This window comes from Bacillus sp. BD48 (genome assembly GCF_046566805.1).
In the GTDB taxonomy this organism is placed as follows: Bacteria; Bacillota; Bacilli; order Bacillales; family Bacillaceae; genus Bacillus; species Bacillus safensis.
Genome location: NZ_JANGFM010000005.1, coordinates 346,028 through 391,798 on the forward strand (window position 1 = coordinate 346,028; position 45,771 = coordinate 391,798).

The following is a 45,771-nucleotide window of genomic DNA, read 5'->3' on the forward strand; positions in this document are numbered from 1 at the left end:
TAATTCGTCATGGAATTCAGAACAAAACACCTATTACCACACAGCTAAAAAATTATAAAAAAGACGGCACTTTTTTTTGGAATGAACTCAATATAGATCCTCTATACATTGAACAAGATGACAAAACATTTTTCATTGGTTTTCAAAAGGATATTACGAAACAGAAAGAATATGAACAGCTCCTAGAAGATTCCTTACAGGAAGTCACCTCTCTTTCGACGCCAATCGTCCCAATCAAAAATGGTGTATCTGCTCTTCCGCTTATCGGAAAATTATCTGAAGAACGCTTTGATGCCATTGTCGCTAAGTTAACTTGTATATTAGATGATTCAAAGGATGATTATTTAATTGTCGACCTTTCTGGTTTAATCGATGTCGATGATTCCGTCGCAGCACGTATTTTCAAACTGCATCATCTCCTCAATTTAACTGGAACCGAACTGATCATCACTGGGATCAAGCCGCAGCTTGCGATGAAAATGAAAGACCTGGATACAGATTTCCAGAATACGATCACTTATTTGACAGTAAAAGAAGCCATAAAAGGATTACCATTAGCTGAAAACCCTGTGTAAACAGGGTTTTTTTAGTTGAACCGCTCCCCAAAATGGAAAAATGAGGTATGATAGGTGTAAATAGCAATTTAGGGGGGCTGTTAGATATGTTGTTACTCATATTAGGTCTTTTATGTGTTTGTTTTGCCATCGGATATGCCGTCAATTTCTTCTTACTCAAACACCAGAACGAGCTGATTTTTTCAAAGAAACTTTTTTATCCTTTTTTGATCATTGGTCTCTTCTTTTCCATTATGTCATTACCGCTTACTGCTGGAAATGCGCCAAAGGCACAAGCCGATCCATCTTCCGAACAGCTGTTAAAGGAGCAAAAGGAGCTCTCATCTGACATTTCGAGCTTAAAAGCTGATAAAGAGTCGCTTACCTCCTCTTTAGAAGACGCGGAGAAGGAAAAAGAAAAACTGGAAAAAAAGCTAGAAACCATCACCTCAGAAAAAGAAACGGTCAAACAGCAAGAAAAGACCATTCAATCGCTTGAAGAGAAAATAGACAAGCTCACCTCCAGCAATGAAACACTCAAAAAAGAAAACAAGAATAGTAGCAGCGATACGAGTTCTTCCACCGCCCAGCGCTCCGCTCCTAAAGATGAAGGAAAAAGCACAGGCGGTCATGAATCTCAAAAGGAAACAAAAAAAGAATCGGCTGCCTGTAACATTAAAGGGAGTGTCAACGGCATTTATCACACACCGAGCAGCAGATACTACTCTAGAACAAAAAATGTAACCAAAATGTTCTGCTCTGTTGAAGAGGCAGAGCGTGCCGGATACAGGGCACCTAAGCAATAGCGATGTTTATTTAAAATAAAAAAGAACCTCCTGCGCCTAATCGGGTTTCCAGGAGGTTCTTTTTTTAGATTTCTCTTCTTAAAGCTGCTAATACATTCGTTTTTGTTGCCTTACGTGCTGGGTTAAGCCCTGAGATGATCGCTACCCCTGCGCTGATCACTGTCGCTGTAATGACAAGGCTGAGTGGAATATAGGAAAAAGTTATCGAGAATTGATCGCTTGATCCTCCCTCAGACATGGACGACAAAATGGCTGGGATGATTAAATTAACGGCGAAACTAATCAAATATGAGATGATAATACCGATGATTGATCCGATTACTCCAATATAAGCACTTTCCATTAGGAACATTCGCTTGATAATGGATGGATTCGCGCCAATGGCTTTCATAATCCCAATCTCTTGTGTTCGCTCTGTTACCGCCATGGTCATCGTATTGAAAATTCCGATGGCAGAAATAATGACTGCAATACATCCGACAAAAATGAGTCCAATTTTGAAGACCGTAAAGAACATATCCATTCCTTCAAGTTGGTTCGTCACAGAGATGACTTGATAGCCTTCATCTGTTAGTTTATCCGTGAGTGCACCGACATTGTCGAATTTATCTGCATAAACAGAGGTCATTTTCTCGACATTTCCTGCTTCAGGAGACAGGTCAAGTATTTGACCAAATTCTTTTTCATAAGCATTCGGAATCAGAATTTTATGATCCTCCTGCCACTCCAAATTCGGCTTTTTCAAAACGCCTACTACACGGAAATCAAATGTTTTTTCTTTGACGACTTCATTTTCTTCATTTAATTTTGGCACTTTGATTTGAATCACTTTATTTAAAATATCCTTCGTGTAGCCTTTAGGCTCTTTCGGCATTTCTTCACCATTTGATGTCTGATTTAATTCTTTTTCATAGGATTCGCGTTCTTTTTTTGTCCACAGTTGTTCAGCCATATGATAGCCGACCACAATTTCGTTCGCTGATGTTGGGACTTTTCCTCGGTCTAGCTCAAGTCCTGCTTCTTTTTCTTCTTTCATATCAGTCAAAGCAGCCTGCGTTTCACCTGAGCGGTCATCGAGCTCGATCTTTACCGATGGAGTGAGCGCCGTTCTTGAGACGACAGATTTCACATGATCATATTTCTTTAAATCATCAATCTTAACGTCTCCTTTTTCTTTTCCTAACACTTTAATTTCTGTGATAATTTGCTGCTTCATGATTTCATCTTGAGCTGATTTTTGCAGACCAAAACCGACAGACGCTAGAACGATTAAAAAGGAGCATGCCATTGTTGTCGCAAGAATGGTCATAAACACACGCAATCTATTTTTCTTCATGTTTCTTCTTATGAATTTGACCTGATCTCTAAATTTCAATGGATTGTTCCCCTTTCTTTAATACACCATCGTGAAGCTGGAACGTTGTGTCTGCGATTGAAGCGACTTCATCGTCATGTGTAATGATGACAAATGTAATTCCTTTTTCACGATTGAGCTGCTGGATAAAGGCTAGAATTTCTCCTTCAGTTTCTGAATCCAGACTGCCTGTTGGTTCATCCGCTAAAATAATAGATGGATTTAAAATCAAGGCTCTTGCAATACTCACACGCTGCTGCTGTCCGCCTGACAGCTCATTTGGGTAATGTCCTGCGTGATGTTCAAGTCCGACTCGCTTCAGCATTTCTTTTACTTTCGCCTTTCGTTCAGACGGCTTCACACCTTTTAAAGTGAGCGGAAGTTCAACATTCTCATACGTTGTTAAGCTCCCGATCAATTGAAAGCTTTGAAAGATAAAGCCAAAATGGTCTAAGCGAAAGTCTGCCCATTCTTTTTCATTAAAGCCGGTCACATCAGTGCCATCAATGATAATTTGTCCGCTCGTTGGCGTAATATAGCCTGATATTAAGTTCAATAAGGTGGATTTCCCCGAACCACTTCGTCCAACAATACAAGCAATATCGCCTCTTTTGATGGACAGGTCAATCCCTTTCAGCACAGGAATTTCATTTTCCCTGCCTTTTTTACCAATTTTAAATACATGATCTAATGCTTGAATCTGAATCATCTCTACTCCCCTGCTCTCTGTTTATCTTTTTCGATAGATTAAGAAATAACTCGTAAGTGCGCCCACAGCTCCACCGATGAGCATGCCAACAAAATACCCTAATAATGAATCGTAAGAGAAGCCAGCCCAGCCAAACCCTAAAACGCCGAACACAATGACCATAATTTGAATTGGCCGATCCATTTTTGAAAAGAGAAAGAATCTTCCATTTCGTTCGATAGGATGTTTGACAAAACTAACCAAACCAACTAGGTAAAATATGACCATCATGACAAGCGGAATGATGAATGCTTCACCATTGAACCAATGTTGATATTCTTGTTGAAAACTGTCATTTGTAATATAAGTAATTGGTGATATAGGCGATATCAAATAATTGAGGCTCGTATCTATCCACCTCACAGTTGGTCTAAAGATAAAATCTAAATGAACGATCGGAAGTCCAATTAACAAAAATGGTAGAATGGACGTACTGAATCCAACGATTGCTTGGGATATGGCACTTCCTGTTAATGTACCTGCTGCAAAAAATAAACTATAGATCATCAAGGCTGACAACAACGCATAAAAATAACGACTATTGAACTCAGGTAACTCTATTGGATGAAGACCTAATTTGAGTAAATAAATGAAAAGGTATGAGACAACATGAACGCTTGCAATAATTCCAACACCTAAGAAAAACTTGGAATGAAAGATGGCACTTCTGCTAAATGGCAAAGATAGTGTAAAGTCCATCTGCCCTTTATTTCTCTCAACCCCTAGCTGAATTACAGCAAAAAATATTCCCATTAGCCATGAAAGTGAGAGAAATGCATCCTTCTTAAACATATAAGTGAATGTTGTTGAATCCATTATACAGTCTGGATTTTTCAAACAATCTTGAAAGGTTGAGTAATCCATTAAGAGGGATAATGGCGTCGCAAACACCGCAACAAGCATCACTAAAATGAATGTCAGCTCTGATTGCTTCCACTCCTTATATAATAATTGCCGCTTTACCATCTGCGTTTCCCTCCAAACTTCGCAATGAATACTTCTTCTAAATTCACAGGCAGTTCATGCCATACTTTCGGCTTTAGTGACTTCAAGTACTCTTTAGCCTCTACGTCGGTTTTAAGAACAAGCGCTGTATAGAAAACGCCCGCTTGATCCAAAATCGCAACGCCATTTTTTCGAATACTTAAGTTCATATCTTCTTCAAAAGCCATTTGGATTTTGACATAGTCATTCTTTAATTCATCTAAATCCATGACACTTGTGAGCTGATTTCCTTCTAAAAACCCGATTCGATTACACATGCGCTCAATATCCTCTAAGCGGTGAGATGTAATTAAAATTGTTGTTTGTCGTTCTGCCACCTCGTCAATCATCAGCTGAAGAACATCATTTCTTGTGACAGCATCAATTCCATCAGTCGGCTCATCCAATAAAATAACCGCTGGTTTGATGGCAAAGCTTAAAATTAATGACAGCTGTTTCTTTAACCCTGTCGACAATTCACGATACTTTACTTTTTCCGGAATTTCATAACGGTTCACAAGCTCATTTGCATAGGTCACGTCAAACTTTGGATAAATATGCTTTAACAGCTGGACAAGCTGTCCGTAATTGTATCTGTCAAAGTAAGGATTCACGACCGGCATGAATACAATATTTTGCTTTACTAAAGGGTGGTCTCTCACCAGTACATCTTTAAAATAAATCTCTCCTTCATCTGGAAGAAGAATTTGTTGAATCAATCTGAGAAGTGTCGTTTTCCCAGAGCCATTCCGGCCAAGCAGACCGAAGATCTCACCTTCGCCTATTTTGAAGGAAACGTCGCTGAGTACTTCGCGTCCATTTAATTTCTTCGATACATTTCTGACCTCAATCAACTTGTTTTCCTCCTTTTAGACTTGAGCCGATCTCTTCTAGCCATTCCTTGAGCTGATGAATATCAATACCAGCATAATGAGCTTCTATGATGAGTTGTCTTAACTGTTCTTTCATCTCGAGCACCTTCCCTTCATTCAGCTTTAACTGAGCACCTTCTGTTACATACGTACCGCGGCCTCTTAGCGTTTCAATAATCCCTTCCCGCTCTAGCTCTTTATACGCTTTACTGACGGTGTTTGGGTTGGCAATAATAATGGTGGCGAGCTCTCTAACAGAGGGCAGTTTGTCACCAGGCTTCATCACACCTTTTAAACATAAAATTTTGAGCTGCTCAATGATTTGTTCATATATTGGCGCAGCGCTTCTTGGATCTATTTGAATCATGATGACTCCCTCTTTCCTCATTCATGCTTTTGCAGTCCTATCGCTTGTTCATGTCCTTGCATTAAAGGAACTGAATTGGGTATCAAATCTTTTTGAACTTCAAAACCAATGAAAACAAGAACGAAAAAAAATGTACATGCTAACGCAACAGCCAGCACCATCCACTTCAAATTGATTGGTTTTTTTTCTTTTTTCATGGTTGAACACCTTTCTTCACTTTTTAAGTGTCTGTAGTGTATTAGTTGATATAGTACACTTAATACAATATAGACACCAAGCATAAAAGTCAATCACTTATTAAGAAAATAAAAAACAGACCCTTAAAAGAAGGATCTGTTCATCATTCATTATCGTAAGAAATCCCTAAAATCATTTGATTTTGCAAGCTCTGAATTTGAACACGTGCCCTGTCTAATCGTTCTCTTTGCTGGTCATTGGCGACATCTTTTAATTTTTCTAATTCGTTGACCGTATCCTCAAGCATGAGCTGTGCTTTAGAAAACTCTTCCTCATTATAATGTTCCTGACGTGAGCTCAAATCAAATTGTTCACTTGCAAACTCAAGGGTTTCAGTACTTTTTTGGATAAAATCATCGATCGACTGCCTTGTTGCCATCTTACATTCCCTCCATTTCATCATCGCTCCCGCCTATTTTGCCCATGTAAAGCTTTTTCACTAAAGAAAATGTTGGACAGATTCAATTGTCCTCCTTCGTGATTTTTGTTAAACTTTAAGGATGCCTATTATTATGCAAGGAGGTTACTGACTTGGATCAGCATAACCCTTTTTTATATTCAAACAGCGAAAAACGTTATCACACATGGAATTATCATTTGCGCGAACACTTTGGTCATAAAGTATTTAAAGTAGCCTTAGACGGCGGCTTTGACTGTCCAAACCGTGATGGTACTGTAGCCCACGGCGGCTGTACATTTTGCAGTGCCGCTGGATCTGGTGATTTTGCAGGAAACCGGGCTGATGATCTTATCACTCAATTTAACGAAATCAAAGACCGGATGCATACAAAATGGAAAGACGGAAAATACATGGCGTATTTTCAGGCGTATACAAACACACACGCGCCGCTTCCTGTCCTAAAAGAAAAATATGAAACCGTCATGAATCTGGATGGTGTGGTTGGTCTATCCATTGCAACAAGACCTGACTGCCTGCCGGATGACGTAGTGGAGTATTTAGCCGAATTAAACGAACGCACTTACCTATGGGTAGAGCTTGGTCTTCAAACAGTACACGAACGGACAGCTATGCTCATTAACCGTGCTCATGATTATGAATGCTACGTTGAAGGTGTAGAAAAACTGCGAAAACACGGAATTCGTGTCTGCTCGCATATCATCAACGGATTGCCTCTTGAAAACCGGGATATGATGATGGAAACAGCAAAAGCTGTTGCGGATTTAGATGTGCAAGGAATTAAAATTCATTTACTTCACCTTTTAAAAGGAACCCCAATGGTCAAGCAATATGAAAAAGGAAAGCTTGAGTTTTTAAGCCAGGAGGAATATGTTCAGCTTGTTTGTGATCAGCTGGAGATTCTGCCGCCAGAAATGATTATTCATCGTATTACAGGCGACGGTCCAATTGAATTAATGGTTGGTCCAATGTGGAGTGTAAACAAGTGGGAAGTACTAAATGCCATTAATGCTGAGCTCGAAAGACGGAATAGCTACCAAGGTAAACGCTTCGTCAGATTGGAAGAAGCAGCAAAATGATTTTGAAACGCATGCTTCCTTTTAGTAAAGATCTGTTAGAACGCGCTTGTCAAAAAGGCGACATCGTCATAGATGCAACAATGGGAAACGGCCACGATACACTCTATTTAGCTGATCTTGTAGGAACTGATGGACAAGTGTTTGCATTCGACGTGCAAGAGGAAGCCTTGCAGCAGACAAGCAAAAGGCTTGGCGATCAATATCCTTACGTTCACCTGATCCATGATGGACATGAAAAACTGGCGGATCATCTTCCGAAGGATGTTTACGGACATATATCTGGTGCAGTGTTTAACCTTGGATATCTGCCCGGGGGGGATAAAGCCGTCACCACTCAGGCTCATACAACCATTGAAGCGATCAAACAGCTCCTCGAATGGCTCAAACCCGGAGGTCTGATCGTCCTTGTGATCTACCACGGACATCCCGAAGGTAAAAGAGAAAAAGAAGTGCTTCTCGACTATTGCAGATCACTGCCTCATGAAGAGGTACAAGTTTTATCATATCAATACATGAACATTCAAAACGACCCGCCTTTTGTGGTCGCCATTGAAAAAAAGCTAAAATGATGTGCATTTTAGCTTTTTTTCTTCTTTTCAGCGTGATAGAAAACCTTTGCAGACCTGACACCGAATGCGAGGGTTTGTCTACACGCTGAAGCTCAAATCCTAATGGATTTGAGCTTTTTTATGATGATTTCATCCAAGGCATTTTCTGATAGGTCCGATAGGCTCTTCCGTTAATATAGAAAAAGAACGATGTTTTCCCGCTTGATTTGATCAGCCGCTTTGCCAGCTTGTTCATCTCTTTTTGGGCTGTCACTTTTTCATCGGACAAATAGACCGCCAGTAATCCTCTGTTAATCAATTTGTGAAAGTTTTCATGCGGAATACCTTTCAGCTGCTCATCCGCTTTTTCGATAAAATGCTGAAGTCTATCCATCATCTCATGATGAGAATCATAGTATGAGCAAAAGTTCAGATCTCCCCCAAGCCGGTCCTCTTCTTGGTCAATTAAATAATCGAGTAAGATGTGCAGACCTTGAATATATGGGAAATAGCTTTCATAAATTTGCTTCGCCTGCTTTTCTGTAAAATCAGGCTGCAGCGCATACGCCACAAGACAGAATATCCCTAACGTCGATCCTGCACAAGCTGAAAACTCATACCATTCCATCTTTGGCAAATCCTTTTCATATTGGCGGAACCACGACTCTAAACGCGGTACACGCTCATGAGGAACAACGTGCTTATGTACTTGCAGATCACTATAGTAATCACACAGCGTATGTAAATATGGCTGAATGATTGAATAATGCTCAAGACGCGTAAGCACGTCTTGACATGTGCGGACAAGCGCGTGTAAATATCCATGATCCTCTTGATCATCACGGAATTGATAGTATGGCTTGAGCTCAGCATGAATATCAAGCGCATCTCTCATCGCTTGATGCAGCATATGAAAATCCTTTGGATCCAGCGACGTGCTGCGGTCACATAGGTTATCTAAGTAATCACTGATGGTTTGATACGCCACAATGAATTCAATGCACGTTTCTTTCTCTTCACCTGCTAGTAGAGATAAAATACCTCCGCCTTCACAGTGAAAAGTTTTACTGGATATGCTCGCTAGTGCCTGTGTTCTCAGTTCTTCATTTTCAATCAATTCTGCATGAGCCCGCCACTTTTTCAGCTCCTGATGAACAAGCGGAAAAATATCTTTATACACCTTTGTCATCAGTGCAAAAGGACGCTCTGGTACTGACAAATCATTCCACCCCCAACTTAAAGCTCACAATCAAATATATTGATCTGTAAAGGCTCTTGCCGCCTTAAACACATCTTCTCTTTCCGGTTCATTAAAAATTTCGTGATACAGCTCTTCCCATTCACGGTATGATTTATTGGTTGATTCTATGCCATTGAACCATTTGATCACCCTCGTTTTATCCACGATCTTATCATCGCCCGCCTGCATTAAAAGGAGCGGGATCGATTTAAAGACATTCGTCGGCTGCATCGCTGCATCGATATTTTTGATCAGCTCTCGATACCAGCGAACCGACACCTTTGTCACGTAAAGAGAATCATTTGAGTCTGCCTCAATGACCGCCTGATTTCGTGTGGCTAGTTCAATCGACAGCCCTGACTCCACTTTAAAAGACGGTGCAAGCACATTTAGACCTTTTGACGCAAAATCCATCAGCTTCTTCGGTTTAAATTGCAGACCTAAACAAGGTGATGATAAAATAAGGCCATTCAACTTCGTATGGGTATATTGCTTCATCCACTCAATTGAAATGAGTCCACCCATACTGTGTCCAAGTAAAAAAGTAGGAAGCCTGAATGATTTGGCATGTTCGATCCATTCATCTACTGTATCAATGTATTCTTGAAACGAACGAATGTGGCCTCGCGCACGAGTCGATGTTCCTTGACCAGGCAAGTCACCCATGACGACGTGATAGCCTGCATTCCGCCACATTTCAATCAGCCATTTATATCGGCCGTGATATTCACTCGCACCATGTACAATCACAATTGTACCAACTGGTCTTTCAGCATGCCAAGTCCACAAAGTAAACACCTCACAAATGTTGTATTAAGAAAGGAAGTCGAAAAAGTGATTTATCCATATCATCAGTTTACACCTGAGATTCATGAATCGGTCTTTGTCGCAGATAACGCCACCATTACCGGCGATGTCACAATTGGAGAATATTCGAGCGTGTGGTTCCAAACCGTCATCAGAGGCGATGTTGCACCTGTGAGAATTGGAAAGAACGTCAACATTCAAGATTTATCGTGCCTGCATCAAAGTCCTGGAAAAACACTTCTTATTGAAGATGGTGCTACCATTGGACACCAAGTCACATTACATAGCTCAATTATTCGAAAAAATGCCCTCATTGGCATGGGGTCTATCATTCTCGATGGTGCGGAGATTGGCGAAGGCGCCTTTATCGGTGCAGGAAGTCTTGTCCCTCAAGGAAAGGTCATCCCAAAAGGATCACTCGCTTTTGGCCGTCCAGCCAAAGTCGTTCGGCTGTTAACAGATGAAGATATCCAAGACATGGACCGAATCCGCAGAGAATATGTAGAAAAAGGACAATACTATCGTTCCCTTTTATCTCGTTAACATCATACGTGTATCTTCACTTTATCATGTTTTTTTCAGGATATTAAGCAATAACTATGAACCGCTTGTTATTTTACCCTTTTCCGCCACTTTCTATCATGACAAAAAAGGTTTTCAGCACAAAGCTGAAAACCTTTTTCATTAACTAAAGATGACTTCTTTCGGTTGATGGTTCAATTGCTCTGGATCAATGCTGCGCTCCACATAAATGCTGTGCCAAATCATAAAGATCAGAACGGTCCAAATCTTACGGCTATGATCTGCTTTACCAGCACAATGTTCATTTAACAAATCAAGCACATACTCTTTGTTAATATATTCGTCTGTTTGACTGTTTTTAATGATGTCTTTCGCCCAAGCGTTCATCTCATTTTTCAGCCAATGACGAATTGGAACAGGGAAGCCCAGCTTCTTGCGGTTTAACACATGGTCAGGCACAATGCCTTCTGCTGCTTTACGCAATAAATATTTCGTTGTGCCATCTTTTGTTTTCAGCTCTTCTGGAATTTTAGAAGCCGCTTCAAATACGACCTTATCAAGGAATGGTACACGAAGCTCAAGAGAATTCGCCATTGTCATCTTATCTGCTTTCAGTAAGATGTCTCCGCGCATCCACGTATGGATATCAACATATTGCATTTTGTTAATATCACTGTAGCCTGCACTTTCCTCGAAGTATGTCTTCGTCACATCACGATACGTAATGTTCGGATCATACTGCTTTAAGAGGTTTTTCTTTACTGGCTCTTCAAAGATTTTCGCATTACCGATATAACGTTCCTCTAATGGTGTACAGCCGCGGACGATAAAGCTTTTTCCTTTCATTCCTTCTGGCATTAAGCGCGCCAGACGAAGAAGAAGCTTTTTCAGCATAGATGGAACAGATTCAAATGGTTTAAGTGAAAGCGGCTCACGGTAAATATTATATCCTCCGAACAGCTCGTCTGCTCCCTCACCAGAAAGAACAACCGTCACTTGTTTCTTCGCTTCCTTTGCCACGAAATACAAAGGAATCGCCGCCGGATCAGCTAAAGGATCATCTAAATGCCAGACAATCTTCGGAAGCTCATTCATATATTCCTCAGGAGAAATCACAGCACTGAAGTTTTGTAAGCCCAGCTTATCAGCCGTTTCCTTCGCCACATCGACTTCACTAAAACCGTCCTGCTGGAAGCCAACAGAGAATGTCTTCAGCTCAGGATGAAATTCCTTTGCAACAGATACGATGAAAGAAGAATCGATACCACCTGATAGGAATGAACCAACAGGAACATCACTTCTCATGTGAACTTTCACAGAATCATAGATTGCATCGCGTACTTCTTCAATCAGCTTCTGTTCTTGTGTTTGCTCAGGCTTAAATTGAACCTTCCAGTAAGTCTTAAATTCAATCTCCTGTCCTGGGCGTAAAGTAAACTGATGACCAGGCTCTACTTTGTGCACCTTTTGATCAAGTGTATTTGGCTCAGGTACGAACTGGAATGACATGTATTGCTGCAAAGCAGTCTCATCAAATAAAATGTTCTCGTTCACTGCCATCAAGCTTTTGCGTTCAGACGCAAAGTACACTTGCTCATCCATTTGTGTAAAATAAAGCGGTTTGATGCCGAAAGGATCTCTTGCGCCATATAATAATTGCGCTTCTTTATCCCAAATTAAAAATGCAAACATGCCGCGAAGCTTAGAAGCCGCTTCTTCTTTATAATGACGGTATGTAGCAAGAAGTACTTCCGTATCAGAATCTGTGCTGAACGTATAGCCTTTTTTCACAAGCTCTTCCTTCAGCTCCACATAGTTATAAATTTCTCCGTTGAAAATAATCCAATACTTTTCATCTTCATAAGAAAGCGGCTGCTTTCCGTGCTCAACATCTATAATACTTAAACGTCTAAATCCAAATCCTACATGCTCATCATGAAAGTAACCCTCATCATCCGGACCACGATGAACGATGAGACGATTCATTTGTTTAATTAGCTCTTCCTGTTCAGTAGTTTCGGACAATGGACGGTGATTAAATACACCAACAAACCCACACATATTATTGCCTCCACGTTATGTTATTTCTTAAAAGTAGACCTATAATTAGACAGTATTTTGTCCGATTTTGTTTCACATTTTTTCGCTTTTTGCAGATTTTTTTTAATCAAAAGGAAAACCGCTTAAAATAAGCGGTTTTCTATGTTGTTATTGTCCCAATGCTTCTTTGCGAAGTGTATCGGCTTTATCCGTTTTTTCCCACGGAAGATCTAAGTCGTGACGGCCAAAATGTCCGTATGCAGCTGTTTGTTTGTAGATCGGACGACGCAGGTCAAGCATTTTAATAATGCCAGCTGGACGAAGATCAAAGTTTGCACGAACCACTTCAATTAATTTTTCTTCAGAAGCTTTTCCTGTTCCGAATGTATCAATTGAAATCGATACAGGCTGTGCTACACCAATTGCATAAGCAAGCTGTACTTCACAAGAATCTGCAAGGCCGGCAGCTACGATGTTTTTCGCTACGTAACGAGCAGCGTATGCCGCAGAACGGTCAACCTTCGTTGCGTCCTTACCTGAGAAAGCACCACCGCCATGACGAGCGTATCCGCCATACGTATCAACGATGATTTTACGTCCAGTTAAACCAGCATCCCCTTGAGGCCCACCGATGACGAAACGGCCAGTTGGGTTAATAAAGTATTTTGTCTGTTCATCAATCAGTTCACTTGGAACAACAGGGCTGATGACATGCTCTTTTAAGTCACTTTGAATTTGTTCAAGCGTCACTTCTGGTGCATGCTGCGTAGAAATAACCACTGTGTCAATACGAACTGGTTTGTTTTGCTCATCATATTCAACTGTGACTTGTGTTTTTCCGTCTGGACGAAGATATGCAAGTGTTTGATCCTTACGTACTTCTGTTAAACGGCGAGATAATTTATGCGCTAGTGAAATAGGCAGCGGCATGAGTTCTTCGGTTTCGTTATTGGCAAAACCAAACATCAATCCTTGGTCACCTGCACCAATCGCATCAATTTCTTCTTCAGTCATTGTTCCTTCACGTGCTTCAAGCGCTTTGTCTACACCTTGCGCAATATCAGCAGACTGTTCATCAATTGATGTAAGTACCGCACATGTTTCCGCATCAAAACCATATTTCGCACGTGTGTAGCCAATTTCCTTAATTGTGTCACGCACCGTCTTTGGAATATCGACATAAGTAGACGTTGTAATTTCACCGCTTACTAATACGAGACCGGTTGTAACAGAAGTTTCACATGCAACACGTGCATTCGGATCTTTCTTTAAAATTTCATCCAAAATGCTGTCTGAAATTTGATCACAGATTTTATCCGGATGTCCTTCCGTCACTGATTCTGAAGTAAATAAACGACGATTTTGACTCATAATGGCTATTTCCTCCTGTACAAGACCACATCATCCCAAGATGAGGCCTCCAATATGATACGGAACTCGTTCCCTCTTATATTTAAAAACGTTTATATTAGAGATGTTATTGGCAATTTGTTCATATGATATCCCAAAAATAAAAAAACCATTTCCTTCATTGCGAGGAAAGGGTCTGAGATCGCATGCCTTTCACTCTTATCGCTCAAGGTGTTCTTGTACCTTGCATCAGGTTAGCACCTTGGTTTCTCAGCATTTTCATGCCTTTTAAATAAGAAACCGGTTGCTGGGCTTCATCGGGCCTGTCCCTCCACCAACTCGGGATAAGAGTATCCGTTCAATAAGATATCTTATCTTAAACCCTTGCGTCATGTCAATGCTTCATAAGAATTATCTCCCTCTTTTTTCACCCCACCATTAGCATCACCAAAAAGCATATTTTCATTGCAGAAATGAAAAAACACACACAAAAATCTTTAAATAGTATAGACTATTATTATCAATGTGTTATACTAATCAAAACAAACAAATTCAACGGTAAAGGAAGGGTTTTTTTATGAACTCAGTGGATTTAAAAGAAGATTTGCAGTCATTGCTCTCATTAGAAAATACGCACCAAAATTTATCTGTTCCGAAACTTGTTGAAAAGATTTTGGCACGTAATGAAGGCGTTTTAACATCAACAGGAGCTGTCCGTGCCACAACTGGAGCCTACACAGGACGTTCGCCTAAAGATAAATTTATCGTCAAAGAAGAAAGCTCTGAACATAAAATCGATTGGGGTCAAGTCAACCAGCCGATCTCCAAAGAAGCATTTGACCGTTTATATACAAAGGTTGTGTCATACTTAAAAGAACGTGATGAACTATTCGTCTTTGAAGGATTTGCCGGCGCTGATGAAAGATACCGTATGCCGATTACAGTTGTAAACGAATTCGCATGGCACAATCTTTTTGCAAAGCAGCTATTCATCAGACCTGATGGATCAACACCTTCTTCAAACGAAAAACCTTTCACCATCTTATCTGCACCGCACTTTAAAGCAGATCCTGCAACAGATGGCACAAACTCTGAAACGTTTATCATCGTTTCTTTTGAAAAACGCACGATTCTTATCGGTGGAACAGAATATGCAGGAGAAATGAAAAAGTCCATTTTCTCTGTGATGAACTACTTGCTTCCTGAGCAAGATATTTTATCCATGCACTGCTCAGCAAACGTAGGTCAAGAAGGCGACGTAGCCTTATTCTTTGGACTTTCAGGCACTGGGAAAACGACGCTTTCTGCAAGCGCAAGCCGCAAGCTGATCGGAGACGACGAACACGGCTGGTCTGGCACAGGGGTCTTCAATATCGAGGGCGGATGCTATGCGAAATGTGTGAACTTAAGTGAAGAAAAAGAACCACAGATCTACAAAGCGATCAGCTTCGGATCAGTTCTTGAGAACGTTGTGCTTGATGAAGAAACACGTGAAGCGGATTACGATGATACATTCTTTACTGAAAATACACGCGCTGCTTATCCAATCGAAATGATTGATAACATCGTGAAACCAAGTATCGCAGGACATCCATCTGCCATTGTCTTCTTAACAGCTGATGCGTTTGGCGTTTTACCTCCAATCAGCCGTTTAACAAAAGAACAGGCAATGTACCATTTCTTGAGCGGGTACACAAGTAAATTAGCTGGAACTGAGCGCGGTGTCACATCACCAGAAACAACATTCTCTACTTGCTTCGGTTCACCATTCCTCCCGCTACCGGCTCACGTCTATGCTGAAATGCTTGGCAAAAAGATTGATGAGCACGGTGCTAAAGTATTCCTTGTGAATACAGGCTGGACTGGCGGAGGCTATGGTACAGGCAAACGTATGAATCTTGCTCATACAAGAGCAATGGTACAGGCAGCAATCGAAGGTGACCTTGACAATGCCGAGATGATCACTGATGACATCTTTGGATTACACATCCCGCTTCATATTCCTGGCGTACCAGATGAAGTGCTTCAACCTTCTAAAACATGGGATGACCAAGAGGCTTATCAAGAAAAAGCACACTTCCTTGCCAATGAATTTAAAAAGAACTTCCAAAAATTCAGCCACGCAGCAAGTGACATTGAAGCCAAAGGCGGACCACTCGTATAATCAAATGACAAAAGCTGAGGAGAATCATTCCCTCAGCTTTTTTGGTTAGTTTGTTGAATGCAATGAAACGAGTCGGTAAGTGACCTTTGTCACATTGTCTGTCAGCTCCAGCTTTTCAACATGTGCTGTCCCTGTTTTTTCTCCGTCTTTCGTTTTGCGCACCTCAAGTGGAATATTTAATGGATAAATGCGGTATCCATCCTTCATGAGTTCAAATACATTTTCTTCAATTCTTGTCTCTTTTCCCTTTGTGACAATCATTGTATTAAATTCAACAGGCATTCCCATAATGAAAATCCCCCTACTTTCTATATTTCGTTATACTGCTTATTTTACCACATTTCCGCTTTTTCGGCTGTGCATCCACGTGGTCAGCCTTCTCACAATTTCTCGATTATGCTGCGGCGGGAAGTAGTGGTTGTATCCGTGGAAATACCATGTCTCCACGGACTTCCCGTGCTGGCGCAGCGCATCTTCTAACAAATACGCATGCTCAATCGATACATTTTGATCTTCTTCTCCGTGGATGATGAGGACTGGTGCTTCAATTTGATCCACATCATTTAAAGGGGTTCTGTTCTCATATGCCTCTGGCACCTTATGCGGCGGACCGCCAATCACACGCTTCATCATCCGTCTCATATCCACACGCTCTTCATATGTCAGTTTCATGTCACTGACGCCTCCCCATGTGACAAAGGAAGCTGCCTCGTGTTTCATTTCAACAGCGGTCCAAATACCCATAATACCGCCTCGTGAAAAACCAAAGATATGAATGCGATCCTTTTTCACTTTTTTGTGCTGCTTTAACAGCTGAAAGGCAGCAAACGCATCTTTTCGATCTTCCCCGGCAAAATCTTCGTTCCCTTCGCCTCCCTGATTTCCTCGGTAAAAGGGAGCAAAGACGACAAAGCCCTGCGCGGCAAATTGCACAATCCGGCCAGGTCTGACCATCCCTACATTTTTAATGCCGCCTCGTAAATACAAAAAGCCGTCGTAGAAACCTTCTCCGGCCGGTTCAGCGAGCAGCCCTTTCATCCGAAGTCCATCTGCCTCATAGGTCACAGTATATAAGTGAATATGCGGATGGGGCGACGGAAACCTTCTTTTTTCCACAATCACTTGATTTCTCTCCTTTTCATCTCTGATTATGTCCATTGCTTCAGCATCGCTTCTGCGACAAGCTGACCTGATTTTGTCACCATTGGCGTGCCGCCGCCAGGATGACTTGTTCCCCCAACAAACCACAATCCTTCAATGTCCTTTGACTGATTATTGATGCGAAAGAACGCCTGTTTGAACGAGTTTGAAGACATGCCATAAATGGCTCCACGATATGCACCCGTTTTCTGTTGCAGATCAAGCGGGGTTTGAACTGCTTCATATTCGATAAGCTCATCCATATCAAAAAGACCTTTTTCTTTTAATTTGGTTTTCACATGCTGACGATATGTCTCCTTTAGCATGTCCCAATCTTGCTCTTTTGTCACATAAGGTGCATTGGCCAGTACAAACAGGTTGCTTCTTCCCGGTCCTCCGCTTAAAGCTGGTTCTGAATGACCTGAATAGCATATGTAAAGCGCCGGGTCTTGAGGCAGTTGTTTTTTCTGAAAAATATCCTTGAATTCTTGCTCATAATCCTCTGGGAAAAACACATTGTGATGGGCCAGCTGTTCATAGACTTTAGGTACACCTAATAGGAGAACAAAGCCCGATAACGACGGTTCAATGCCAGACAGTTTTTGATTTAAAAAACGAGGACGGTCTTTTTCATCTATAAGATGACGGTATACAGTCAGCGCATCTGCTCCTGCAATGACTTGATCTGCCTCATACATCTGCTGATCCGTCTCCACTCCTTTGATCCGCCGATCCTTCACATGAATCTTGTTGACTTGCTCATTGAGGTGAATGTGAACGCCTAATTCTTTTGCCAGTGTCTCAAAAGCCTCAACTAAACGATATGTACCACCCTTTATTCCATAAATCCCTTTCTCCCCTTCTAAATACGCCATCATATTAAAAATAGCCGGCGCCTCGTAGGGAGAGGAGCCAATATAAGTGGCATACCGTCCAAACATCGCCAATGTATGGGGGTGACGGAAATATTGACGCAGCAGGCGCTGAACGGATGTGAATGGTTTGACAGCGAGAAGTGCTTTCATCAGCTTTAAATCGGCCTTATCCTTCCAGCTCAATAACAGACGATTTAAAAACTGCTCCTCTGCCTTTTGAAAAAGCGTTTTTGATTCCTGCAAAAATGCACGGTATTGCTTCGCATCTTCAGGACTGAATGCAGCAATTTGTGATTCCATTTGCTCCATATTCGGCGTAAACTCAACCGTATGTCCATCTGAAAAAATATTTTTGGTAAGCGGAGAAATCGGATAAAAGGTCACATAATCCTCCATCCGTCTATGACAGGCTGTAAACACTTCTTCAAAATATGCCTTCATTGTAATGGTACTCGGTCCTAAATCAAAAGAGTAGCCTGCCCCATGATGGCGCTGCAATTTCCCGCCTAAAGCCGCTTCTTTTTCTAAAATGGTGACCTGAACCCCGCGTGACTGTAGACGGATCGCGGCTGATAATCCGCCAAGTCCGCCGCCGATGATGATCACTTTTTTCATTCGTACCTTCTCCCTTTCCATTCATACCCTTCTTTTTTCAGCCCGATTTTCATAGAAGCAAAGCCAATGGCGATCAGACTTAAAATACTGACCGGCAATAAAAAAGCCATCGCAGATGTCCGCCCGTTTTCAATATCAATTGCCGCTTTAATCGACACACCCAGCCCATAGCAAAGAATGGCTAAGCATATGCTCAAAACATCCAGCTGAAACAATGCGATCATGAAACAAATGACAGGAACCAAATAAAGGAGGGTGTATAAACAAAAGACACTGCTTAACAAAGCAATGCTTCGATTCACGCCCGGGAACAAATTTTTCCGGTAACCTTCCCAAACCTCTTGTCCACTCTCATACATTCTCATATACACAAATGGATAAATGCTTGCAAGTGTGAACGGAAAGCCTTTTTCTTTCACCCTTCTAGCCAAAGCCATATCATCAACTAATGAATCCTTGATCGCTTCATGCCCGCCAATGTCGTGATAACAATTCTTTTCAATCGCAATAAAACCGCCATGTGCTGCGGCAAAAGCGGGATTCTTAGATTTTCTTACCCATTTCACTGGCAGGTGACAGCCAATGGTAAACATCATCATGGGAACCACAAGATGCTCAAACAATGTGCCTGTTTTTTGTTCTGGAAAACCTGACAGCATACCCGTTTTTTGCATGCATAACTGCTTGTATACTGATTCAACTGCCCCTTTTTTTAACCGGACATCCGCATCTAAAAATAGCAGCCAATCAGAAACTGCTGCCTCCGCGAGCTGAGAGCAGGCATATGATTTACCAAGCCAGCCCCGCTTTAATGGCTGACCTGACTGGACACGGATCCACGGATATGTTTCTGCGAAGCGCTCCACCATCGCTCTTGTCTGATCTGTCGAATGGTCATCAAGTACGATAAGCTCTTTCGGGTAAAGACGTTGATCAACAATCGACTGAAGACAGGCTTCTATCCTTTTTTCCTCATTTCTCGCTGGAATTAAAATCGATAACGAAATAGGTTCATCAGGCGAAATGGATGCTGGCTTTAAAACAGGAAGCTGCCTCATATTCCATATGGTGAAAATAAACTGACAGAGCAAGAGTACACTGATCACGGTTAAGAAGACCGCCATGTTTTCACCCACTTTTTAAAGGAATCAAACGCATCACTTGTTGACTGACTTGTCCTCGTCATCTGTCTAAATTCTTGATTAGTTGTAAAATCAGGATCCTCGATGACCTGTGCTTGATGTGCGTTTAACTGCGTTTCAAGCAGATCGCTAAGCAAATTCGTCACGTCCTTGCTTCGAAGTTCTCCGCCACATACTAAGGTATCTTCACCAAACAAAGCAGATACTGTCGGCTTTTGAAATTGATTAAATGTATAATGCAAGGTCACAGGCTTCACCACGACTTGCTCAAATTGTCTCACTAAAAAAGAAGCCCCGCCCTCCAATTCAAGCGGCCGCACATCCTGATGCATGATTTTCCCCTGCGGGAAAAGCCATACAGCCCCGCCAGCCTGCATGTTCTCTTTTGCCGTCATTAATGCTTGCTTCACACTTTTCAGATTCTCTTTATGAACCGGAAACGCACCAAGCTTTCGGAAAAAGGCATATTGCTTCAGCTGCTTCTCTTCCATCATCATATAGTGATCGAGCTCAGACGCCTTTTCTGTTAAAAGAAAGATAATCAGTCCATCCCACCACGAGCTATGATTGGCGAGATAAAGAACAGGCAGCTTCTCGTTTGGGTCCACTGAGCCTTTCATCATCACGCAGCGGAAATGTTTATGAAGTAAATACCGCTCAAGATAAAGAGAAAATATACGTCTAAACGATCGGCTTTTGTCGCTTTCTTTCAAATTGAACCCTTCCTTCACACAAAATAACAATGATCAGTGCTAAATAAAAAATGACATCGAGCCCGCCCTTTAATGCCAGCACACCAAAAAAGAACACCATTGCCTGATAAATACGGCTCGTCCAGCTCAGGGCCTTTTGACCAATCTGAACAAGCGGGAAGAGAAAGGAAAGTCCTGCTCCAATCATACCCCAGCTCACAAAATTCTCAAAAGGAATACCATAAAAACCACTCCCGTCATACCACACCCAAAATTTCCGTTCAGCTGCTACTGGGTCTAATATGAGGTCAAGCAAGACAATCCATATCCCCGTTTCGACTGCTCGTTTCCATTTCGACTGCTGAGTGGATAAAAAAAGGCTGTTTAAAAACACACCAACCCATGCAAAAGCAATGGTTAAAGGCACGCCTGCCACTAGAAAACCTAACGTCGGATAATAATCATAGGCCCCGAAAGGAAACCCGGTTGTGATCCCTACCCATTCAACCGTAAATGTCAGCACCCCGACAATCGCTGCCCTTTTGATCACAAACCCCCATGATCCATAAATATTACGCCCAATCTCTATCACACAGCAGGCATACAGCACAAGGAAAATGCCATTTGCAAACTGAAGCCATGCTGGCACTTCAAAAGAGACCATTAATATGAGCCCTACTAAATACCATCCAAGAAATACCCAACTGATCCTATACACGAAACCGCTCCTTTATTTCTTCCAAATTCAAGAAAGTATTCATGCTTCTAGTATAGAAAAAAAGACACGTTCTATAAATAAACAATGCGCTTCTTATTTTCATCTAGGCACTCACCAAAAATCCCTTTCGACATACTTTAATTAGTGATCTAGAACAAAGGAGGCGAATTACTCTTGAATCGTTCCATCAAAGTCAGACTGGCATTCATCGTCGTTGTCCTGCTCTTTATTCCATTTGTCGCCTGTAAAAAAGAACAAGAGCAGACCGTACAAGTAGCCGAGGTGACCCATTCGGTTTTTTATGCTCCGCTATATGTTGCCTTATCTGAGGATTTCTTCAAAGAAGAAGGGCTAGAGGTTGAATTAAAAACGACTTGGGGCGGCGATAAAACGATGACAGCTCTCTTATCCGGCGGTGCAGATATCGCCCTGACCGGATCTGAATCCTCTATCTATGTAGAGGCTCAAGACACAAAAGACTCTGTCATCAACTTTGCACAGCTGACACAAACAGACGGTACATTTCTTGTTTCAAGGGAGAAAGTGAGCGAATTCTCTTGGGATCAATTAAAAGGAAAAGACTTTCTTGGGCAGCGGAAAGGCGGCATGCCGCAAATGGTCGGTGAATATGTCCTGAAAAAGGAAGGCATTGATGTAAAAAAGGATCTCCGCATGATTCAAAATATTGATTTTGCCAACATTTCAGGTGCTTTCTCCTCTGGAACTGGCGATTTTGTGCAGTTATTCGAACCGACAGCTTCCTTAATTGAAAAAGAAGGCAAAGGGTACATTACCGCCTCCTTTGGAGAGGCTTCCGGAAAGGTGCCGTATACCACCTTCATGGCAAAGAAGAGTTACTTAGAGGAAAACAAAGAGACAGCAGAAGCCTTCACTCGTGCCATTTATAAAGCACAGAAATGGGTAGAAGCCAAACAGCCAGAGGAGATCGCCAAAGCCATTCAATCTCATTTTCCTGACACAGAACTTGATGTCTTATCAACTGCCATTAAACGTTACAAACAGCAGGACTCCTATGCAACAGATCCCCTTCTGAATGAAGAGGAATGGAACAAATTGCAGGAAATCATGAAGGAGAGCGATGAATTGCCGAAATTTATCCCATACAAACAACTTGTCGATTCATCCATTGCAAAGAAGGTCACAGATCACAAATAGAATAGGAGGTAGCACATGTCTTTCCTTCAAATTGACCATGTGACCCACACGTACTTCTCTTTAAAAGAAAAAACAACGGCCATACAGCACATCAATATGGAGATAGACCAAGGTGAATTTATCTCATTTATTGGTCCCAGCGGCTGCGGAAAAACCACCCTGCTGTCTATCATTGCAGGAATCACGCCGCCCTCTGAAGGCCGAATTTTAATCGAAGGAAAAGAACCGAATCAAAAGGAGCATCAAATCGGCTACATGCTCCAGCAAGATTATTTGTTCCCTTGGAAAACCATCAAGGAAAATATCATTCTCGGGTTAAAAATCACCAAACAAGATTCACATGAAGCCACCTCCGCTGCTCTTGGCTTACTGCCTAAGCTTGGCCTTCATGATGTAGAGGAAAAATACCCGAAGGAGCTGTCAGGCGGCATGAGGCAGCGTGCGGCTCTCGCCCGAACGCTTGCAGTGAATCCCGGTCTGCTTTTACTAGATGAACCCTTTTCAGCTCTAGACTACCAAACCAAACTCACTTTAGAGGATCTCGTCTTTCATACACTCAAAAACTATCAAAAAACAGCGGTCCTTGTGACACATGACATCGGCGAAGCCATTGCGATGAGTGACCGCATTTTCTTATTCTCAAAGCATCCTGGCTCGATCCAGCGAATCTTTACCGTTCCAGATGATCTGAGGACTCTTTCTCCTTTTAAAGCAAGACAGACCCAGAGTTTCCAAGAGCTCTTTCAAACGATTTGGAAGGAGCTGAAAACAGTTGAAACACAGTGACCTTTTACATGAAGCCTATCGCAAAAAATACCGAATGGAAAAACGCATGACCCGAATCTATCAGTTCATTATTTTCGCCAGCTTCTTTTCGCTTTGGGAGCTTGCCAGTCATTTTCGTCTCATCGATCCACTGATATTTAGTTCACCATCTGCGGTCTGCCAATTGTTTGTACAAAAAATATCCGATGGATCTTTAGTGAATCATATGAGTATTACATTATTTGAAACGGTGCTCGGATTTCTACTTGGTACCTTTTGCGGCATTTTGCTTGCTGCCGCCTTATGGTGGTCCACCCGCCTGGCAAACGTTCTTGATCCTTATTTAGTCATTTTAAATGCCATGCCAAAAGTTGCCCTCGCCCCGATTTTAATTGTTGCCCTTGGGCCTGGTATGATTAGCATCGTTGCCATGGGCGCGATCATTAGTGTAATCATTACAACAATCGTCATTTACACAGCCTTTCAAGAGGTCGATGAGAATTATTTAAAGGTGATGAAAACCTTTGGTGCGAAAAAAAGCGTCGTCTTTCGCGAGGTCATTTTGCCAGCTAGTATTCCAACGATGATTTCTGCCATCAAGGTCAATGTCGGCCTTTCTTGGGTTGGGGTCATTGTAGGAGAATTTCTTGTTTCCTCAAAAGGGCTCGGCTACATGATCATTTACGGATTTCAAGTCTTCAACTTTACACTCGTGTTCTTAAGTCTTTTCATTATTGCCGTGTTTGCGACCATCATGTACCAGCTTGTGGAATGGCTCGAACGCCGTTTTCTTCAAAAATAAAAAGCACAGGGATTGTCTCCCTGCGCTTTTTTAACGAATCAAACCGTTCTTTTCTAAATAAGCAAGACTTTGTCTTAACACATCATCTTTCATAATAAAACTGAAATTCTTATTTTTTGCGATGGATCTTGGCAAGTCTGCAAAAAGAACGGGTCCTTTCGTTTCAAAATACGTGTCTTGCTTCACTAGCTTTTCAATATCAGCGAAATAAATATTCTTGACAATGACCTTTTCTCTGCCCAGCACCTGATATTGACCAATATACGTTAATTCACGAACAACAGCACCCGTCTCTTCTTGAATCTCCCGTATAGCGGCTTGGTCTGCTTCTTCATCCGGCTCAACTTTCCCTCCTGGAAACTCATAGCCCCGATCCTCATGTTCAGTGAGCAGCCACTTCCCTTGGTAGCGGCAGATGGCCCAAACATGCTTAGGATGACTTGAAAAAGGCTTCTCCTCAAAAGAGAGCTTGACCGTATTATGATAATAGTCTTTAAATACATGCATGTGAAATCCCTCATATCCTGTCCTTGCTTCTTGTAAAACATCATACCACAGATCACATTTCTCTGAAGAATTTTTATCAAAAGTGAAACAAACGAGTGGTTCCAACTCGTCTGTATCTAAAATGAGGTATTGTTGCTAAAACCTTTTTATCATCTCCAACTTCACCCAAATTTAATCATGAAACCTTTTATCCCTATATGACGTAAATGAATCATTGTTGGTCCTATGACAACGAGGAGGAAATCAGCATGAGTACAAAAAATGGGTCAAAACAAGACGCCCCCCATGAGGTGATCAAGAAACACCTCGTGAAAGGGCAAAAGTTAGATTTAACAAAAGACAATCCAGCGGTCGACCAAATTCATATCGGGCTTGGCTGGGACCTGGCTGGTCAGCCAATTGATTTAGATACACAAGTGTTTCTTTTAAATGAAGAGGACAAGCTGTTGTCTCCTAAGCATCTGATCTATTATCACCAGCAGCAAAGCTTAGACGGAGCTGTTCGTCATCTTGGTGATCATCAATTTGGCGGAGGGTATCGAGACAATGAAATGATTATTATGCAATTAAGCAGAGTCTCACCTGATATTCATAAAATTGTCGTCACAGCCACGATACATGATGCACACGAACGCCAGCATCATTTTGGACAAGTCACCAATGCCTACTTGCGCCTTACGGATCAAATCTCGCAGCAAGAGATTTGTACCTTTCAGTTAACAGAGGATTATTCGTATTGTACATCCATTATATGCGCTGAACTTACGAGAGATCAGGAGGAATGGAAAATCACCGCGACCGGGCAAGGGACTACTCTAGATTTAAATGATTTATGCCGCATCTACGGATTTACATCTTGATGCAGGAAAGGAGCCGGCACCTATGGGATTTCATTTCAACACGATAGAAGAACTTACCTTACAAGCAGAAGGCAGCGGAATCTTTTTTGCCAAAAAAGGCGCCATGATTGCCGATCAAGGAAGTTTCCAATACCGCAAGCGATTACTTGGAACGAATAAAGGAAATATGGTCAGCCAAGTATTTAACCATATCAGCAGGAAATTCACAGGTGAAAACCTTGAGATGATGGAAGTGAGTGGACAAGGTACTTGCTACTTGGCGGATGCAAGCGAGCATGTAACAGTGATTAATCTTGAGCCAAGCGGTCCTTGGCAGCATGTAAGTGTAGAAAGTGAAGATTTACTTGCCTTTACTGAGGAATGCCATTACGGCGTCACACCAGTAGGCGTTGGTATTTTATCACAGAAAGGACTGTTTACATCAAAACTCTCCTATCAAGGTCACGGAGCGCAGGTCGCCATCAAAACGAATGGAAATCCGCTCATTTTAAAAGCCCCCTGCCGTGTAGACCCTGACGCGATTGTCGCTTGGACAGGCAAAGCACCGAAGGTCAAACTAGATGTGAACTGGAAAACTTTCATTGGACAAACATCTGGTGAATCCTACTTATTTGAGTTCCAGGAACAAGATCAAATCGTCATTATCCAGCCATCTGAGCGCACATCTGGCTTACGGGTTGGCTTAGATGATAATCGCTACGAGCCTCAGAGCCAGAGTTCCTCTCATGAATTCACCAATTCACAGCAAGAAAATAGAGGCGGACTCAGTGATCTAATCGGAGGCATTTTACAACCGCGAAAATAAAAGCATGTAGAGACTCTCTACATGCTTTTTCAATTCATCAAACCATTTGTCTCAATAAAGCTTCTTGTCTCTTCATTGCCGAGCTCATAAATCATTGTGTAAATCTCTTTTCTTTTTCTATCCATTTCATCATTTGGACTATCATAATGATATTCAAGAAACGGAACATGCGCCCGAAAGAAGCCTTTCCAATCTGTCATATACTGTTCATCGAAATAGTCTCTCAGCTGCAAGATTTGATCATCATCTGCTTCTATTTGAAATTGCCAAGCCGCCGCATCTCTATGCTGCGATATCGATCCATCTTGTACGGATACATAGTATGTGTGTCTCGCCATCTGAATCATCCTTTTTCCTTTAGTATGACCAGATATGAGGAAATTACGGCTTTTTGCGTAATTTATTTTTCAACATGTCCAACACATCAATAAACAACTGTGGAATGGGAATCCCAAGGGCTCTGGCTGTCGAGACGATCTGGTAAGATTCATAAATAATATAAAAGATGATCGCTAAATCCTTAATCGTCCCATTTGTCTTCAGCATGACATCGAAGAAATGTGCCATAGATATTAAGGAGACTGTCACAACCTTTCGAACAAGCCGCGTAAAAAACCGCTTCATTGTGAGCTGTCCAGTCAAAGATTCTCTTAGGCTTGAACAAATTAATTCAATAGCCATCAACGTCACTAAAATCATCAGTAAATATCCTGCTCCACCAAACAGAAAGCCCATCGCCGACAAACTCACTGTAACCAACGAAAAGATGCCTAAATCCTTGCTCACTTGGCATCAACATCCTTTCAAAGTGGAACTCCTTACCTCAATAGTATATGACGGATTCTCGCAATAGCTTGGACGACAAAAAATAAAGGCGCTGTTATGTACTCAGGGATACGAAAGAGACTAAAAAAGCCGCCCCATGAGGCGGCTTCTCTTTTTAGACTCTGACATCAATAAATGAAGCATCTGAATCCTTTGGCTGAACAGCTTGAGGCTGCTGCTGCACTTGATCCAGCATCACCATAGCTTGTGCTGTATTCGTAGCAAGCTGTGAATTCAACAAACTGATATTGAGTGTCTTTTGAATGCTCGCTACTTGCTGACTCATCATTCCTGCAATAGAAGACATCTTCTTCCCCCCCTTCTCTTTTCTCTTCGGCTGAAAGCCCTATGATTTCAATGGGCTGTCTGTCCCGATTCCAATAAAAAAAGAATGTCGATTTGTTTATGACCGACATTCTTTTCACATACGTGTATTATCCTAAATATGCTTTAAGCATCCAGTTGTGTTTTTCAATGGATTGATGAATCGCAAGCAGCATATCACCTGTTGTTTCATCGCCAACCTCTGCAGCCAGCTCCATTCCTTTCTTTAATTCCTCAGCGATATTGGAGAAATCAGCATATAGATTTTTCACCATTTGCTCCGCTGTTTCTTTACCTTCTGCTTCTTGAATGCTGGAAATTTCTAAGCACTCTTTCATTGTCGCAACAGGCTGTCCATTTAAAGCAAGCATACGCTCAGCCAAATCATCGATATATGTAGCTGTTTCTGTATATAGTTCCTCAAATTTCTCATGAAGTGTAAAGAAATCTTTCCCCTTTACATACCAATGATAGTTATGTAATTTCACGTAAAGCACAGTCCAATCAGCTACTTGTTTATTGACAACGTTTAATAAATTTTCAGACATGTTTATTCCTCCTTATGTAATTGCGTTTAGTATGAGAATACCCTTTTCTTATTATACTGAAACCTTCCATCAATTTCTTCTATTTTGACTGCATGAAATATATGTTAATATGGAAATAAGGAGGGAGTTAGATGCTGTTACTTGGGATTATCAGCTTTATCATTATCTCAATCGTTGTCTTTTTATCATTGTGGACGACATCGAAGGCTTATGAATATAAGCATAAAGTCGATTCACCACAGGATGCTGAACCAAACCAACGTCCTAATCCAAAATAAAACCGCTTTCAATGATGTGAGGTTTCTTTTTCTTCAGTAGATGAACTCTCTTTTTTCACCTCACCTACGTGGATGTTCGTTTTCGGCATATTATGCTGCTGTTTAGCTGTCACATGGACTTGTATGATATAAAGGCCATCTTTTTTAAAGGCTGTGTGCAATTCGTATACACCTTTGTTTTCTTTCTTTGGCTGAATCATCTTGCTGTTATCCTTGTCGCCATCTTTCCACACTTCAAATTGAACATCATCTGCATCATCAACAGGCGTATCACCATATGTGACAGCTGCTTTTACTATAACGCTTTCATTTTTCTCCACTTGCTCAGGTCCTGTGAGCTTTACTTCTAATAGCTCAGGCACTTCCCCTTTGCCGCTATTTGCTTCAGAATTTCCACATGCACTTAATAACGTGAGCATTAGAATCATTCCCAACAATTTTCGCATCCTGCGTTTCCCCCTTCTTTTACTGACATGTCCATTTTAACAAATATCCCCTATTTTGACATCTCTGATTGAATTCAAATAAAAAACCGGACATCTACATGTCCGGTTCATCATTCAAATTAACCAAATACTTTTAGAAGCTCTTCTTGATCCTGAGAAAGCCAGAAACGCATTAATCGTTTTGCCCCTTCAAGGTCATGAAGCTTCGCTTGGCCGCATTGCTCTTCGTTTGCAGCAGGAATTTCTGTTACTTCAACCGCATCCTTGAATGTTGCATCAAGAAGTTCAACGATCTCTTTTGGAGTTGGTGCACCACTGACAACTAAATAGTAGCCTGTCTGGCAGCCCATTGGAGAAATATCAATGATATCAAAATGATCATATTTCTCTGAGTGTGTTCTAATATTAAACGCAAGCAAATGCTCTAATGTATGAATCGTATCAGGTTTCATCGCCTGCTTGTTTGGCTGACAAAAACGAATATCAAATTTATTTACTTCCCCATCTGATCCCACTTTATGAACGCCGCAATGACGAACATATGGCGCTTTTACAGCATTATGATCAAGTTCAAAGCTTTCAACTGAAGGCATAATCACCACTCCTATAATTGCAATTTCCTATATTATAACATATTTCTCCGACCAGTTTAGTTTATAAAACTTTCCTTCCTTGTCCTTTTTTCTTATACTGTGGAAGACAGACAAGGAGGAACCTCTATGAAACAAATTTTTATCGGCATTATACGCTTTTATCAAAAATGTATTTCCCCTCTTACACCGCCAAGCTGCCGGTTTTATCCAACATGCTCAAACTATGGACTAGAGGCGATCAAAACGCATGGCGCGATCAAGGGCGGCTGGCTTACCATAAAACGGATTTTAAAATGTCATCCGCTTCATCCTGGCGGCATCGATCCTGTTCCGCCTAAAAAGGAAAAATAACTTACTTTTCTTCATATCCGTTGACAACTAAGTCAAGCTTCCCTGTTCCAGGGTCAATGACAAGCCCATGTACAGGTACATCTGATGGAAGAAGCGGGTGATTTTTCACTACGGACACACTGTCCTTCACGCTCTCTTCAACTGAACTAAAGCTTTTGAGCCACTGTTTAAAATCAATTCCTGAGTATTCCAGTACTTCAATACGTTTTTCTGGAATACCGCGCTCAACGGCTTTATTTAAAAGTGTCTGGCTGTCTATTTTGCTCATCCCGCAATCATGATGCCCAATGACATATACCTCGTCAGCATTTAATTCATAAACAGCAACTAAAATGCTTCGCATAATACTTCCAAATGGATGGGAAACAAGCGCTCCAGCACTTTTGACAATCTTAATATCGCCATTTTTCATGTTCATGGCACGCGGAAGCAGTTCAACAAGTCTTGTATCCATACACGATAGAATGACAGCTTTTTTCTGTGGAAACTTTGTTGTTGTAAATTCTTCGTATTTCTTTTCTTCAATAAATTGTTGATTATATTCGATGATTTCATCTAAAAGTTTCATACGTTTGTCCATTCCTTTATCTTTTTTTAAAAATAAATATAGCACAATGTAAGAAATTTCGTCACGTTTTGCAGCTTATTTTTTTAGAGGAAACATCTGCTGACGAAAATTTTTTATTTTCCTCTTTTCAAATCGTAATTATTACGATACAATAACTCAGGACATTAAATCGTAATCATTTCTATCTATTAGATTGAGAGGAGACATTTTCTACATGAAAAAAATCTTTTTTATTTTAACAGCTGCTTTATTCGCGATCGGTCTTGCCGCTTGCTCAAGCAATGCGGGCACGAATGCTTCAAAAGGAAAAGCAGACGGGAAACTAATCATTTACACCACGATCTTCCCAATCCAGGATTTCACTGAAAAAATTGGCGGCTCTTACGTTCATGCTCAAAGCGTATATCCTGCCAATGCAGATGCACACAGCTTTGAACCAAGTTCAAAAACGATGGTTGAAATGGCTGAAGGTGATGCTTTTATCTACAGCGGCACAGGGGCTGAAGCATTCGCAGACAAAACTGCTGCCACACTAAAAAACCAAGGTGTGAAAACAGTCAAAGCAGCCGAAGGCATCAAATTGTTATCGACAAAAGAAGAACATGCACATGAAGAAGGCGAAGATCATGACCACGAAGGAGACGATCACGACCATGACGGGCACGATCACGGAGATAAAGACCCTCATGCATGGTTAGATCCTGTTTATGCGCAGCAAATGGCGAAAAACATTAAAGACACCCTCGTTTCATTAGATCCAGATCATAAAGACGAATACACAAAAAACTATGAAAATCTAAAAAAAGATTTGCAATCATTAGATCAAGAATTTAAAACAACATTATCTAAAGCGAAACATAAAGAAATCCTTGTTTCTCACGCAGCCTATGGTTATTGGGAAAAGCGCTATGGCATTGAGCAAATCAGTGTTTTAGGATTATCCGCTTCTGAAGAGCCTTCACAAAAACAGCTCGAAAACATTGTACAAAAAGCGGAAAAGCATCACATTCAATACGTTATTTTTGAAAACAACGTCAGCAGCAAAGTATCAGATACAATCCGCAGTGAAATTGGGGCAAAAAGTTTAACCCTTAAAAATTTAGAATCCATTACTGAAGATGATACCAAAAATGGCGAAAGCTACGTCAGCTTAATGAAACAAAACTTAAAGACTTTAAACACCGCTTTAAATGATTAATTCTTTGAACCCCGGGTGATCAGCCGGGGTTTTTTGCTGTAAAAAAGCACACCTTATCATCAGGTGTGCTGCTTTTTGATTACATTTGATATTTTTTCTTAAACAGCTCGGCTCTTCCGCCTTTTTCTCCGAATTTTTGGCGCCCTGTATAAAAAGGATGCGTATCAGAGCTTGTTTCTACTTTAATGACAGGATACGTTTTCCCATCTTCCCACTCTACTGTCTCATTTGATGTCTTTGTAGATCTACTCAAGAAGCGGTAACCGCTGTTTACGTCCATAAATACAACTTCATGTGAGGTTGGATGAATATCTCTTTTCAATGTCAAAACTCCTTTCATTATCAAAACGTAATAATTACGTTTTATAATTATATTCTACTCCCTCTTATACAACTTGTCAAAAAACAAGCTTTCTTAGTCAGGAAGAATAATCTAAAAATGGTGGAGAATAATAAGCATCATGAAAAAGAGAAGCGATAAGAAAGGCGGAGAAAAAATTGACTGATCTCGTTTTAGCTAGAAGCCTGTTCGGCACAACCATGGGCTTTCATATTATTTATGCCTCGCTTGGCGTTGGCATCCCACTAATGATTTTGTTAGCTGAACTCATCTTTCAAAAAACGAAGGACCCGCATTATGCCATCATGGCCAAGCGGTGGACAAAAGCGCAAGCTGTTCTGTTAGGGGTTGCCATTCCAACAGGCACTATTGCTGGTACTCAGCTTGCCCTTTTGTGGCCAGGTTTTATGGAGGTCATTGGAAAGGTCATGTCACTGCCATTCCAGATTGAAATCTATGCGTTCTTTATAGAAGCATTATTTATGTCTATTTATGTGTACGCAGCGGATCGACTATCAAATGCAATGCGCATCATTACAGTTATTTTTATCGTCATTGGTGCAGCTGCATCAGCGATTCTAATTACAAACGTACATGCTTTTGAAGGGACACCTGCTGGTTTTCAGATGGTGAATGGAGAAATCACAAATATCGAGCCTTGGAAGGCCTTTTTCAATCCAAGCTTTGCTGTGACTGCCACACATGTCGTGCTGTCTGCTTTTACAACAGGTGCTTTTGTGATTGCTTCAGTAGCAGCTTTTAAAATGCTCAAAACTAGAAAGAATGAGAAACTCTATACATTTCATCGAAAAGCCCTTTTTCTAGGACTCATTGTAGGAGGACTTTTCTCCTTTCTAACAGCCTTAAATGGCCACGAATCCGCTCAGCTTCTGTATGAATATCAGCCTGAAAAGCTGGCTGGAGCTGAAGGTTTGTTTGAAACACAATCACATGCGCCTCTTGCAATAGGTGGTTTTACAGATGCTGATTCGCAGGAAATTAAAGGTGCAATCGAAATTCCTTGGGCGCTTAGTTTTCTGGCAGGAAATAGCTTCGATACGGTGGTCAAAGGCTTAAATGATTTCCCCCGTGACGAGTGGCCGCCTTTATTTATACACACATTATTTAACGGCATGGTCATTATTGGATCGGTGCTCATTCTATTTGCGGTATTAGCACTGCTTTACCGTAAAATTTTAAAACGTGAAAAATTTCCGAAGTGGCTTCTTTTTCTTTATTTATTCGGAGGGCCTCTTAGTCTTTTGGCTATTGAATTTGGCTGGATCTTTGCTTGTACAGGCCGTCAGCCATGGGTCATTTATCGAATGCTCAAAACCTCCGAGGTTGTCACATCATCTGGCTCGATCGGGACACTTTTTATCCTTTTTGCCATTGTCTATCTCATCTTAGGCATAGCAACCGTTATTGTGCTGACGTACTATTTTAGGAAACATACGATTGAAGAAGACCTACGGTTAACAGAATCTTAAAAAGGGAGCGATCTTGATGCAAATGGATGTTACAACTGATGCGCTCATTGCGATCACCATCTTATGGGGATTCGTTTTTATCTATGCAGTGATGGCATCAATGGATTTCGGCGCAGGATTTTGGTCAATGATTTATATGAATAGAGAACAAACAAAGGCAGCTAATATCGCAAATAAGTACCTTTCTCCAACATGGGAAGTGACAAACGTCTTTATTGTGGCCATCGTTGTCGCATTGTTCAGCCTGTTTCCAGGTGCGACCTTTGTACTTGGTACCGTTTTATTAATACCCGGCAGCATCATATTATTGCTTCTTGCCCTGCGAAGCGGGTTTCTCGTGTTTTCTCATTCACTGCCTAAGAAATACCGAAAAGCGGTGACTTACATTTCAGGGATCAGCGGCTTTATCATTCCGTCCATCCTGATCATGGTTCTCCCTATTACCCATGGTGGATTTATCTTTCAGGAGAACAACGTCTACTCACTAGATCTTGGACTGGTCTTTACAAGTGCAAATGTTTATTCTTTTGTCGGTTTTGCCATCTTCAGCACCCTTTTTCTTTCGTCCTTACTTTTAGCTGATTTCTCTAATGTAGCTAATGAAGATGAAGCTTACAGCATTTATAGAAGAGGAGCGCTCATTACGGGTCCACTTTCACTCATGATGGCCTTTTTTATCATGCTGACTTTACGAAGCGAGGCCAATTGGCTGTTCACAAAAATGATGCAGAACATCCCTATTCTTCTTGTATCTCTCCTAATGTTTCTGCTCGCAGGACTGGCTCTATTTTTACCAAACAGCCGGTTTAAGCACCGGAAAGGAAGACCACGCCTTGCCGTCATTGCGATTACCATTCAATATTTCTTAGCAAGCTATGTGTACGGGCGTGCCCATTTGCCTTATATGGCCTATCCAGATATTACAATCATGTCTGGATTTACAGACCCTGTCACATTTAGAGCATTATTTATCACCTATATTGTAGGTTTTATCATCTTATTTCCTGGGTTCTATTTCTTCTGGAAATTGTTTATGAAGGATAAGCGCTATATTCGCCAGGAAGATTAACATGAATGGACGAGCTTCATTTCGGTTACATTATAGATGAAAGACATACTCAAAAGGAGGTCATCTGTATGAGTCAAAAAATCCTTTGTGAAGTCAATAACTGTTCCTATTGGAATGCTGGTAACCGCTGTGGTGCAGATGCAATCTATGTCGTCAGCCACACAGGAAATACGGCTGAGAAAAGTGAAGAAACGGATTGTAAAACGTTTAAACCACAAGATCTTTAAGTCTCATTAAAGGAGGCGCTTCAATTTGAAACACGATCGGCTGCTTCAAACGTTTTTTGACGAAATTCATGACGCGGATGAAGCTGCATTCCATCAAGCCGCTCACTCCTTTTTAAACCTTTGGGATTATGAATATGGACATGCATCAAACATGCCCAATGAAATGCATCAGTATATCGGACAGCTTGCTTATGACAGCGAGCTGGTAGAAGAGTAAAAAAAAGAAAGAGTGGACCAACCGCTCTTTCTTTTTTGTTCAGACAGGAAGGAAAAACTTTCTCTTACTTTACCTAGATTCTATTTGGTATGCAAAAGGTGATTCCTTCGTTTTTATCTCACAAAATCATGTTTTGTAAACACGTCGATTTTATCTGAAAACGAACGGAGCGCTTGGTAATCAACTTCCACGCCCATTCCTGGGGAGCGAGGCACCTCAATAAACCCATTTTCAACCTTAATTTCAGGAAAAATGATATCCTGCTCCCAAAATTTTGACGAAGCTGAAATATCACCGGGAATCGTAAATTGAGGAAGCGAAGCAAGTGCCACGTTCTGCGCTCGGGAAATACCTGTTTCAATCATCCCTCCGCACCATAACGGAATTTGATTCTCCTTACTGAACGTATGAATTTTAAGAGCCTCTGTCAGTCCGCCAACTCGTGAAGGTTTTACATTAATGATTTGACAGCTGCCAAGCTCTACAGCTTTTCTAGCATCATCTAAAGAACAAATACTTTCATCTAAACATATCGGCGTTTTTAAATGCTTTTGCAAATGGCGGTGATCCACAATATCATCTGCAGCTAAAGGCTGTTCAATCATTAATAAACGAATATCATCAAGCTGCTTGAGCTTGCTAATATCTTTTAATTCATAAGCAGAGTTTGCATCTGCCATTAATGGCAGATCAGGAAAAGACTCTCTGATCTTTTGAAGAAGTCCAATATCTTGTCCCGGTTTAATTTTCACCTTCACCCGCTGATAGCCTTGGTCAACAAATTGCTGAATTTGCTCAAGCATATCGTCAATAGGGCCTAACCCCGCCACAACACCAGATGGTATTCTATCTTTTGTACCGCCTAATACATCGCGTAAAGACTTATTCTCACGCTTCGCATAAATATCCCAAACAGCCGCTTCAATGCCTGCTTTCGCCATCCTATTGCCTTTAAAATGATACAGACTGTCAGGGATTTCTGAAGGATGTGTAAAGGTGCGCGTCAGCACGTTCGGGATAAAGAAAGCCCTCAGCATATGATAGCAAGTCTCAATTGTTTCTTCTGTATACCACGGAGAAGAAAAAGCAGATACTTCTCCCCATCCAGTCAATCCTGTCTGATCTTTGACTTCAACAATAATAAACTCACGCTCTGAAATGGTTCCAAGACTTGTTGTAAATGGCTTTTTAAGCTTCATCGTGACATGATATAAAATTACTCGTTCAATTTGAATCATTTGAAAACCCCTTTGATCTGAGTCTGTGCCTTTGCAATTTATTCGACGCATTTCTTGGCAGCTCGTCCACAAAGTGAAAAGCGGCGGGCCATTTATATTTGGCTAAATGCGACCCACATAAAGCATAGAGCTCATTCTCCGGTATCTTAACATCTGTTACAAGGAAAGCAACAGGTACCTCTCCCCATCTATCATCATACATACCCGTTACTCCGGCTTCCTTTACATGCGGATGTGTTAGCAGAACCGCTTCAATTTCCGCAGGATAAATATTTTCTCCGCCAGAAATTATTAAATCTGAACGGCGGTCAAGCACAAATAAGAACCCTTCCTCATCCACATAGCCAATATCACCCGTTCTCAGCCAGCCCTCATCAAAGGCAGCCGTGGTCGCCTCTTCACGGTAAAGGTATCCTTTCATCACATTTGCACCTTTCACCATAATTTCGCCATGCTCAAAAGGAAGACAAATACGATCACCATCTTGAATTTTCAGCTCGCACCCAAAAAGAGGTTTTCCCGCTGAACCAAGTTTCTCTACACTAAATTCGGGCGCAAGGGTCACAATTTGTGAACAGGTTTCCGTCATCCCGTACGATTGAAAGACAGGAAAGCCCTTCTCTTTGCTTTCTTGGAGCATCGCATAAGGCGCAGGTCCTCCGCCTAATAAAAGACAGCGCAAAGAAGATGGACATTCTTCCAGTCTGCTTAATAATCGAGATAACATCGTCTGAACAACAGAAATCATCGTCACACGATGCCGTTCAATAGAATCCTTTACTTCATCAACGTCAAACTTTTGATGAAGCACGACTGTCATTCCATATATCACAGACTTAAATAAAGCGGATAAGCCGCTAATATGAAAAAGAGGCAGGGCAATGAGCCAGCGGTCATCCTCTCTGAGACCCAGATTCAGTGCAGAGGAAACAGCACTATGAAAATGATTCCCAAACGTTTGCTCTACCCCTTTTGGACGTCCTGTTGTCCCAGATGTATACATGATGGTCGCTGTTTCATTCAAATCAAATTCGCTCTCGATCTTCTTGTCATGGCCTTGCCTTGGTTCAGGTAAAGTTTCCATTGTATAAACGGGTAAATCACCATGGTCGCTTGCATAAATAGATTCCGTTAATAAAGCCGCTGCTTTTGCATCTTCTAGCTGATAGCGTCTTTCAGCTTTTGTCAGCTTGTTGTTCAATAGCACGACCTTTAACCCTAATAAAAAACAGGCATGAACAAGCATCACCATGTGAGGATGATTGTTCATTAAAAGCGCAACCGTTTCCCCTTTTTTCAAGGATACCTGTGCAAGTCTATTTGAAAGCTCGTCCACTTCATGAGCCAATTCGTGAAATGTCCACTCTTTCTCTTGATAAATGAGTGCGACTCGATCTGGCGTTAAATAGGCACGGTGCAGCAGCCAATTAGGTTGCTTCATCATGACACCTCCTTTTCGTAAAAGAAAACAGCTTAGTCTGATGCACTAAGCTGTTTTCATTGATATCATTGAATCAAGGGAAACGCGGGAACTGGCCGAAGTCCGGCTTGCGTTTTTCCTTAAAGGAATCGCGTCCTTCTTTTGCTTCATCTGTTGTGTAATAAAGAAGTGTCGCATCTCCTGCAAATTGCTGAATTCCAGCTAATCCATCTGTATCTGCGTTAAATGCAGCCTTCAAGAATCGTAAAGCAGTCGGGCTCTTTTCTAGCATCTCCTCACACCACTTTACTGTTTCCTCTTCAAGCTGATCTAATGGGACAACTGTGTTAACAAGTCCCATATCAAGCGCTTCTTGTGCATTGTATTGACGGCATAAGTACCAGATTTCTCTTGCTTTCTTATGACCAACAATACGTGCAAGGTAGCCTGAACCATAACCAGCATCAAAGCTGCCTACTTTTGGACCTGTTTGTCCAAAAATCGCATTATCTGCTGCAATTGTCAGGTCACATACTATGTGGAGAACGTGTCCGCCTCCGATTGCGTAACCTGCAACCATCGCAACAACCGGCTTTGGAATGACACGAATCAAACGCTGCAAGTCTAATACATTTAGACGCGGAATTTGATCGTCTCCTACATAACCACCATGGCCGCGAACTTTTTGGTCTCCACCAGAACAGAATGCTTTTCCCCCAGCACCTGCAAGTACGATCACACCAACATTTGAATTATCACGAGCTCGTGAAAATGCATCAATTAATTCACTAACAGTCTTCGGGGTAAAGGCGTTATGTACGTGTGGACGATTAATCGTAATCTTTGCGATCCCATTGTACGTTTCATATAAAATTTCGTCATACTGACGCTCAGTTTGCCATTCAATAGCCATCAATATTTCCTCCTCTAATCTTGCGCTAAAATAAACTCACTTACTATTTTACCAAAAAAATGTGGTTGTTCCACATGAACTGTATGCCCAGAGTGCTCAGCCAAAATGAATTGACTTCCTTTCAGCTCCTGCTGCATACGTTTGCCGATATGGCAGAACTTTTCATCAAGCGTTCCGCAAATGAACAAAACAGGCAAATGAATATGCTTTAATGCCTTCCAAACAGACGGCTGTGAACCTGTTCCAATTCCTTCTAAGCTGCGAGCCAGCCCAAGAGGATTGGCTTTCAGTCTTCCCTCTCTCAGCTCAGTCTGTCTTTCGGCTGATAAAGTTTTCTGCGAAGCAAACAAAGGAATGCTTTCCCAAAAATTCACAAACTTCACTAAGCCTTCATGTCTGATTTTTTGAGCGAGCTGATGATCATGCTTCAGTCTTGCCATCCGCTCTTTAAAAGTGTGTAACCCTGGAGACGTACTCTCAAGGATCAATTTATTGACACGATCTGGATAACGAGCGGCAAATGATAAAGCAATACGTCCTCCCATAGAATATCCGAGAATATTCACTTTGTGAAGCTTTAATTGGTTTAAAATATCTGCAAGATCTGCCAGCTGCTGAGACATTGCATATCTTCTCACACTTTCTGGCGAGTCCGTACGCCCATGTCCGAGCAAGCTGACCTGAATCAGTCTTGTATTCTCCAAATAAGCATTCAAGAACGTCCAAGACGCTGCACTTCCAGTGAAGCCGTGTAAGCATAGTGTGGCATTTGCTGCCGAAGGGTTCTGGTCCACCACTTCGTACGCTACCCCATCACGCATTCTTATGATCAGAGAAGGCATTCTTTTTTCACTTCTTCCAATATGTCATCCATCATTTGACGATGCTTGTCTACACGGGAATGACGATCTGTTTCAATTTCAATTAAATGAAGCCCAGGTTCATCGATATGTGCTATATACACATCATGTAACTCTTGTTTCGTTGCCGGTTTCGAATAGGTTCCCCCATATAACTTCGATGCATACTCAAAATTCAGTCCTGTCGGTGTACCGAAGAGTTTTTCATAATACGGTTCATCAGACGCCTGCGGAAGGAAAGAAAAGATACCTCCCCCATCATTGTTTATCAAAATAACTGTCAGCGGAATGTCCATCAGCTTAGCTGCAAGCAGGCCGTTCATATCATGGTAAAATGACAAATCTCCAATGACTAAAGTAACTGGCTGCTTTAAAGCTGCATACGTGCCAAGTGCTGTGGATACAACGCCGTCAATGCCATTTGCTCCGCGATTCGCCATCATTCGAAAAGGCTTGGACTGAGTTTCAAAAAATGTATCTACATCACGAATTGGCATACTATTTCCGATAAAAAGGACACTCTCTTTTGGCAAGAGGTGCTGAAGCTGACGGTACACATTCCCCTCAAAGGACAAATCCTCATCTGAATAGCGCGCTGCATGCGTTCTATATGAGGAGTTAGCATTCTGCCAGCGGTTTAAGAAACTTGGCTCCTCACGTTTTTCTGCTTGATTTAATGCTGCTTCTACAAAAGCAGAGACAGTACTTTCAATGACGTATGAAGCACTTAACCCAGGATCACGGAAGCCTCCGGCAGCATCTACAACAATCTGCTGCACTTCCGCATGTTTTTCCAGCCACTTGAATAAGGGCTTAGACACAGGCATCGGCCCAAAGCGAATGACCATATCCGGCAATAGATGCTGCTGCAATACTTCATCTTTCAATAAAGAATCATAAGCATCGATAATTAGCTCTTTATTCTCATGCCCGTTGCGCAAAAGAGAAAGCGGGTCAGCTAAAATAGGAAAATGCAGGGCTTTCGAAAGGCGTAAAACTGCCTCTTTTTCTTCCTGAGTATGAAGTTCACCAGCCACAATCATTCCCTTTTTGGATTGGTTCAAGACTGTCACAATTTCAGACATCACTCGATCATTTGGGAAAGCCTGACCTGATGCTAATACCTTTTTCGTGTCTGCTTCTTCTCGCGCGAAAGGTTCAATAGACAGATCAGGAAGCAATGGTTCTCTCAGAGGCACATTGACCTGAACAGGCCCCTTTGGCTCCTGCATTGAGATGTGATTTGCTCTCGCGGCAGCCGTCTGAACATAACGAAGCATCGTTTGACTTTCCTCTGGCAATGCTAAGTCTGTGAACCATTTAACAAACTTACCGAATAAGAATTGCTGATCAATCGCTTGAGGTGCCCCCACTTCCCTCAATTCGTGCGGCCGATCAGCAGTTAAAACAATAAGAGGTACACGAGAATAATGCGCCTCTACAATGGCTGGATAAAAGTTAGCTGCTGCTGTACCTGATGTACAAATAAGCAGCACTGGTGATTGACTTGCTTTTGCAAGACCAAGCGCATAAAAAGCAGCAGACCGTTCGTCCACTAAAACATGGACATGGATGTCTTGATGAGCAAGGGCCAGCATCGCAAGCGGAGTTGAACGAGAACCAGGACAGACAACTGCCTCCTTCACACCACCTTGGACGAATTCATCCATCAATCTGCCTATATATCTTGTCATGATGTGATTATTCAATAGGATGACCTCCAAGAGCAGACAGCATTGGTCTTAACTTCACTTGTGTTTCCTCATACTCCTGCTTTGCAAGGGAATCCTCTACAATTCCGCAGCCAGCGAACAAACGAACACGATCTTCCTCAATAAGACCTGACCGAATGGCTACAGCAAATTCTCCATTATCCTGAGAATCAATCCAGCCTACCGGCGCCGCATACCAGCCGCGTTTGAGCGGTTCGATTTCACGAATCACTTCAACCGCCTTTTCCTTCGGGTATCCGCCTAGTGCCGGCGTCGGATGAAGCTGTTCAATTAATGAAAAAAGGGAACAGCTGCTTTTAATTTCTCCCACAATCGGTGTAAACAAATGCTGAATGTTTTTTGTTTTATAAAGACTTGGCTGATTTGGTTTATGCACGTGAAGGCAATTGGCTTCAAATGCTTGCTCAATCATATTGACGACAATTTGATGTTCAATCAAATTCTTCTCATCATGCAGCAGTTCCTCGCCCAATGCGTGATCCTCCGCTTCATCTTTTCCGCGGACAATGGAACCTGCTAAACAGGATGAAAAGACCTCTCCGCCGCTTTTTTTCACTAAGCGTTCCGGCGTGGCTCCGACAAATGCTTGTCTTCCCTGTTCAACCGCAAATACATAACTTGTTGTTTGATGCTTTAATAATTCTGCTAATAGTGGAGCGAGTTCAATTTGATTTTTATAGTAAAGCAAGACTTCTCTTGCTAAAACAACCTTTTCATATTCGTTTACACGAATGTGGTCTGTCGCTTCTTGGATCGCCTTCATCCATTCCTTCACATCCAGCTCTTCCATATGAACAAGTTCAGCTTGTCCACCAGTTCGTACTGGCAATGTCTCGAAACGAGAGGCTTTTTGTTCTAATTCCTGAATAAGCTGATGAACATTACCGTCCACCTGCTTCCACTCATTGATCGTAAGAAAACTTCCTTCTTTTGAGACAGTCAGCATGATCGATGGCACAAAAAAATGAGCCTCGCCAAATGCTTCCCAATGACGCGCCTTCTCTTCATACGGATCAAACGAAAATCCTCCAAATAAAAGCGGACCAACAGCCTCTTGCTTTAACTCCTTCTCATCATGAAAATGGAACATGTGCTGCTTGAGCTGTTCCCATTTCTGATGGACTATATCGAATCGTTCCTTGCCTTGCTCAGATGATTTAATGACGGCCGCTCTACCAAGTCCAGAAAATATCATTTGGCTTTCCGGATCAGACCAAAAAAACCGCTCGCCTAAAAAATCCGCTTCGCCGCTTTGGAAAAAGGCAAGAGGATCCAGATCGTCAACTCTTCTGGAGTAGCTTATCAAAACAGCATGGTTGACGTTATTCGCTTCTTCTAATGTCGCGAGCGCTTCCTGCCGGAAAGTACTTTGCACTGTTGTCACCATGATACATTCCTCCAAAATCCATGAAATAACATAAAAAATAAAACCATCATGAAAAAATACATGAACATTCGAATATGTCGAATGACCTGCTTTTCTATTATAAACCTTAACAGATGAACTTAGTAAAGAAAACAGCTTTTAAAACCTCGAATCCTTATTATATCACGCTTTCAAGATTTTTTCGCTCCTGCTTATTTAAACGAGAGCATCTAAGATAAAATGGCAGGACCTGCTTTAAAATCAAGCTTTCCTTCGATATGGCAACGATTAGCAAACATCTTTTTCCCGATTCATCGCATCAATATATTGACACCTTTTTGAACTTTGCTAAACTGGAATTTGGACGTGTACGTATTTTTTTATTTAAAGGAGTATATTTTATGCAGCATCAATCGATATCAGATCAGCTTTCACCAATTAAGCCTGATAAAAACTGGCGAATTTGGTGGAATTTACTACGACCGCATACACTAACAGCGGCATTTATTCCTGTTACTTTAGGAACTGTTTTAGCACTTCCAAGTGGTCAAATACATGTTGGGCTATTTTTAGCCATGCTGTTTGCATCTATGTTTATCCAAATCGCAACAAACATGTTTAATGAGTACTTTGATTATGTTCGCGGGCTCGACAACGAGAAATCTGTCGGCATCGGTGGAGCCATTGTAAGAAACGGTGTGAAGCCAAAGACAGTCCTCAGTCTCGCTTATGCACTATTTGCGGTTTCTTTATTACTTGGGGTATATATTTGTATGATGTCTAGCTGGTGGATTGCACTAATAGGACTTATTTGTATGGCAGCAGGCTATTTCTATACTGGCGGCCCTGTACCAATTGCATATACACCGTTTGGAGAACTTGTTTCAGGTGCCTTTATGGGGTTAGGAATCATCTTGATTAGTTTCTATATCCAAACAGGCACACTGACGTCTAAAGCTGTTCTCGTCTCACTACCAATTTCTATTTTAGTTGGTGCTATCTTACTGTCGAACAATATCCGTGATTTAGACGGGGATAAGGAAAATGGCAGAAGAACACTTGCCATTCTTGCTGGACGTAAAGCTGCAGTGAACATTTTACTTTCCATGTTTTTGGTATCATATGTACTCATTTTTGTTTATATCTTCACAGATATCGTCGGTCTTTGGAGTCTTCTTGTTTTACTCAGTGTGCCAAAAGCCTATACAGCCATTAAAGAGTTTAAGCAAAAAGAAAAACCGATTGAATTAATGAATGCCATGAAATCTACAGCTCAAACCAATACATTTTTTGGTTTTCTGCTGACGATCGCTTTGATCTTACAATACTATATCGCGTAACCAAGAACGCCTGCAGCCGCAGGCGTTTTTTTAATAAAGAATTGCTTCAAATTGGAACTAGTCTTACATATAAAATTGTTCATACTAACAATATGTTTGATATGAAAGGATGATCGCTTTGTTGTCTAAAGACGAATTACATCATTTGAAGCAGCGCCTTCTCGATGAGAAGAAAGAACTTGAAGCCAAAAGTCATGACGATGAACAGAAAGTATCCTTTCCTTACGACTCGGTCGGAGAATTGTCTGCCTATGATAACCATCCGGGCGATCAAGGGACAGAGTTGTTCGAGCGTGGGAAAGATATTGCTTTAAACAGCATGGAACATGAACATATGCTAGACATCAATGAAGCACTTCAAGCCATTGCAGACGGTTCTTACGGTCTGTGCAAGGTCTGTAAAGCCCCTATTCCAAAGGAACGCTTAGAAGCCCTGCCTACTGCCGTCACATGCACAGAGCACTCAAAAGAACAGACCGTTTCACAAAACCGTCCGATTGAAGAGGATTTATTAAGTCCGCCAGCGGGACAATTTGAAAATGAAGAAAGTGCTGCGTACGATGGAGAGGATGCCTACCAAGACGTAGAACGCTATGGTAACTCTGAGACCCCGTCTGATATGGAATTCCCTCCTCTGACATACGATGATGTGTATACACAATCAGAAGATGAAGATTATGTGGAGGACTACGAAGGATTCGCAGCTGCTGATATTGAAGGAAAAGCCAGCAAGGTGTTTCCGAACAAAGCACACGAGGCCTATGAAAAAGCATTAGACGAAGAAGGTGTCATGACGGTATTTGGTGACTTGAAACCGTACGAGGAAGAACCTTATACAGAAGAAAATCATTAGTCCCCTCATATTGGGGGCTTTATGTTTATATCATGTAATTATTGGGAAATCACTTTAAGAGTGAATTTGATTGGAGGAGATTCTTGATGGCTAGAAAAAGTATCATTTGGGCGATTGTCGTCTTCTTTATTACATACGCACTATTCTCTATTGCTGGATTCTTGTTCCCCATCGACAGAGAATGGTATGACGCATTGAATAAACCAGACTGGACGCCTGGTGGCGGTGTGATTGGTGCTGTATGGGCTGTCTTATTTGCGCTCATCTCATTGTCCGCAGCGATCATTTATGGAAAGTATGGATTTCAAAAAATCACTTTACCATTTTGGATTCTTTTCCTTTTAAATTATGTATTCAATCAAGCCTTTAGTTTTTTTCAATTTACACAAAAGGATTTGTTTGTGGCTACGATCGACTGCCTGCTCGTCGCACTGACAGCACTCGCACTTGTCATCGTATCGCGTAAACTAAGCAAAGTCGTGCCAATTTTACTGATTCCCTATGTCTTATGGGGCTTCTTTGCGACATACTTGTCTTATACGATCTATGCCATGAATATGTAAAAAAAGACCCTATGATAGCGGTCTTTTTTTTTGAAGAAAATAAAAAAAAGATCTATGACAAGATCTCTTTTAAAAATGACCCGTACGGGATTCGAACCCGTGTTACCGCCGTGAAAGGGCGGTGTCTTAACCGCTTGACCAACGGGCCAGAACAATGGCGGAGAAGGAGGGATTTGAACCCTCGCGCCGCTTGCGCGACCTACACCCTTAGCAGGGGCGCCTCTTCAGCCACTTGAGTACTTCTCCATTTGGCTCCGCAGGTAGGACTCGAACCTACGACCGATCGGTTAACAGCCGATAGCTCTACCACTGAGCTACTGCGGAAGATCATGGTGGGCCTGAGTGGACTCGAACCACCGACCTCACGCTTATCAGGCGTGCGCTCTAACCAGCTGAGCTACAGGCCCATGAACAGATATACAAATGGAGCGGGTGATGGGAATCGAACCCACGACATCAGCTTGGAAGGCTGAGGTTTTACCACTAAACTACACCCGCAAAATATGTATGGGGCGATTGATGGGAATCGAACCCACGAGTGCCAGAGCCACAATCTGGTGCGTTAACCACTTCGCCACAACCGCCATACTATGAATATTTTTTTATAAAAGTGGCTCGGGACGGAATCGAACCGCCGACACACGGATTTTCAGTCCGTTGCTCTACCAACTGAGCTACCGAGCCAAGTATTCTTTTGAAAAATGGCGGTCCGGACGGGACTCGAACCCGCGACCTCCTGCGTGACAGGCAGGCATTCTAACCAACTGAACTACCGGACCATTTTGGTTGCGGGGGCAGGATTTGAACCTGCGACCTTCGGGTTA

Annotated in this window: 53 protein-coding genes, 8 tRNA genes and 1 riboswitch (1 of these 62 running past the window's edge); of the genes, 21 read left to right on the top strand and 40 right to left on the bottom strand. The window is 41.7% G+C overall.

The annotated features are described in order from the left end of the window. Both ytvA and ACLGGR_RS16140 read left to right on the top strand, forming a co-directional pair. On the top strand, positions 1–575 hold the 3' portion of the coding sequence (gene ytvA / locus ACLGGR_RS16135; protein WP_048239145.1) for a YtvA family blue-light photoreceptor. The gene continues 229 nt to the left of window position 1, outside the view; the window shows 575 of its 804 coding nt (coding positions 230–804); its start codon lies off the left edge, out of view; the stop codon is at positions 573–575. Between the two features lie 86 nt (positions 576–661). Continuing rightward, the gene (locus ACLGGR_RS16140) at positions 662–1,360 is read left to right on the top strand and encodes a sunset domain-containing protein (protein ID WP_410973456.1); all 699 of its coding nucleotides are present in this window, start codon (positions 662–664) and stop codon (positions 1,358–1,360) included. Positions 1,361–1,424: 64 nt separating this feature from the next. On the opposite strand, the gene ACLGGR_RS16145 is transcribed toward ACLGGR_RS16140, so the two are convergent. The 7 genes from ACLGGR_RS16145 to ACLGGR_RS16175 all read right to left on the bottom strand — a co-directional run bounded on the left by ACLGGR_RS16145 (position 1,425) and on the right by ACLGGR_RS16175 (position 6,301). After that, positions 1,425–2,735: an ABC transporter permease gene (locus tag ACLGGR_RS16145; RefSeq protein WP_410973457.1), complete on the bottom strand. Its 1,311-nt coding sequence runs from the start codon at positions 2,733–2,735 to the stop codon at positions 1,425–1,427. Then, the gene (locus ACLGGR_RS16150) at positions 2,725–3,423 is read right to left on the bottom strand and encodes an ABC transporter ATP-binding protein (RefSeq protein WP_251216334.1); all 699 of its coding nucleotides are present in this window, start codon (positions 3,421–3,423) and stop codon (positions 2,725–2,727) included. Before ACLGGR_RS16150 ends, ACLGGR_RS16145 begins: the two co-directional genes overlap by 11 nt. A gap of 21 nt (positions 3,424–3,444) precedes the next feature. Further along, the gene (locus ACLGGR_RS16155) at positions 3,445–4,428 is read right to left on the bottom strand and encodes an ABC transporter permease subunit (RefSeq protein WP_410973458.1); all 984 of its coding nucleotides are present in this window, start codon (positions 4,426–4,428) and stop codon (positions 3,445–3,447) included. Continuing rightward, positions 4,422–5,300: an ATP-binding cassette domain-containing protein gene (locus ACLGGR_RS16160; RefSeq protein ID WP_142945699.1), complete on the bottom strand. Its 879-nt coding sequence runs from the start codon at positions 5,298–5,300 to the stop codon at positions 4,422–4,424. Before ACLGGR_RS16160 ends, ACLGGR_RS16155 begins: the two co-directional genes overlap by 7 nt. Next, the gene (locus ACLGGR_RS16165; protein WP_019743690.1) at positions 5,293–5,685 is read right to left on the bottom strand and encodes a GntR family transcriptional regulator; all 393 of its coding nucleotides are present in this window, start codon (positions 5,683–5,685) and stop codon (positions 5,293–5,295) included. The genes ACLGGR_RS16160 and ACLGGR_RS16165 overlap by 8 nt, the downstream gene beginning before the upstream one ends. A gap of 17 nt (positions 5,686–5,702) precedes the next feature. Beyond that, complete coding sequence (locus ACLGGR_RS16170; protein ID WP_039180825.1) at positions 5,703–5,882, bottom strand: hypothetical protein; 180 nt, start codon at positions 5,880–5,882, stop codon at positions 5,703–5,705. 143 nt (positions 5,883–6,025) lie between these two features. Continuing rightward, positions 6,026–6,301, bottom strand: coding sequence for a YtzC family protein (locus tag ACLGGR_RS16175; protein ID WP_142945700.1), 276 nt, complete (start codon positions 6,299–6,301; stop codon positions 6,026–6,028). 152 nt (positions 6,302–6,453) lie between these two features. On the opposite strand from ACLGGR_RS16175, the gene mnmL reads away from it, so the two are divergent. Both mnmL and mnmM read left to right on the top strand, forming a co-directional pair. Then, positions 6,454–7,419 carry a tRNA modification radical SAM protein MnmL/YtqA gene (gene mnmL / locus ACLGGR_RS16180; protein WP_017358356.1) on the top strand — a complete coding sequence of 322 codons (966 nt, stop codon included), beginning with the start codon at positions 6,454–6,456 and terminating at the stop codon, positions 7,417–7,419. Then, positions 7,416–7,988 (top strand): tRNA 5-(aminomethyl)-2-thiouridylate-methyltransferase MnmM, encoded by a 573-nt coding sequence (mnmM, locus tag ACLGGR_RS16185; protein WP_410973459.1) that lies wholly within the window; start codon positions 7,416–7,418, stop codon positions 7,986–7,988. Before mnmL ends, mnmM begins: the two co-directional genes overlap by 4 nt. Before the next feature lie 118 nt (positions 7,989–8,106). On the opposite strand, the gene ACLGGR_RS16190 is transcribed toward mnmM, so the two are convergent. Together ACLGGR_RS16190 and ACLGGR_RS16195 are read right to left on the bottom strand one after the other, a co-directional pair. Next, on the bottom strand, positions 8,107–9,186 hold the full coding sequence (locus ACLGGR_RS16190; protein WP_251216328.1) for a tetraprenyl-beta-curcumene synthase family protein: 1,080 nt from the start codon (positions 9,184–9,186) through the stop codon (positions 8,107–8,109). A 30-nt stretch (positions 9,187–9,216) separates the two neighbouring features. Then, positions 9,217–9,996, bottom strand: a complete 780-nt coding sequence (locus ACLGGR_RS16195; protein WP_024424906.1) for an alpha/beta hydrolase — start codon at positions 9,994–9,996, stop codon at positions 9,217–9,219. A gap of 45 nt (positions 9,997–10,041) precedes the next feature. Here ACLGGR_RS16195 and ACLGGR_RS16200 point away from each other — a divergent pair, with 45 nt between their 5' ends. After that, a complete protein-coding gene (locus ACLGGR_RS16200) occupies positions 10,042–10,557 on the top strand; it encodes a gamma carbonic anhydrase (protein WP_024426216.1) in 516 nt (171 codons plus the stop codon). Positions 10,558–10,698: 141 nt separating this feature from the next. Here the strand turns inward: ACLGGR_RS16200 and asnB are convergent, their stop codons facing one another. Beyond that, positions 10,699–12,597, bottom strand: a complete 1,899-nt coding sequence (asnB, locus tag ACLGGR_RS16205; RefSeq protein ID WP_142945703.1) for an asparagine synthase (glutamine-hydrolyzing) — start codon at positions 12,595–12,597, stop codon at positions 10,699–10,701. A gap of 147 nt (positions 12,598–12,744) precedes the next feature. After that, the gene (metK, locus tag ACLGGR_RS16210; RefSeq protein WP_095409345.1) at positions 12,745–13,947 is read right to left on the bottom strand and encodes a methionine adenosyltransferase; all 1,203 of its coding nucleotides are present in this window, start codon (positions 13,945–13,947) and stop codon (positions 12,745–12,747) included. Between the two features lie 195 nt (positions 13,948–14,142). After that, positions 14,143–14,277: riboswitch (SAM riboswitch) on the bottom strand. A 226-nt stretch (positions 14,278–14,503) separates the two neighbouring features. On the opposite strand from metK, the gene pckA reads away from it, so the two are divergent. Then, complete coding sequence (pckA, locus tag ACLGGR_RS16215; RefSeq protein ID WP_395894030.1) at positions 14,504–16,090, top strand: phosphoenolpyruvate carboxykinase (ATP); 1,587 nt, start codon at positions 14,504–14,506, stop codon at positions 16,088–16,090. 45 nt (positions 16,091–16,135) lie between these two features. Here the strand turns inward: pckA and ACLGGR_RS16220 are convergent, their stop codons facing one another. The 6 genes from ACLGGR_RS16220 to ACLGGR_RS16245 are packed head-to-tail and all read right to left on the bottom strand — an operon-like array spanning position 16,136 to position 21,272. Beyond that, the gene (locus ACLGGR_RS16220; protein ID WP_025092385.1) at positions 16,136–16,378 is read right to left on the bottom strand and encodes a DUF2584 domain-containing protein; all 243 of its coding nucleotides are present in this window, start codon (positions 16,376–16,378) and stop codon (positions 16,136–16,138) included. 39 nt (positions 16,379–16,417) lie between these two features. Next, positions 16,418–17,212: an alpha/beta hydrolase family protein gene (locus ACLGGR_RS16225; protein WP_268430044.1), complete on the bottom strand. Its 795-nt coding sequence runs from the start codon at positions 17,210–17,212 to the stop codon at positions 16,418–16,420. 26 nt (positions 17,213–17,238) lie between these two features. Then, entirely contained in the window at positions 17,239–18,720 is a 1,482-nt protein-coding gene (locus ACLGGR_RS16230) for a phytoene desaturase family protein (RefSeq protein ID WP_410973460.1), read from the bottom strand. Beyond that, positions 18,717–19,844: a glycosyltransferase family 2 protein gene (locus tag ACLGGR_RS16235; protein WP_410973461.1), complete on the bottom strand. Its 1,128-nt coding sequence runs from the start codon at positions 19,842–19,844 to the stop codon at positions 18,717–18,719. Before ACLGGR_RS16235 ends, ACLGGR_RS16230 begins: the two co-directional genes overlap by 4 nt. Further along, entirely contained in the window at positions 19,829–20,575 is a 747-nt protein-coding gene (locus tag ACLGGR_RS16240; RefSeq protein WP_251216322.1) for a lysophospholipid acyltransferase family protein, read from the bottom strand. Before ACLGGR_RS16240 ends, ACLGGR_RS16235 begins: the two co-directional genes overlap by 16 nt. Then, positions 20,544–21,272, bottom strand: coding sequence for a carotenoid biosynthesis protein (locus ACLGGR_RS16245; protein ID WP_251216321.1), 729 nt, complete (start codon positions 21,270–21,272; stop codon positions 20,544–20,546). Before ACLGGR_RS16245 ends, ACLGGR_RS16240 begins: the two co-directional genes overlap by 32 nt. Before the next feature lie 174 nt (positions 21,273–21,446). Between ACLGGR_RS16245 and ACLGGR_RS16250 the strand changes: the two genes are divergently transcribed. The 3 genes from ACLGGR_RS16250 to ACLGGR_RS16260 are packed head-to-tail and all read left to right on the top strand — an operon-like array spanning position 21,447 to position 24,015. After that, positions 21,447–22,448 carry an ABC transporter substrate-binding protein gene (locus ACLGGR_RS16250; protein ID WP_251216320.1) on the top strand — a complete coding sequence of 334 codons (1,002 nt, stop codon included), beginning with the start codon at positions 21,447–21,449 and terminating at the stop codon, positions 22,446–22,448. 15 nt (positions 22,449–22,463) lie between these two features. Next, a complete protein-coding gene (locus ACLGGR_RS16255) occupies positions 22,464–23,234 on the top strand; it encodes an ABC transporter ATP-binding protein (protein WP_034279407.1) in 771 nt (256 codons plus the stop codon). 34 nt (positions 23,235–23,268) lie between these two features. Continuing rightward, a complete protein-coding gene (locus ACLGGR_RS16260) occupies positions 23,269–24,015 on the top strand; it encodes an ABC transporter permease (protein WP_369810477.1) in 747 nt (248 codons plus the stop codon). A gap of 30 nt (positions 24,016–24,045) precedes the next feature. Here the strand turns inward: ACLGGR_RS16260 and ytkD are convergent, their stop codons facing one another. Continuing rightward, positions 24,046–24,522 (bottom strand): RNA deprotection pyrophosphohydrolase, encoded by a 477-nt coding sequence (ytkD, locus tag ACLGGR_RS16265; protein ID WP_025093666.1) that lies wholly within the window; start codon positions 24,520–24,522, stop codon positions 24,046–24,048. 248 nt (positions 24,523–24,770) lie between these two features. Here ytkD and ACLGGR_RS16270 point away from each other — a divergent pair, with 248 nt between their 5' ends. Together ACLGGR_RS16270 and ACLGGR_RS16275 are read left to right on the top strand one after the other, a co-directional pair. Then, on the top strand, positions 24,771–25,382 hold the full coding sequence (locus ACLGGR_RS16270) for a TerD family protein (RefSeq protein WP_251216319.1): 612 nt from the start codon (positions 24,771–24,773) through the stop codon (positions 25,380–25,382). Positions 25,383–25,404: 22 nt separating this feature from the next. After that, positions 25,405–26,187: an AIM24 family protein gene (locus ACLGGR_RS16275; RefSeq protein ID WP_251216318.1), complete on the top strand. Its 783-nt coding sequence runs from the start codon at positions 25,405–25,407 to the stop codon at positions 26,185–26,187. A 29-nt stretch (positions 26,188–26,216) separates the two neighbouring features. Here ACLGGR_RS16275 and ACLGGR_RS16280 read toward each other — a convergent pair whose 3' ends face one another. From ACLGGR_RS16280 to ACLGGR_RS16295, 4 genes are all read right to left on the bottom strand, one after another. After that, entirely contained in the window at positions 26,217–26,525 is a 309-nt protein-coding gene (locus ACLGGR_RS16280) for a hypothetical protein (RefSeq protein WP_024425787.1), read from the bottom strand. A gap of 43 nt (positions 26,526–26,568) precedes the next feature. Beyond that, entirely contained in the window at positions 26,569–26,973 is a 405-nt protein-coding gene (locus ACLGGR_RS16285) for a phage holin family protein (protein WP_142945713.1), read from the bottom strand. Positions 26,974–27,127: 154 nt separating this feature from the next. Further along, a complete protein-coding gene (locus ACLGGR_RS16290) occupies positions 27,128–27,319 on the bottom strand; it encodes a hypothetical protein (protein ID WP_024424925.1) in 192 nt (63 codons plus the stop codon). 127 nt (positions 27,320–27,446) lie between these two features. Next, positions 27,447–27,884 carry a Dps family protein gene (locus ACLGGR_RS16295; protein WP_142945714.1) on the bottom strand — a complete coding sequence of 146 codons (438 nt, stop codon included), beginning with the start codon at positions 27,882–27,884 and terminating at the stop codon, positions 27,447–27,449. A 131-nt stretch (positions 27,885–28,015) separates the two neighbouring features. On the opposite strand from ACLGGR_RS16295, the gene ytzI reads away from it, so the two are divergent. After that, positions 28,016–28,162, top strand: a complete 147-nt coding sequence (gene ytzI, locus ACLGGR_RS16300) for a YtzI protein (protein ID WP_003217544.1) — start codon at positions 28,016–28,018, stop codon at positions 28,160–28,162. Positions 28,163–28,170: 8 nt separating this feature from the next. Here the strand turns inward: ytzI and ACLGGR_RS16305 are convergent, their stop codons facing one another. Next, positions 28,171–28,608, bottom strand: a complete 438-nt coding sequence (locus ACLGGR_RS16305) for a FixH family protein (RefSeq protein ID WP_142945715.1) — start codon at positions 28,606–28,608, stop codon at positions 28,171–28,173. A gap of 119 nt (positions 28,609–28,727) precedes the next feature. Beyond that, positions 28,728–29,201 carry an S-ribosylhomocysteine lyase gene (locus ACLGGR_RS16310; RefSeq protein ID WP_003217624.1) on the bottom strand — a complete coding sequence of 158 codons (474 nt, stop codon included), beginning with the start codon at positions 29,199–29,201 and terminating at the stop codon, positions 28,728–28,730. A 126-nt stretch (positions 29,202–29,327) separates the two neighbouring features. Between ACLGGR_RS16310 and yidD the strand changes: the two genes are divergently transcribed. After that, positions 29,328–29,552: a membrane protein insertion efficiency factor YidD gene (gene yidD / locus ACLGGR_RS16315; protein WP_039180891.1), complete on the top strand. Its 225-nt coding sequence runs from the start codon at positions 29,328–29,330 to the stop codon at positions 29,550–29,552. Position 29,553: 1 nt separating this feature from the next. Here yidD and ACLGGR_RS16320 read toward each other — a convergent pair whose 3' ends face one another. After that, positions 29,554–30,120 (bottom strand): beta-class carbonic anhydrase, encoded by a 567-nt coding sequence (locus ACLGGR_RS16320; RefSeq protein ID WP_024424929.1) that lies wholly within the window; start codon positions 30,118–30,120, stop codon positions 29,554–29,556. Between the two features lie 214 nt (positions 30,121–30,334). On the opposite strand from ACLGGR_RS16320, the gene ACLGGR_RS16325 reads away from it, so the two are divergent. Beyond that, positions 30,335–31,318, top strand: coding sequence for a metal ABC transporter solute-binding protein, Zn/Mn family (locus tag ACLGGR_RS16325; RefSeq protein WP_251216317.1), 984 nt, complete (start codon positions 30,335–30,337; stop codon positions 31,316–31,318). A gap of 79 nt (positions 31,319–31,397) precedes the next feature. On the opposite strand, the gene ACLGGR_RS16330 is transcribed toward ACLGGR_RS16325, so the two are convergent. Continuing rightward, complete coding sequence (locus ACLGGR_RS16330) at positions 31,398–31,640, bottom strand: type B 50S ribosomal protein L31 (RefSeq protein ID WP_041086807.1); 243 nt, start codon at positions 31,638–31,640, stop codon at positions 31,398–31,400. Positions 31,641–31,816: 176 nt separating this feature from the next. Between ACLGGR_RS16330 and ACLGGR_RS16335 the strand changes: the two genes are divergently transcribed. From ACLGGR_RS16335 to ACLGGR_RS16350, 4 genes are all read left to right on the top strand, one after another. Continuing rightward, positions 31,817–33,148 carry a cytochrome ubiquinol oxidase subunit I gene (locus ACLGGR_RS16335; protein WP_048239172.1) on the top strand — a complete coding sequence of 444 codons (1,332 nt, stop codon included), beginning with the start codon at positions 31,817–31,819 and terminating at the stop codon, positions 33,146–33,148. A gap of 22 nt (positions 33,149–33,170) precedes the next feature. After that, positions 33,171–34,217: a cytochrome d ubiquinol oxidase subunit II gene (locus ACLGGR_RS16340; protein WP_169510868.1), complete on the top strand. Its 1,047-nt coding sequence runs from the start codon at positions 33,171–33,173 to the stop codon at positions 34,215–34,217. 68 nt (positions 34,218–34,285) lie between these two features. Next, positions 34,286–34,444, top strand: a complete 159-nt coding sequence (locus ACLGGR_RS16345) for a DUF1540 domain-containing protein (protein WP_008360682.1) — start codon at positions 34,286–34,288, stop codon at positions 34,442–34,444. A gap of 25 nt (positions 34,445–34,469) precedes the next feature. Beyond that, positions 34,470–34,661: a hypothetical protein gene (locus ACLGGR_RS16350; protein WP_267588060.1), complete on the top strand. Its 192-nt coding sequence runs from the start codon at positions 34,470–34,472 to the stop codon at positions 34,659–34,661. Positions 34,662–34,774: 113 nt separating this feature from the next. On the opposite strand, the gene menC is transcribed toward ACLGGR_RS16350, so the two are convergent. The 6 genes from menC to ACLGGR_RS16380 all read right to left on the bottom strand — a co-directional run bounded on the left by menC (position 34,775) and on the right by ACLGGR_RS16380 (position 42,212). After that, positions 34,775–35,899, bottom strand: coding sequence for an o-succinylbenzoate synthase (gene menC, locus ACLGGR_RS16355; RefSeq protein ID WP_034279379.1), 1,125 nt, complete (start codon positions 35,897–35,899; stop codon positions 34,775–34,777). Further along, positions 35,886–37,343, bottom strand: coding sequence for an o-succinylbenzoate--CoA ligase (locus tag ACLGGR_RS16360; RefSeq protein ID WP_410973462.1), 1,458 nt, complete (start codon positions 37,341–37,343; stop codon positions 35,886–35,888). The genes menC and ACLGGR_RS16360 overlap by 14 nt, the downstream gene beginning before the upstream one ends. Positions 37,344–37,413: 70 nt before the next feature. Continuing rightward, complete coding sequence (gene menB, locus ACLGGR_RS16365) at positions 37,414–38,232, bottom strand: 1,4-dihydroxy-2-naphthoyl-CoA synthase (RefSeq protein WP_142945722.1); 819 nt, start codon at positions 38,230–38,232, stop codon at positions 37,414–37,416. Between the two features lie 14 nt (positions 38,233–38,246). Further along, a complete protein-coding gene (gene menH / locus ACLGGR_RS16370) occupies positions 38,247–39,074 on the bottom strand; it encodes a 2-succinyl-6-hydroxy-2,4-cyclohexadiene-1-carboxylate synthase (protein WP_410973463.1) in 828 nt (275 codons plus the stop codon). Further along, positions 39,062–40,801, bottom strand: a complete 1,740-nt coding sequence (gene menD / locus ACLGGR_RS16375; protein WP_410973464.1) for a 2-succinyl-5-enolpyruvyl-6-hydroxy-3-cyclohexene-1-carboxylic-acid synthase — start codon at positions 40,799–40,801, stop codon at positions 39,062–39,064. The genes menH and menD overlap by 13 nt, the downstream gene beginning before the upstream one ends. Then, positions 40,794–42,212: an isochorismate synthase gene (locus ACLGGR_RS16380; protein ID WP_142945725.1), complete on the bottom strand. Its 1,419-nt coding sequence runs from the start codon at positions 42,210–42,212 to the stop codon at positions 40,794–40,796. The genes menD and ACLGGR_RS16380 overlap by 8 nt, the downstream gene beginning before the upstream one ends. Before the next feature lie 380 nt (positions 42,213–42,592). Between ACLGGR_RS16380 and ACLGGR_RS16385 the strand changes: the two genes are divergently transcribed. The 3 genes from ACLGGR_RS16385 (at position 42,593) to ACLGGR_RS16395 (ending at position 44,947) form a co-directional block, all read left to right on the top strand. Continuing rightward, positions 42,593–43,531, top strand: a complete 939-nt coding sequence (locus tag ACLGGR_RS16385; protein WP_142945726.1) for a 1,4-dihydroxy-2-naphthoate polyprenyltransferase — start codon at positions 42,593–42,595, stop codon at positions 43,529–43,531. Between the two features lie 118 nt (positions 43,532–43,649). Beyond that, on the top strand, positions 43,650–44,384 hold the full coding sequence (locus ACLGGR_RS16390) for a TraR/DksA C4-type zinc finger protein (protein ID WP_410973465.1): 735 nt from the start codon (positions 43,650–43,652) through the stop codon (positions 44,382–44,384). 86 nt (positions 44,385–44,470) lie between these two features. Continuing rightward, a complete protein-coding gene (locus ACLGGR_RS16395; protein ID WP_142945728.1) occupies positions 44,471–44,947 on the top strand; it encodes a TspO/MBR family protein in 477 nt (158 codons plus the stop codon). A gap of 76 nt (positions 44,948–45,023) precedes the next feature. Here ACLGGR_RS16395 and ACLGGR_RS16400 read toward each other — a convergent pair. The 8 genes from ACLGGR_RS16400 to ACLGGR_RS16435 form a co-directional block, all read right to left on the bottom strand. Further along, positions 45,024–45,095: transfer RNA gene (locus tag ACLGGR_RS16400), tRNA-Glu, on the bottom strand. 7 nt (positions 45,096–45,102) lie between these two features. Further along, a tRNA-Ser gene (locus tag ACLGGR_RS16405) sits at positions 45,103–45,193 on the bottom strand. 3 nt (positions 45,194–45,196) lie between these two features. After that, positions 45,197–45,271: transfer RNA gene (locus tag ACLGGR_RS16410), tRNA-Asn, on the bottom strand. A gap of 6 nt (positions 45,272–45,277) precedes the next feature. Continuing rightward, a tRNA-Ile gene (locus ACLGGR_RS16415) sits at positions 45,278–45,354 on the bottom strand. 17 nt (positions 45,355–45,371) lie between these two features. After that, positions 45,372–45,445: transfer RNA gene (locus ACLGGR_RS16420), tRNA-Gly, on the bottom strand. A gap of 10 nt (positions 45,446–45,455) precedes the next feature. Further along, a tRNA-His gene (locus ACLGGR_RS16425) sits at positions 45,456–45,531 on the bottom strand. Between the two features lie 27 nt (positions 45,532–45,558). Then, a tRNA-Phe gene (locus ACLGGR_RS16430) sits at positions 45,559–45,631 on the bottom strand. An 18-nt stretch (positions 45,632–45,649) separates the two neighbouring features. Further along, positions 45,650–45,726 (bottom strand) — tRNA-Asp (locus tag ACLGGR_RS16435). Positions 45,727–45,771 lie beyond the last annotated feature (45 nt).

Coding starts and splice junctions, on each gene's coding strand:
- ACLGGR_RS16140 (WP_410973456.1), top strand. CDS start 662: ATGTTGTTACTCATATTAGGTCTTTTATGTGTTTGTTTTGCCATCGGA.
- ACLGGR_RS16150 (WP_251216334.1), bottom strand. CDS start 3,423: ATGATTCAGATTCAAGCATTAGATCATGTATTTAAAATTGGTAAAAAA.
- ACLGGR_RS16155 (WP_410973458.1), bottom strand. CDS start 4,428: ATGGTAAAGCGGCAATTATTATATAAGGAGTGGAAGCAATCAGAGCTG.
- ACLGGR_RS16165 (WP_019743690.1), bottom strand. CDS start 5,685: ATGATTCAAATAGATCCAAGAAGCGCTGCGCCAATATATGAACAAATC.
- ACLGGR_RS16170 (WP_039180825.1), bottom strand. CDS start 5,882: ATGAAAAAAGAAAAAAAACCAATCAATTTGAAGTGGATGGTGCTGGCT.
- ACLGGR_RS16175 (WP_142945700.1), bottom strand. CDS start 6,301: ATGGCAACAAGGCAGTCGATCGATGATTTTATCCAAAAAAGTACTGAA.
- mnmM (WP_410973459.1), top strand. CDS start 7,416: ATGATTTTGAAACGCATGCTTCCTTTTAGTAAAGATCTGTTAGAACGC.
- asnB (WP_142945703.1), bottom strand. CDS start 12,597: ATGTGTGGGTTTGTTGGTGTATTTAATCACCGTCCATTGTCCGAAACT.
- metK (WP_095409345.1), bottom strand. CDS start 13,947: ATGAGTCAAAATCGTCGTTTATTTACTTCAGAATCAGTGACGGAAGGA.
- pckA (WP_395894030.1), top strand. CDS start 14,504: ATGAACTCAGTGGATTTAAAAGAAGATTTGCAGTCATTGCTCTCATTA.
- ACLGGR_RS16220 (WP_025092385.1), bottom strand. CDS start 16,378: ATGGGAATGCCTGTTGAATTTAATACAATGATTGTCACAAAGGGAAAA.
- ACLGGR_RS16230 (WP_410973460.1), bottom strand. CDS start 18,720: ATGAAAAAAGTGATCATCATCGGCGGCGGACTTGGCGGATTATCAGCC.
- ACLGGR_RS16235 (WP_410973461.1), bottom strand. CDS start 19,844: ATGGCGGTCTTCTTAACCGTGATCAGTGTACTCTTGCTCTGTCAGTTT.
- ACLGGR_RS16255 (WP_034279407.1), top strand. CDS start 22,464: ATGTCTTTCCTTCAAATTGACCATGTGACCCACACGTACTTCTCTTTA.
- ACLGGR_RS16260 (WP_369810477.1), top strand. CDS start 23,269: ATGGAAAAACGCATGACCCGAATCTATCAGTTCATTATTTTCGCCAGC.
- ytkD (WP_025093666.1), bottom strand. CDS start 24,522: ATGCATGTATTTAAAGACTATTATCATAATACGGTCAAGCTCTCTTTT.
- ACLGGR_RS16270 (WP_251216319.1), top strand. CDS start 24,771: ATGAGTACAAAAAATGGGTCAAAACAAGACGCCCCCCATGAGGTGATC.
- ACLGGR_RS16275 (WP_251216318.1), top strand. CDS start 25,405: ATGGGATTTCATTTCAACACGATAGAAGAACTTACCTTACAAGCAGAA.
- ACLGGR_RS16280 (WP_024425787.1), bottom strand. CDS start 26,525: ATGGCGAGACACACATACTATGTATCCGTACAAGATGGATCGATATCG.
- ACLGGR_RS16290 (WP_024424925.1), bottom strand. CDS start 27,319: ATGTCTTCTATTGCAGGAATGATGAGTCAGCAAGTAGCGAGCATTCAA.
- ACLGGR_RS16295 (WP_142945714.1), bottom strand. CDS start 27,884: ATGTCTGAAAATTTATTAAACGTTGTCAATAAACAAGTAGCTGATTGG.
- ytzI (WP_003217544.1), top strand. CDS start 28,016: ATGCTGTTACTTGGGATTATCAGCTTTATCATTATCTCAATCGTTGTC.
- ACLGGR_RS16305 (WP_142945715.1), bottom strand. CDS start 28,608: ATGCGAAAATTGTTGGGAATGATTCTAATGCTCACGTTATTAAGTGCA.
- ACLGGR_RS16310 (WP_003217624.1), bottom strand. CDS start 29,201: ATGCCTTCAGTTGAAAGCTTTGAACTTGATCATAATGCTGTAAAAGCG.
- yidD (WP_039180891.1), top strand. CDS start 29,328: ATGAAACAAATTTTTATCGGCATTATACGCTTTTATCAAAAATGTATT.
- ACLGGR_RS16320 (WP_024424929.1), bottom strand. CDS start 30,120: ATGAAACTTTTAGATGAAATCATCGAATATAATCAACAATTTATTGAA.
- ACLGGR_RS16325 (WP_251216317.1), top strand. CDS start 30,335: ATGAAAAAAATCTTTTTTATTTTAACAGCTGCTTTATTCGCGATCGGT.
- ACLGGR_RS16340 (WP_169510868.1), top strand. CDS start 33,171: ATGGATGTTACAACTGATGCGCTCATTGCGATCACCATCTTATGGGGA.
- ACLGGR_RS16345 (WP_008360682.1), top strand. CDS start 34,286: ATGAGTCAAAAAATCCTTTGTGAAGTCAATAACTGTTCCTATTGGAAT.
- menC (WP_034279379.1), bottom strand. CDS start 35,899: ATGATTCAAATTGAACGAGTAATTTTATATCATGTCACGATGAAGCTT.
- ACLGGR_RS16360 (WP_410973462.1), bottom strand. CDS start 37,343: ATGATGAAGCAACCTAATTGGCTGCTGCACCGTGCCTATTTAACGCCA.
- menB (WP_142945722.1), bottom strand. CDS start 38,232: ATGGCTATTGAATGGCAAACTGAGCGTCAGTATGACGAAATTTTATAT.
- menH (WP_410973463.1), bottom strand. CDS start 39,074: ATGCCTTCTCTGATCATAAGAATGCGTGATGGGGTAGCGTACGAAGTG.
- ACLGGR_RS16380 (WP_142945725.1), bottom strand. CDS start 42,212: ATGGTGACAACAGTGCAAAGTACTTTCCGGCAGGAAGCGCTCGCGACA.
- ACLGGR_RS16385 (WP_142945726.1), top strand. CDS start 42,593: ATGCAGCATCAATCGATATCAGATCAGCTTTCACCAATTAAGCCTGAT.
- ACLGGR_RS16395 (WP_142945728.1), top strand. CDS start 44,471: ATGGCTAGAAAAAGTATCATTTGGGCGATTGTCGTCTTCTTTATTACA.